The organism is Aeromicrobium camelliae (assembly GCF_003850045.1).
GTDB lineage: Bacteria > Actinomycetota > Actinomycetes > Propionibacteriales > Nocardioidaceae > Aeromicrobium > Aeromicrobium camelliae.
Genome location: NZ_RQJX01000022.1, coordinates 1 through 57,671 on the forward strand (window position 1 = coordinate 1; position 57,671 = coordinate 57,671).

The window sequence follows — 57,671 nt, forward strand, 5'->3', positions numbered from 1 at the left end:
GTGGGAGAGTAGGACGTCGCCGGACAACCACACAGCGCGAGGCCGCCCCAACCCTGGGGCGGCCTCGCTGCATTTACCCCCAGGATCCCCGCGAGGGTGAGAACCCTGGTATCAAGGAAGAGTCATGGCTGAATCGAAGAGGCCCCGCCCGAGTCAGGGTCGTGGGGGCGCGGGCAAGGGCCCGCAGAAGCGGACCGGTCGTCCTGGTGCACCTGAGCGCCGTGGTGGCCGTGGCGGTGCTCCCGCCGGCGGCCAGCGAAGCGGACCCCCGCGCGGACGCCGCCCCGAACCCAAGGAACGCACGGACGCGCAGAAGACCTACGACGGTCCGCCGATCCCGGACGACGTGAGTGCCAAGGATCTCGACCGCTTCGCTCGCCAGGAACTTCAAGGCCTTCCGCCGAAGCTCGCCGAGAAGGTGGCTCGCCACCTCGTGATGGCCGGCTCCCTGCTGCATGAAGACCCTGCCCTGGCCCACCAGCACGCGCTCGCCGCGCGCGCTCGCGCTATGCGCAATGGCCTGGTGCGTGAGGCGACCGGCGAGACCGCCTATGCGCTCGGTAATTGGTCTGAAGCGCTCTCGGAGTTTCGAGCTGCGCGCCGTATCACCGGCCGGTTGATCTACGCCGCCATGATGGCCGACTGCGAGCGTGCGCTGAAGCGCCCTGAGAAGGCGCTCGAATACGACACCCCCGACATCCGCGCTCATCTCGACGAAGCCGGCAACGCCGAGCTCACCATCGTCATGGCGGGCGCCCGCCGCGACATGGGACAGCTCGAGGCTGCGCTTCAGCTGCTCGAGACCGAGAACCTGCTGAGCAAGAACCGCGCCGATTGGGTGGCTCGGCTCCGCTACGCGTACGCGGACACGCTCCTCGCCGCGGGGCGCCGCGACGAGGCCGTCACCTGGTTCCACCGCGTGGTCGCCGTCGACGGCAACAAGCTCACCGACGCCGAAGAGCGGCTGGCCGAGCTCGAGGGCTGAGGCTCAACGGTCTCGGCGTGGCCGGGCGACGTGGGCTACGACCACCCAGAGGACGCCCACGGCGCCTCCGAGCACGGTCATCACAACGCGCTCGACCATGAGCTCACCGGCAGGAGCCGGGGACGCCAGATGCACCATCAGCAGCGCCAACGGGGTGATCGTGAGGAGCGCGAGAACGTAGTTGCGCCCGATGAGGACTTCGGTGACCACCTGCAGCGCGACCACGACGAGGATCGTGGCGAGCGGAGACGGGTCGAGCGTCAGCAGTAGGCCGGCCACGAGAACGCCGGCCACGGTTCCGACGCTGCGCATGACGGCCCGTGCCACCCGCACCGTGCTCGAGGTCGCGGCGAAAGCCGCTGCCGCGGCCACCCCGGCCCAGTACTCGTGGCCGATCCCGGTGAGCGCTCCGCACCACGTGGCGGTGCCGACGGCGAACGCGGTGAGAGCGACGTCCTCTCGGGCAGCAGGGGAGCGCAGCGCGGCGGCCACACCGGCATCCCATGACACTTCGCGGCGCCGTCGCTTCGGCAGGACGGCCCCGAGCGCCGAGATGCCCATCGCGAACAACGCGCTGAGGCTGGCAACGCCCAGGAGCGGTCCGACGAGTTCCGGCGGCGTGGGGTGGCCCGCCGTGGCGCCCACCGCGAAAACTGCGAAGATCGCGCCTGGCGGGTGCCAACGGAAGGCCAGTGAGCACAGCGTCGCGACGGCCGCCATGACGGCAACGGCGACGGTGCCCCAGAGGGCGGGGGACCCTGTCGTGGAGACTGTGGCCCCGATGCCCACACCGCCGACGAGAACCGGCGCGGCGGTCGCCTGCATCGCCGCGCGTGGACGGTGGCTGTGCGCACGGCCGTACAACGCCGTGAACGCACCGAAGGCGGCCCCGAGCGCGAGATCGAGCCGGTCGAGCGACCACAGGAGCAGCAGCGGCATCGCCACACTCACGCCTGCTCGCACCGCGATCCAGTGGTCGCGATGCGCTGGTGCGACCGTGGTGAGCTGTCTCCACACACTCGTCAGCACCCGTCCCAGCACCAACCCATCCTAGGAGCGCGAGGCAGAGCCTAGAATGCGGGCATGAAGGAGCACGTTCACGACGCCGCCCGTCGCGCTCGCGAGGCAGCGGCTGTGCTGGCACTCGCCACGCGCGCCGACAAGGACGCGGCATTGATCGCCATGGCCGAGGCCCTGGTGCAGTCCACCGGCCGCATCCTGGAGGCGAACGACGCCGACGTCGCGGCAGCGCGTGCCGATGGTACTCCGGAGAACGTCATCGACCGGCTCGCGCTCGACGAAGGCCGCGTCACGAGCTTCGCCCAGGGCGTCCGTGACGTCGCCGCGCTTCCCGACCCTGTCGGGGAGGTCGTGCGTGGCTCGACTCTGCCCAACGGGTTGGAGCTGCGTCAGATCCGCGTCCCGATGGGCGTCATCGGGATGATCTACGAGGGGCGGCCCAACGTCACGGCGGATGCCGCCGCGATCTGCCTCAAAGCAGGGAACGCCTCGCTGCTGCGCGGTTCCAGGAGCGCCGCGCGGTCCAACGCCGTGATCGTGGAGATCATGCGCGAGGCCGTCGCCGCGACCGGTCTCCCGGCCGACGTGGTGCAAGCGATCTCGGCAGAGGACCGCTCGACCGCGACGCACCTCATGCAGGCACGGGGCCTGGTCGATCTCGTGATCCCGCGCGGCGGTGCCGGGCTGATCCGCACGGTCGTGGAGGAGTCGACCGTGCCGGTCATCGAGACGGGCACCGGCAACGTCCACGTGTACGTCGACGCCGACGCGGACCTGGACATGGCGCTGGACATCGTCATCAACTCCAAGACGCACCGCACGAGCGTGTGCAACGCGGCGGAGTCGCTGCTCGTGCACAAGGCCGTCGCGGACGAGTTCCTCCCGCGGGTGGTCGCCGCGCTCCGTGAGCACGGCGTGGTGATCCACGGCGACCCGGCGTTCATGGCCGTCGACCCGGCCGTCCAAGCGGTCACCGAGGAGGCGTACGCGACGGAGTTCCTCGCGTCGGAGATCTCGGCGCGGGTCGTCGGTTCGGTCGATGACGCGATCGCGCACATCCGCCGCTATTCGTCGGGCCACACCGAGGCCATCGTCACCCGCTCGCTCGAGGCGGCACACCGCTTCACCCGCGGGGTCGACTCGGCCGCCGTGATGGTCAATGCGTCGACGCGGTTCACTGATGGTGGCGAGTTCGGCTTCGGTGCGGAGATCGGCATCTCGACGCAGAAGCTGCACGCCCGCGGGCCCATGGGGTTGCAGGAGATGACCACGACGACGTACATCGTGACCGGCGACGGGCAGGTCCGCTGATCGCGGTTCTCGGATCCCGATAATCCTGGTTGGAGGGTAGGGCCCGGGAACGCCATCCTCGTCTGGCCATGTGACGTGGCCCACGCCGCTACTGGTGGCGTGAAACAGACAGGAGTATCCCGTGACCTCACCCATCGGCACCCGCGGTCCGCGATCGACCGCGGCCGAGCAACGTAAGGTGCTCGCCGGCACCATGATCGGCACCACCATCGAGTGGTACGACTTCTTCATCTACGCCAACGCGGCAGCGCTGGTGTTCGCGCCGCTGTACTTCTCGCACGCGACGTCGGGCGCCATGGCGCAGATCGTCGCTTTCATGTCGGTCGGCATCTCGTTCTTCTTCCGGCCACTCGGCGCGGCCATCGCGGGCCACCTGGGCGACCGCATCGGACGTAAGAGGCTGCTTGTCGTCACCTTGACGATGATGGGCACCGCGACGGTCCTCATGGGCCTGACGCCGACTGCGGCGCAGATCGGCGTGCTCGCCCCGCTGATGCTGGTGCTGCTGCGCATCGTCCAGGGCCTCTCGACGGGCGGCGAGTGGGGTGCCGCCGCGCTCATGGCGGTGGAGCACGCGCCGGATCACCGCCGCGGGTACTTCGGTTCCTTCCCGCAGATCGGTGCCGCTGCGGGCATGTTGCTGGCCACGGGAGCGCTCGCGATCGTCAGCGCCACGACCACGGCCGAGCAGTTCATGGCGTGGGGCTGGCGCCTGCCGTTCCTTGGCAGCATCGTGCTCCTGGTGGTCGGTCTGTACATCCGCCGCCGCGTGGGTGAGAGCCCGGTGTTCGAGGAGTTGGAACAGACCAGCAAGCGCGCCTCCGCCCCGATCGCGCAGGTGCTGAAGCGTCACAAGACCGAGTTGTTCCAGGCCACCTGGGCGTACGCCGGTGTCAACGCCGCCGCTTACATGGTGCTCGGCGGCTACGTGCTGAGCTACTCGACGAACTCCCTCGGGCTCAATCGCACCGGTGTGCTGACGATCATCGCGGTCGTCAACGTGCTGTGGATCGCGTTAACCATTTGGGCCGGCGCGCTCTCGGACCGGATCGGTCGCGTCAACACCTACAAGATCGGGTTCATCAGCCTGGCGGTCTGGGTGTTCCCGATGTTCCTGCTCATCGACACCGGTTCCTACGTCGCGCTCGTCGTGGCGCTGGCGGGTCTCGCCGTGGGCCTGAGCTTCTCGTACGGACAGCAGTCGGCGATGTACGCCGAGATGTTCCCCGCCCAGGTCCGTTTCACCGGCGCCTCGCTCGGTTACGCCTTGGGCTCGATCATCGGCGGCGGCTTCGCGCCCACCATCGCCTCGGCCCTGCAGACCTCGACGGGCTCCACGATGCCGGTCGCGGCCTACCTCGCGCTCTGGGCGCTCATCGCGCTCGCGGTGGTCTGGAAGGTCAAGGACCGCACCGGCCAGGACATCTCCGCGGCGGCCGCCGCCACCCCCACCACGACGAAAGGCTGACCCATGGCTCGTATCCACACCACCGTCATCGATGGGCTCCGCACGCGGTACATCGAGGCAGGGGACCGTTCCCGACCGACGCTGCTGTTGATCCACGACGGCGGTTTCGGCGCCAGCGCCGAGCTCTGCTGGTCTGACGTGATCGAGGAGCTGGAAGCCCGCTTCCATCTCGTCGCCCCCGACCTGCTGGGATGGGGCGGCTCCGACAAGGTGGTGCACTTCGGCGAGGCGCCCTATCCGTCGAAGATCCGCCAGGTCGCGCGGCTGGTGGAGACTCTCGATCTCGACGAGGTGGTCTCGGTCGGCACCTCCTTCGGCGGTTCCCTGGCCCTGCGTGCCGCCCTCGAGCCGGAGAATCCGTGGCGCGCCCGGGGAGTCGTGAGCATCACCGGGGCCGGTGGGCTCTATCGCGTTCCGGAAGGGGTCGAGGCGATCGGGAGCTTCGATCCCACCATCGAGGACGCGCGCCGGCTCACGTCGTGGCTCGTCGCTGATGCAGACGCCTTCGAGGAGCATGCGCGTCAGCGGCTCGAGAACAGCCTCGTGCCGGGGCACTGGGAAGCGATGAACGCCCCCCGCCTGCGCAACCCCCGGGCCGAGCGCCCGGACGTGAAGGACCCGTTCCTCGCCCGGCTCGCCGAGTTGCGGCTTCCGGTGTTGTTCGTCGAGGGCGCCCGCGACCGACTGCTCGACCAGGGCTGGGCGAAGCAGCTGGCGGACCTCGCGCCGCACGGCGAGGCGCTCACGATGGACTGCGGCCACGCGCCCAACGTCGAGCTGCCCGCCGAGCTCGCGAAGGTGCTTGCGATGTTCGCCGACCGGGGTGAGGATCGGTGACGCTTCCCCTCGTGAGTGTGGACCAGATCGAGGAATTGCTGGCAGGGGCGGAGATCCCGCCCCTGCTGGCAGCCATGGCGCATGCCACGGGTGACCGCGACTTCCTCGACCCCGAGCTCGCTCCGCCGCACCGTCAGCGCGGCGCCCGCCTCGTCAAACACGGCGGCATGGACGAGCCGGCGGTCGAGCGTGCGAAGGAGCTCATCGCGGCGGCGTTGCCCGACGTCCTCGGTCGCGAACCCGCGTTGCGTGAGGAACTCATCGAGCCGAGCGTGTCCTTCCTCGCCGGCCGGCTTCGCGACGGCGCCGATGATCTCCTGCGTCATGAGCTCGTCGGCCCGCCGACACCGGTGGACTTGACGGCGTCGGGACTGCGCGCCGTCGTGGTCGGCGCGGGAGTTTCCGGACTGGCGGCTGCGGTGAATCTACGGGCAGCGGGAGTCGAAGTCACTGTGCTCGACAAGAACGAAGAGGTCGGCGGTACCTGGTGGGAGAACACCTATCCGGGGTGCCGACTCGACACCCCAAACTTCACCTACAGCTACAGCTTCGCCCAGCGTCCGGTGTGGCCGGATCACTTCTCGCGGCAGCCGGATCTGCGTGACTATCTGATCGAGGTCTCCTCGCAGTTCCGGCTGCGCGACGCCATGCGCTTCGGCCGCGAGGTCGAGGAGGCCGTGTGGGAGGAGTCGACCGCCGAATGGGTCGTGACCGTCCATGCGCCACAGGGCAGGGAGGTGTACCGCTGCGACGTGCTGGTGACGGCCGTGGGACAGCTCAACCGACCTCGCATCCCCAACATTCCCGGGTTGGACGAGTTTCCCGGGGACGTCATGCACTCGGCGACGTGGGACCACGGCGTAGAGCTGGCCGGGCGCGAGGTCGCGGTCGTGGGGACGGGGGCCAGCGCCTTCCAGATCGTCCCGTCGGTGGTGGACGACGTCGCCCGGCTCACCGTCTTCCAGCGTAACGCCCCGTGGATGCTGCCCACGCCGCACTACACGCAGCCCATCGACGGGGCGCAGCGGAGGCTTTTCGAACAGGTCCCCGGCTACGGACGGTGGTACCGGTTCTGGCAGTTCGTGGCCTCGATGGAGGCGTGGCTTCCACTGGTCGAGGTCGACCCCGGCTGGTCGGAGCCGGGCACAGTGTCACGACTGAACGCCGAATTCCGCGAGGAGTTGCTCGACGCTTTGCGCGGCCAGTTCGCCGACCGTCCGGACCTGCTCGCCGTGTGCACCCCCAGCTATCCGCCGGGCGCGAAGCGGATGCTGCGCGACGACGGCTCCTGGGGACGTGCTCTGCGTCGTGATCATGTCGATGTCGTCCGCAGCGGCGTCGTTCGGGTGGAGGGCCGGCGGCTCATCGCCGCAGACGGCAGCTCGGTCGAAGCCGACGTCATCGTCTTCGCCACCGGGTTCCGGGCTGAGGAGTTCCTCGCGCCGATGCGGATCGTGGGACGCGAGGGACGGACGCTGAGCGAGCACTGGAAGGGTGACGCACGAGCGTACGCGACGACGAGCGTTCCCGGGTTCCCGAACCTGTTCATGCTGCTGGGACCCAATTCGGGGCTGGCCGCGAACGGCAGCATCGTGTTCATGTCCGAGTGCGCGGCGGAGTACGTCGTGCGATGCCTGGAAACCCTCGTGCGGCGCCACGCGGAGGCGATGGCGCCGACCGTGGAAGCCTACGAGCGCTTCGCGGAGCGTGTCGATGCGGCGAACCGACTTCGGGCCTGGGGAGTTCCCGGCGTATCGACGTGGTATCAGAACCAGTACGGTCGTGTCTCTCAGAACTGGCCGCTGGAGTTGGCGGACTACTGGGAGTTAACGCACCGGGTCGTCGAGGAGGACTTCGACTTCACCGGCGTGCGGTGAGAGAGGCGGCGGCGTGAAGGATCACAGCAGCGACAACTCGTACTTGGGCCGGGTGCTGCGCATCCTGGAGTCGTTCACGCCGTCGTGTCCCGCCCTCTCCGTGGCGCAGCTCGCCGAGCGGACGGGCATCCCGCTACCGACCGTCTACCGGTACGTGGGCGAGCTGGTCCGTGTCGGGCTGCTCGAACGCGTGGGGGAGGGCGACCGGCTTCGAGCCTCCGTCCGGCTGTGGGAGCTCGGTTACCGGGCGTCCAACGCCACCGCGGTCCGAACGGTCGCCCTGCCGTTCATGCAGGATCTCCACGCGACCGTCGGCCACAACACCCAGCTGGCCGTGCTCGACGGCACGGAGGTGCTTTACGTGGAACGGTTGCGAGCGCGTGGTGCGATCACCAACATCACACAGACCGGCGAGCGGATGCCGGCCAAGATCAACTCCTCGGGTCTGCTGCTAGCCGCGTTCCTCGACGACCGTGAGCGCGTCGAGCAGATCATCGAGGAGGACATCTCCGACTACTGGTTGGTCGCGGGACCGCCCCCGTTCGCCGCGGTACACGTGCCGACGCGCGAGGAGGTCGAAGGGGTGCTGGCTCGGGCGCGACGTGACGACTTCTGCCGGCTCGACGCGTGGCTGTCGCCCGACACCGCCGGAATCTCCGCGCCGATTCGCGACGCGCTCGGCACGGTGTGCGCCGCGCTCTCGTTGATCGTCCCTAATGATCGGTCGATACCTCAACGGGTTGTGCCCGCGCTGCGCACGAGCGCCACGGCGATTTCGCGCGCGTTGGGATGGCGCGGGAAGGTCAGATCACGCCATCGCTCGGCCCCGCTGATCGCGCTGGTAGATTAAGCACATGCTCGATCTGCTGAAGTTCGCCGAGGAAGCCGCGCACGAGCCGGCCGTTCATCCGGCCCTCGTCGGGGTGGCCGCGCTGGGCATCCTCCTGGTGTTGCTGTTCGTCCTCCTCGCCTTCGGCAAGGGCCGCGACCACACCTGAGCCACATGGCCGCCAGCGAACGCCGCCGCATCGGTGTGATGGGCGGGACGTTCGATCCCATCCACCACGGGCACCTCGTCGCCGCGAGCGAGGTGCAGTCGTGGTTCGACCTCGACGAGGTCATCTTCGTGCCCACCGGGCAGCCCTGGCAGAAGGCCGACCGGACGGTCTCACCGCCGGAGGATCGCTACCTCATGACGGTGATCGCGACCGCGGCCAACCCGCGCTTCCAGGTGAGCCGGGTCGACATCGAACGACACGGACCGACCTACACGATCGACACGCTGCGGGACCTCTCCGCGCAACACCCCGACGCCGACCTGTACTTCATCACCGGTGCCGACGCGATGGCCGCGATCCTCACCTGGCGCGACCACGACGAGCTGTTCGATCTCGCGCACTTCGTCGGATGCACCCGCCCCGGCCACGAGATGGACGAGAAGACGCTCGAGGGGCTGCCGGCCGACCGGGTGACGTTGGTCGAGATCCCGGCGCTGGCGATCTCGTCGACCGACTGCCGGCAGCGCGTCCAGAAAGGCGAGCCGGTCTGGTACCTCGTCCCCGACGGGGTCGTCCAGTACATCGGTAAGCACCGCCTCTACCACTCCAAGGATTCAGCATGACCGCCACCGACCGCGCTCTCGAACTCGCGCGTGCCGCAGCCGCGGCCGCCGATGACAAGCAAGCCACCGACATCGTCGCCTTCGACGTGTCCGACCAACTCGTCATCACCGATGCCTTCGTCCTGTGCTCGGGTGCCAACCCGCCGCAGATGTCAGCCATCCGCGACGCCGTCGAGGAGAAGCTCCACGGCCTGGGCGCCAAGCCGATCCGCCGTGAGGGAGAGCGCGAAGGCCGGTGGGTGTTGCTCGACTACGCCGACATCGTCGTCCACATCCAGCACGTCGAGGAGCGCGCGTTCTACGCCCTCGAACGGCTGTGGAGCGACTGCCCGACCATCGAGCTCGGGCTGCCGCAATGACCCGTTCGCGTCGCGTCATCGTCTGGCGGCACGGGCGCACGGCGTGGAACCTCGCGGGCCGCGTCCAGGGCCAGAGCGACGTGCCGCTCGACGAGGTCGGGGTTGCGCAGGCGCGCGATGCTGCCGGCTACCTTGCGGCGCTCGAGCCGAGTCGCATCCTGTCGTCCGATCTCAAGCGGGCGGCATCGACGGCCGCCGCGCTCAGTGCTGTCACCGGCATCCCCGTCGAGCTCGACAAGCGGTTCCGGGAGATGGACTTCGGCGCCCGTGAGGGTCTGACGTGGCCGCAGGCATGGGAGGCCTTTCCCGAGGGGATGCAGGCCTGGGTCAACGGGGACGAGACAAAGATCCCCGGCAGCGAGACGCACGAGCAGGCTGGGCGTCGCTTCGCGGCGGCGCTCGAGGATCACCTCGAAGACCTGCCACTCGGTGACACCCTGGTGGTCGTCGCCCACGGGGCCTTGCTGCGAACCGGTCTTTGCGCGTTCCTCGGCTTCGAGGTGGCGTCCTGGCGGCTCTTCGGTGGCCTGGCGAACTGCAACTGGTCGATCCTCGAGGAGAGCCGTCACGGGGACTGGGCCGAGTGGCGGCTCACCGAGTGGAACACCGGCAGCCTCCCCGAGCCGGTCCTCTCCGACGACGAGCAGACCGACCGCCCCGTCGACGAACCCGGCTGACCGTCGGACGCCAGGATCGATGGTCTCGATACGTCGCTTGTTCCTCGCGGCTACTCGACCACCTGTCCGGCGGGGGACCCCGGGTTGGGCGGTCTGAACTCCATCAGGTAAGGTTGACGAGGTTCAACGGGGCTATGGCGCAGTTGGTAGCGCGCTTCCATGGCATGGAAGAGGTCAGGGGTTCGAATCCCCTTAGCTCCACCGTAGTTGACGTACTCGAACCCCCGACATGCGAAAGCGTGTTGGGGGTGAGTGCGTTGAAGGGCTCCGCGAGTTCGACGACGGGCTGCTCGTCTTCGCCGATGTAGATCTTGTCGAAGAAGGCTTGGTTCGCGAGCCGCTTGGCTTCGTCGTCGGACTGCCGGTACATCGTGGCGCAGTAGGTCAGCAGCTTCATGGCGCTGGCGAGGTACTTGCGCTGCCCGGTGTACTGCTCGTGGTCGTTCTCGAGCTTGCGGTCGATCTCCGCGAGGCCGGCGCGGACCCGGTCCTGATGACGCTTGAGCGTGTCGAGGTCGATGGCGTCGGCGAAGTGCGCAGCCAGGAGCTTCTCGCTCTCGGCCTGAAGACGTTTGCGGTTCGCAGTCAGCTCGGCGAGCTCCTGGGAGCGGGAGGCCATGCGCTCATCGAACGCGGTGTCGACCTGCTTGGCCAGGGCCGTGTAGGTGGCCTCGCTGATCCCGATCTGCTGGTAGCAGGTGGTGACGAGGTCCTCAGCGATCCCGACGGGCACGGCCTTGCGGGTGCAGGTGGTGCGTTTGCTGGTCCGGCCGGAGCAGACGTAGTAGGCGTAGCGGATGCCTTGCTTGTTGCGGGCGAAGTCCAGGTGGAGCCGGGACTTGCAGGTCGCGCAGTACAGGATCCCCTTCAGGGGGTGTTCGTGTTTGCGGAACCGGACGTCAGCCTGGGCGCGGGAGTCCAGGAGACGCTGCACGCGTTCCCAGACCTCGGTGTCGACGATGGGCGGGTGGTTGCCGTCGTGAACGGCGCCGTTGTAGCGGATCCGTCCGATGTAGTAGGGGTTGCGCAGGAGTTTGAAGAAGCCGGACTTGCTGACCGGTTTCGAGGGCCGTTGCGGTGTGGCCACCGTGGTCAGGCCGCGGGCGGTGAGGTCGGTGAGGATCTTCTCGACCGAGGTGTCGCCAGCGGCGTAGGCGGCAAAGGCCCATTGGATCAGGGGTGCCCGCTCGGGGTCGACCTCGACGGTGCGGTACTCGCGTCCTTCCTCGGTGTGCTTGCGGACGTTGAGATAGCCCAGCGGCGCGCGGCCCGGCGTGCCACCGGTGGCGATCTTCTGGGTCAGGCCCTTGGTGACCTCGGCGGCGAGGTTCTTGGAGTAGAACTCCGAGATCGCGGACATGACGCCGTGCACGAGGGTCCCGGACGGGGTCTCGTCGATGCTCTCGGTCACCGAGACGAGGGTGACGCCGGCTTCGATGAGGGCGCGTTGGATCTCGAGGTCGACGAGCCGGTCGCGGGCAAGCCGGTCGAGCTTGTGCACGATGCAGTAGGTGACCTGGTGGCTCTTGATGTACTTCAGCATCCGCTGCAGGTCGGGCCGTTTGAGCGTGCGCCCGGAGTAGCCGGGGTCGACGAACTCCTCCACGATGGTGGCACCGATCTCGTCGGCCTTGCGCTGGTTGGCCTGCCGCTGGGCGGGGATCGAGAAGCCCTCGCGCTGACCGCCCTTGGCGGCCTGCTCCTCGGTCGACACCCGCTGGTACGTCACCGCGGTGAGCGCCAAGTTCTCCAGATCGAGCGTCAGCCCTGCGGTCGTTGTGGTCGTCATGACATCCTCCATCGGCCCTCGAGAACCGTTCGCGCCGGTGCCGGGCCGGGTCGAGGGTGATTCATTGTTCCTTGGGTTCGGCCTCGTTCGCGAGTGATTCTGCGATCGGCGATCCGTGCTCCTGTCTTGACCGGCTGGGACGCGCGAGCGTGGCCGCGCGGTGCTGGGAGTCGGCGAGATGAAGCACGAGGTCGACGAGTCGATCCATGTCGGGTTCGGCGCGCACGACCGGGTCGGCGTAGAGCCGGCGGCCGGTGGACTGGTCACTCTGGCGGGTCATGCCGGTCAGGTACGGGCACGACCAGGCGAGGCCAGCAAGACGAGGCGGAGGGGCTGGGTCTGGACGGCAGAGAGGTCGGCCGGGACGGTTGTCGTCCCGGCCGACCCCCGCGGTGGCGTGTGCCCTATTCGCTCTCGATGATCTCCCGCATGGCCGCGTCCTGCTCCTCGCCGCGGGCGCGCACCGCGTCGAGGACGAAGGCGACGAAGTCGGCGCTGCGTTCGGTGACGGGCTGCTCGCTGGTGTCCGGCGGCGTCCATTCGTCGGCCTCGCCGCCAGGCCAGGCGGTGATGCGGGTGGGCCGGTCGCGGTCGAGGCGGCTGCCGGAGATCGAGACCCAGTCGCGGAGGCGTTCGCGGGCGGCGGCGAAGTCGCTGTGCCAGACGACGCCCATATTGCCCTTGGCCTGCTGGTCGTAGCAGATCAGCCAGTGCTGCCGCAGCGCGGACAGCTCCCAGAGCAACTCGGCGTGGCGGTGCCACATGGGCGGGATGATCTGCGGCGGCAGCCCATAGGTGTGCCGGAGCCAGTCGACCCACTCGTTCAGCGCGAGGAGCTCCTGCTCGAGGTCCTCCGGGGTCAGCGCGTCCCAGTTGATGGTGCGGGGCACGGTGCCGAGCTGGGTGCGCAGGTCCTTGGCGTACTCGGCCTGCACCATCCTCTTGACCTGCTGCAGCACCCCGGGCGGCAGGCTCTCCAGATCCGGCGGGGCCGACTCGCCCCCGGCTTTACTGCTGCCAGTCGGATGCTCGGGATCCCGTGGTGTCGTGCTCATGATGGTTCCTCCTCACCGAGCCGTCGCGCCGAACGGTGCAGGGCGACCAGGAACCTGGCCGCCCCGCTCGTGCCGTCGGTGGTCATCGGGCGACGGGTTCGCGTTCCTGCGCCGACGCGGCCGGGCTGGAGACGGCTTCGGGGGCGACCTGGGTCTCGCGCTCGGCGAGCACGTCGGCCACCGGGTCGGCGGGCTCCTTCTCGGCCGCTTCGCCGTCGACGGCCGGTGCCTGCTGCGAGGTGCTCTCGCGGGCGGTGGCGTCGACGGCAGGGGTCTCCCGCTCGTGCGGGGTGCGGTCGATGCTGAAGGTGGTGATGTTGCCGTTCGGTCCGATGGTGCTGGCCCGGAACTGCTCCCGGGTCACCTGCTCGCCTTCGACGTTCTGCGTATACGTGCGCTCCTGGCCCTGGGCGATGAAGTTGTCGCCCTTCTGGTAGGTGGCGTGCGCCCGCTCGGCCGAGGGGCCGAACATGATCAGGTCGGTGAAGTACGGCTCGACCTCGTGGAAGTTGCCCTGTTCGTCGCGCTCGGCGTCCTGGTGGAGGCCGACGCGGGCGTAGAAGCGGGCGTCGCCGTACCGGGTGAAGGACAGGGTCGGGTCGGATGCGATGAACCCGGACACGCCGGGCTTGGTCGGCATAGGCATACCGAGGTCTCCTCTCAGATCTCGCCCGGCCCTGCGCCGGGTCACACGTCAGGTACGGGCCACAACCCGCCCGCCCCCGCGGGCCGCTCGGGGTCAGTGCGCGTGCTGCAGGAGCTGCTCGATCTCGGCCCGGTCTGCCTTCAGCTGGGCGGCATCCGCTCTGGCGGTCCAGGGGCGCAGGGTCGTGATGATCGGCCGGGCGGAGCGGAGCATGACGACCCCGGTGCCGAACGGCAACGTCCTGAGGACCTCGGGCGGCATGATCGGGATCCGCCGGATCGACCGCTGGTTCGAGTGCGCCCCGTAGGCGTCGGTGGTGACGGAGTCGGTCGACTCGTCGCGTTCCCCGATCAGCGCCGACAGGTCCTGCAAGTCCCGGGAGTTGCTGGCGCCGCCGAGGATGATCTTCACGATCGAGGCATCCCACAAGGCGTTCGCGTTGTTCTCGCCCCACCGCTCCCGCGCCTGCGCCAGGGACTGCAGCACTGGCAGCGTGGTGATGCCGGTGCCGCCGCCCTCGGCCATCAGCACGGGAAGCGCGGGCAGAGGTGCGAGGTTCCCGATCTCGTCCAGGGCCAGCAGCAGGGGCGGATCCATCCGTGCCCCGGCCGAACGGGCGGCGATCTTCCGGGCGGTCTCGACGATGTCCTCGATGAACGCCGACACCAGCGCGGCGGACGCGCCGGCACCGGCCCCGGTCGCCAGCAGATACATGGTCCCGTTCTCCCGCAGGAACGTCTCGGGGTCGAACCGCTCGTCCTCGCCGGGTGATACGGCGTCGAGGACCCGCGGATCGGCGAGTGACCCGAAGGACAGGCTCACGCCCTGCCAGATCGAGTCACGGGTTCTCGGATCGGATTGGATCATCGCGTCTAGTGAGTCCGCCCACCCCTCCGCGGCGTCCGAATTCGTGGAGAGGATGCGGACGGCGTCGGCGGCTGCGGCCGGGCTCAGCGACCACTGGTAGACCGTCTTGGAGTCTCGCCCGTCCAGGGCCGCAGCGTGCAGCAGCGCCTGGATCGCGGCCGTGGTCTTGCCCTCCCAGAAGCCACCGTCCGACACCCCACCGAACCCGGTCGCGGTGGCCAGGCCCTTGGCACGGATCATCGCGGTCAGCGGGTCGCCGCAGCCGCGCACGACCGACCAGCGCATTCCCGCCGGCAACCCCGGCGCGAGGTGCTGGGGGTCGAACACCGCGACCGGCCCCATGCGCTGCCTGGCCTTCAACGTGACGGTCAAGTTGTCGGGCCTTGTGCTCGTGGTCAGCACCGGCCCGGCGGCGTCGAGAATCGAATTGACGACCACATGCAGGCCCTTACCGGATCTCGGCGGGCCGACGAGGAGCATCGAGTCCTCGACAGTCGCCCACACCTGGGTGCCCTTCGCCGTCCCCAGCAGGTAGCCGACTTCAGCCGGGTCGGGCTTCTTGTCCTGGATCGAAGGTCGAAGGGTGCCGGCTCGTCGTTGCAGCGCTTTGCGGGAGGCGACCCGGGCGACCTCGTCGCTGCTCGCCGTCCCGGCGAGGCTGTGCACCCGCGAGCGTTCCCGGCTGCGCCGGACCAGCCGCCACACCGTCACGCCCAGCACGGCCAGGCCGATCAGAGTGAGAACGACGAGGAACCAGTACAGGAGCGGATTCAGCCCGGGAGCACCGATCGCGGCCCCGGGATCCGTGGGGCTGGCGAGGACACCGAGACCGGTTGCCGGCCCGCCGGTCGGCGCCGGGCGCCCGGTGAGGAACGCGGCGACGTTGCCCAGGTAACGCAGCAGCATCGCCAGGGAGGCGGTGGCGGCGAGGCCTCCCAGTGCCAAGCTGACGGTCAGATCGTTGGGTGGACGGTTCTGCAACAGGGGCCTCCCTCGACACGGAGCGAGGCCCTCTCGCCTCGCCTGTGTTAGGTGAGAGGCCGCACCGCCGCCGTCCCCGAGATCCGCCCGAGCAGCACCACCTCGGCGGTATCCGGGTCGGGGATCTCGGCCCGGTCGATCAGGGCGCGGGCGCGCCCGCCCGGGCCGGCCGAGCCGTGCCGCAGGATCACCGCGACCGCGACCTCCTCACCCGGAACGAATCCCGTCGCCTCTAGCTCCACCAACTCCGGGCGGCGGCGCCGCCCGCGCGCCTGTTCCGGTTGCTCCTCTTCCGGCTCGGCCGGGGGTTCGGGCTTGGGTGGGGGTTGCAGGATGTCGGCGCGCACGGTGCCGTCCTGCTCGTGCACCTCGACCCGGGCCGGCACGTCGAACTCGCCGATCAGCTCCGCCAGCCGCGCCCCTACCTCGGAGCGTGCGATGGTCTCGGCGGTGGCCTTGTCACCGTTGACCGTCATCACCAGGTGGTCGGCGTGGGCTTCGAGCACCACAAGCGGCAGCACGGCGGGAACCGGCGGTACCTCCCGAGCGCGCTTCGGAGGGAACACTCGATGCTTCATCGCGTCCCTCCCGGAAGGAGTTCGCGCGCCGTTGCCTGCTCCTGGGTTCTGTGGATTCTCACGCCCGTCAGGTACGGCGTCGATGCGCCTGGCCACCCTGGATCCGTTGCCAGCCGACGCGCGAGGGCGGCATAGTAGCGATTACGACGGAGATCGCTGACTTACACTGGATGGGGAGTAGCACGGTCGCTTCCGACCTCGCGCTCGAGTGCGAGGAGGGGCATGAAAGTGGAGACGGCGACGTCGCAGAGGATCGATCCTCGCGACCTTCTCAGTGAGTGGGCCAATAGCTCTGACGAATGGGTGCGGTACATCGTTCGGCACGTGCTCACCGGAGCAGGGCCACTCAGCAGTGATGAAGCAGCCGAGGCATACGCCCTGTTTCGGCAGGAGAAGGCGTTCGACAGCAGAGAGCTGCCTACAGAAGAGCCTCTCGCGACCCTCGAGTCCGAGGACGAGGCCATTGAACCGCTGACGCTGACCTCCGTAGCCAACGTCGTTGGGGTGAACGCCTTGGTGGAGGGCGGCGTCATCGAGCCCCACGCCGGACTGACCATCCTCTTTGGGGAGAATGGCACAGGAAAGACCGGGTACTCCCGAATCTTCAAGGCCCTCGCCAAGAGTCGCACCGCCGACGTGATACTCGGCGACATCGAAGCCCCGTCACCGAAGCAACAGTCGGCGGAGATCAGCTATACCCTCGGATCCACAACCAAGACCTACACGTGGACTGGCGGCCAGGGCATCGCCCCGTTCACGCGGATGTCGATCTTCGACAGTCCCTCCGTCAGCTTCCACGTCGACGACGATCTGGAATACGTGTACGTACCCGCCGCGTTGGCATTATTCAATCACGTCATCGCTGGTATCAAGTCAGTCCAAAGTGCTATTGATCAGGCGGCCCACGAACTGCGTTCAGGTCATACCGGCCTTCTCTCTCGCTTCACGCGCACCGCCACGGTGTATCCCCTCATCGAGACCCTTGGGGCTTCCACCGACCTCGAACACTTGAAAAGCTTTGTCGACACGGGTGAAGACGTCGACACGCGAGTCGCTCAGTTGCGCCGCACTGTCGCTGCGCTCGAAGCTGACACCATCAGCGCAGAGATCAAGATCCAACAGCGCGTTGAACGAGTCCTCACTCAAGCGTCGAATGCCGCCACGACCCTCGCCGACTTCAACACAGACGCATACAGTCGTGAACGCGAGGCACTTCACGGATTGCAAAAGGACTATCGCGCATTCCGAGACTCCCTGTTCGAGGCGGCCGACCTGCCTGCCGACCCCGACGACACGTGGAGCGCCTTCGTTACGGCCGGCAAAGCCTATGAGGCCCACTTGGTTGAGCTCGGGGTGCACGACATCGACCGGTGCCTCTACTGCAGACAGCCCCTGGACGATGCCGCACGTGGTCTCATCAACAAGTACTCGGAGTATCTCGAGGACAAGATCACCGCCGACATCACGGCCTCCAAGGTGCGACTCGACGCCTTCGGAGAACGAATCACCTCGCTGGAGATCCGCGACGCCGCAACGTTCGCCGCCGAGTACGACGACACCGATGACAAGCCCGACTACCACCTCGAGCTCGACCGGACCCTGCTATCCGTTGCCACAATCACTAAGCAACTACAGGCCGGCGCCTCCATCGACTCCACACTCACCGAGAGCGCGACCACGGACGCCGCGACGTTGAACGTTGTCTTGACGTCTACGACGAGTGCATTGAAGGAACTGAGGAAGCAGGCCGCAACTCGTACCGAGACATTGGCAACCAAGCGGAAGGAGCTCGTCGAGCTCGAAGCCGCCGCCGAACTTGGAAAGTCGTGGTCGCTGATCGAGGCTCAGGTGCGCGACGCCAAGGAAGCTGACCGGTTGACCCTCCTGGCCAAGCCCATGCCCGGGCTGCTACGTGCGGTCACCGGGTTGGCGAAGACCGCCAGCGATCAGATGATCAACGAAAGCTTCGACGCACTGTTCACCGAGGAATGCGCTGCCCTGCGAGCCCCCACCCTCGACATCGAGTTCGTCGGCCGGCAAGGCCTCGCCAAGCGACGCAAGGTCCTCACCGGCAAGCACAAGCCCTCCGCAGTGCTCTCCGAGGGCGAGCAGAAAGTTCTCGCCATGGCCGACTTCCTCGCCGAAGCCCGCTTGGCCGGGATCACCGCCCCCGTGATCTTCGACGACCCCGTGTCCAGCCTCGATCATCGCCGCATCAACGAGGTCGCCCAGCGTGTCACTCTCCTCGCGGAGACGACCCAGGTCATCGTCTTCACCCATGACATCTTCTTCGCCAGCACGCTGCTTGCACTCATGGAAACCACCAAGCGCTGCGCCTACTTCCAGATCACAGACGAAGAAGGCAAGGGCAAGATCACCCGCGCCACTGGTCCACGCTGGGACAGCCTTGGCAGCATCAAGAAGAACATCAACGAGACCATCCAGGCCGCAACCTCGCAGGACGGTGACGCCCGCGCTGCACTCGTTCGCACCGGCTACGACTGGATCCGCGCCTGGTGCGAAGTGTTCACAGAGACTGAGCTTCTACAAGGTGTCACGCAGCGATACCAGCCCAATGTCCGCATGACGAACCTCCCAAAGATCAAAGCAGACGCGCTCCCAGATGCGATCGAGACCGTTAATCGCATCTTTGAGGAAGCGTGCCGATACATCGATGGGCACTCCCAGCCGCTCCCCACTCTCGGCGTCAGCCCGACCCTTGGCGGCCTCGAGACGCATTGGGCGGAACTGACTGCTGCCCGCACCACCTACATCAACGCCGACAGGTAGCGCCTCCGATACGACAACAAGCCGCCTGCTATTGCGTGAGCCGACCACGGGTATCGAACAATTCGAGCTCCCCGGGCGTCATCTGATGCTGAATAAGGAAGGCTCTCTCCTTGATCCGCCACAGGGCTTGCCCGATCCCGAGGCTGGGTAGCAGAGACTGCTCGGTGCCGGTCAGCCCAAGGGTTTGGGCAGCGGATCCAATCTGGTCGGTCTCCTGCCGGTAGACGATGCGGACCTCGGCATTGGCGAGCAGGCTCGAGGCCAGTGCCCGCATCATCGAGCCCTGGTCGCCGACGTTGTCCAGATCGGAGAGCTTGTGGAAGACGAGGGCGTTGCTGATCCCGTAGTGACGGGCCAGGCGCCACTGCGCGTCCATGCGACGCAGCAGGGACGGGTGGGCGAGCAGCCGCCAGGCCTCGTCGTAGACCACAAGCCTCTGACCCCCGCGGGGGTCGAGGAGAGCTGCTTCCATCCACGCGCTCGCACATGTCATCAGCACGCTGATGAGGGAGCTGTTCTCCGCGACCTGGGAGAGGTCCAGCGAGATCATCGGCAGGCTGGGGTCGAACGCCACCGTGGACGGCCCATCGAAAAGACCACTGAGGTCGCCGGCGACCAACCTCCGCAGCGCGTGGCCGACGAGCCGGCCGTCCTCGGCGGTGAGGTCGCCGAGCGCGTCCGGGCTCGGGTCGAGGATCCGGTCGACGATCATCGGCAGGATCGGGGTCGTGTTGTCGCGGACGGTCTCGGCCAGGGCGATGTCGATCGCGGTGTGCTCCAGCGGCGACAGGCGCCGTTCGAGGACGGTCTCGGCGAGCGCGCCAAGGAGGTCACGGCGGCGGGAGGCGACCATGCCGGCCCACTCCTGATCGCTGGTCCCGGCGGGCCGGTATCCCTCATCGAGGGGATTCAGGCGGGTGCGGCGGCCGTGGCCGAGGCGGATCGCCTTGCCGCCCACGGCCTCCGCGATGTCCGAGTGCTCGCCTTTCGGGTCACCGGCGAGGTAGACACGGCGGCCGAACGCGATGCTGCGTGTGTAGAGCGATTTGATGAGGGCGCTCTTCCCGGCGCCGACGATGCCGGCGATGATGAGGTTCGGGGCGGTGATGACGCCTTGCCGGTAGAGCTCGAACGCGTCGAACGCGAAGCTGCCGCCGGAGTAGAGGTCCTGGCCGATGAAGATCCCGCGCGAGCCGAGGCCTCCTTCGGCGAGGAACGGGTAGGCGGCGCGCAGGACGGCGGAGGTGTCCTGGTGCGGGCGGGCCTTGAACCGGACCTGGGTGCGCAGCGCGGCCGGCCCGTCCTCGCCGGAGGCGGGCAGGTAGCGGGTCGCTTTCGCTTCGGCGTGCTCGGCGCGCGCCTGATCCCGGGCGATGGCCTTGCGTTCGGCGGCGTCGGCGGCCAGGCGCTTCGCGGCCGCCTTCTGGCGGGCCTTGCGGTCGCGGCGCGGCACGTTCTCCGATCCGACGAGGACGGCGGTGTGCAGGCGGCGGAGCTCTTCATCGCTCATGATGCGGGTTCTCCTTCCAGGGAGCAGAGGGGTTAGAGGCCGCGGCCGAGCGGGAGCGCGGCGGCGGCGAAGGCGCTGGCCTGCTGCCCGACCAGGCGGCGGGTCTCGCAGGAGGCCTGGACGGCGGCCTGCTCGATGGCCGCGACGGCGGCGTCGAGCTCGGGGCCGGTGTCGGCGGAGACGGCGACGAGCCCGGTGAAGCGGAGGATCCCGTGCCCGCTGATCAGGTCGGCTTCCTGCTGGAGGACGTCCTGCAGCTCGGCGGACTGCTCGGCGTCCTCGATCTGCCCGATCCGCCGCCGCTGCGCCTGGTCGGAGATGTGCTCGGTCTTGCGCTTGCGGACGTCCCGGGCCGCGACATCGGCGCGGATCGGGTCATAGAGGAGGGTGACGGCGCGGCGGATTCCGCCGGTGAGCAGCAGCGGGGAGAGGAACCCGGGGAACACCTGCGAGCGGGGCCATTCGCTGATCCACAGCACGGCGTGCCAGGCGGAATCGGAGCGCAGGCGGTCCCAGCGTTCCTCGACGGCGACCGGCCCGGCGGTGGCGAGGTCCTGGCCGATGTCCCCGGCCCGGTCCAGGGTGGCGGCGATCTGCGGGTCGTAGGCGGTGCGCAGCATGATGGCCAGCTGCCCGGGCGTGTACCAGTCAGAGGCATCCAGGTCCACGGCCCGCAGCGCCGTGGTCAGGGTGGTCATCTCCTGTTTCAGGACCGCCGCCGCGCCGCGCAGGCCGCGCCCGGCGGTGCGGACCTGCCGGGCGGCGGCCTTCATGTCCAACGAGAGCGACAGTGTGGAGACGTGGCGCTCACCCGCGGGGCCTGCCCGGTCGATGAGCTCCTTATACGTGTTCGCGACCCAGGAACCGTCATCGACGCCCTGGCTCGCCCACCACTGGGCCAGCCCGGTCCCGGAGTCGGGGATCGTGCGCTCGAGGACCTGGATGCGGGCGATCCGCCCGGACCGGCACCCGGTGGCGAGCACCCGCCCCCACGCCTGGACCCGGCGTTCCTGTTCACCGGGATCGAGCAGCACGAACGAGGGGTGGGTGATCTCCCGCAGCACGGTCAGCATCTGGGCGTGCGGGTCGTGCACCATCACCGCCCCGGTCTCCGGGTCCACGTACTGGCGCAGCGCGGCAGCGTCGCCCGGCAGCGCCAGGGTGCCGGCCGGCCGGGGCTTGACGATGCGGCGCCGGTAGCGGGTCTGCCCGGTGACCGACCGCCACATCCAGGCCAGGCCGATGGGCAGCCATTCGACGAGGCTGCGCCCACCGACCCGGATGACGGCGACGAGCAGCGCCGGCAGCCAGACCACGCCCAGGTAGAGGACCGTCTGGCCGCCGGTGTAGAGGCCGAGGACGAAGGCGGCGATCGCGACGCCGATCGCGATCAGCTGGGCCAGGGACAGGCCGAGCAGGATGCCGCGCTTGGACAGCCGGGAGAACTTCACCGGATGCAGCTCGGGCTCAGCGTCCTTGGCATGCTTCTCATGGGTGGTCATGGCAGGTGGTCCCCTCTCGGATCAGACGCGGCGCCTCGTGGGCGCCTGCCACCCAGGTGCGGAGCCGGGACAGCGGCAGGCCCCGCCACTCCCGGGGAGCGAGGTCGCCATGACTCGCTCGTCCCGGGCGGGCGGGGCCTGCCGGTCCTGTTCCACCTCCCTCCCGTGAGGATCACGTCTGAGGAACCCGGTCAGTGCTTCGGCGGTGCCGGATCCGTCGGCGGGACCGGTTTCGGATCCTGGGTCGGCGGCGTGGCGGGCGGCGGTGCTGGTGAGGTAGGTGCCGCATCCGCCGGACGAGAGCTGGGCGGTGCTGCGGCCCCGTCGCTGGCGCCGGACGCCTGCGCGTCCGCGGCCTTCCCGATCGCGTCCCCGGCCTTCGGGCCGGCCTCCGCGGAGCCCTTGACGACCGCGACCCCTGCCGCCACGCCCAGGCCGACCGGCCCAGCAGCCGCACCAGCACCCGCCCCGGCACCCGCGCCTGCCCCGGCACCGCCAGCGCTCCCTGCGCCGGCGCTGCCCGCTCCGGCCGTGCCACCGGCTCCAGCACCCGTCGCGTCCGCACCGGCGCCACTGCTGCTCGTGGCCGGGCTCGGCGAGTTCGGCGGCGGGGGCGGCGGGTTGTCACCACCACCTCCACCGCCGCCCCCTCCTCCGCCGTCGGGGCCGTCGCCCTTGGGACCGAGGACCTTCTCCACGTTCTCCGGCTTCGGGGCGTGCGGAACCGGCAGCGGCCGGTTCATCGACTGCCTGGCCTCCTGCTCGGTGCTGGTCAGGTGGTACATGTCCGCGCCGGCGAAGGCGAGCAGCTTGTAGCACATGTACGGGGCGAAGGCCGCGATGAACATCAGCACGATGCCCGCGACCGGGTCCGCGATGGAAGCGAGGTCGAGGTCGATCGGGGCGTTGACTTGGGTGATGGCGACCAGGAACACGAGCACGACGACGAACTTGGAGAAGATCAGCGCGAGCACGAAGCTGGCCCACTTGGAGAACCATCCGCGGGTGACGTCCCAGCCGGCTCCGGCGAGGGCGATCGGGCCGAGGACGACGAGGATCAGGATCAGCGCCTTGCGCACCAGGAGGCTGAACCACACGATGGCGGCGGCGGTGATCGCGAGGAAGGCGAGGAAGATGATGATGATCGCCGCCGCGCCCGGCGCGGTGATCTGGATCGTGGTCAGCCCCGCGATGAGGGCGGCGATCTTGCCGCCCATCTCCTCCAGCGTCGTGCCGGTGGCCTGGATGATGCCGATGCACAGCTGGTCGACGATCTCCAACAGGGTCGCGGTGATCGTGACGAGGATGAACGCGCCGAGCACGCTCTTGGCCATCCCCGTCGCCGCCCGGCCCAACGCGCCGGGCTCACGCCGGATGAGGCTGCCGATGAGCTGCAGGCAGAAGAACGCGAAGGTGATCAGCACGGCCAGGCCGAACACGACGTTGTACACGTCGAGGTAGCCGTCTTCGGTGATGTCGACCAGGGTGGTGGTGTCGAACAGCGCCCACACACCCTCGAACATCCACTGCGCGGCGCCGCCGACGGCCTGCGCGAGCCAGTCGAACGGTGCGCTGATCAGGCTCGCGGCTCCTTCGCCGACTTTGTCGCAGACGGTGCTGATGACAGGGACATCACAGACGCCAGCCATAACCCGCCTCCTTTCGAATCCCGTGGGGGCGGGTCAGGAAATGGTTCCTCCGACATTCCAGAAGAAGTTGATGAGCGTCACGGCACCGCCGGTGATGATCGCGGCGGCACAGGAGACGAGGACGCCGACCTTTCCCCTCGAGGCGAGATGGGGATTGCTGGAGTTGGAGCCGAAGCCCCACACGATCGCCGAGATCAGCAGCGCGAGCACGCTGAGAATGAGCGCCACGGTCATGACCGCGCCCACGATCGTGCGCAGCGCGGCGATGCCGGGAAGGCCGTCGTCGTTGGGGGTGATGTTGATATCCATCGGCACCAGGGCCGGGACGATGGTCGGGACGAGATCCAGCAGGACAGACATGGGGCGGCTCCTTCGAGAACATCCGGCCCGCGCCACTCGCGGGTCAGCGCATCAGGTGCGACCCCGGAACTGGCGGCGCCCGGCGCGGGCTCCGCCCGCGTCTCCCCAGACCCCTCCGCCACCACGGACACCGACCGGATCCCGGCGACGTGAAGCGCTCCGCGTCGCCTCGCTGCGACGCGGGGCGCCTGCGACGTCCTGATCGGACGCCCTCTTCCTCGCCACCGTCGGCGGCCGAGTGCCGGCTATACGGTGCTGCCGACCTGGACGAGGAAGTTGACCCAGGCGACGCCGGCGCCGGCCAGCGCGGCGGCCCCGATGGAGACGAGCACGCCGGTCCGGCCGCGGGATGCCGCCTGGAGGTTGCCGTGGGAGGAGGCGATCGCCCAGACGATCGCGCTAACCAGGAGCATCAGAACGGCGAAGACCAGCACCACGGTCAGCAGCGCCCCGAGGACCTGGAGGATCTCCGTCTTCCCGCCCACGGCGTCGAAGTCCGGGAACACGTCGACCTCGAGAAGCACGGGCGGGGCGGCGATGACGGGCATGGGGTTCTCCTGCTTCCTGGCTCGGGTGACCGTCCAGGTGCGGGCAGGAACCGTCCGAGCTCGCCGTGGCGGACTCGAGTTCGCAAGGCTGCAGAGGCCGGGGAGCCCGCTTGCTCTCCCGGCGGCACGGCCTGACGGGGCGTGCGGGCGCGGGTCAGCGCACCTGTCCGGTCGGGCGCCGGGCCGGGGCGCTGGCGACTTCTATCGGAGCATCGCCGTCGGGATCCTCCGCGGGCGCGGGCGAGGTGGCTAGGGGCGTCGGGCTTCGATGAGGTGGCGGGTGGAGTGGGCGATGAAGGGGCCGCTGCTCTGGATCAGCTCGTGCAGGTCCCGGAGCCGGTCCCGGTATCGCTCCACGGTGAAGCCGGGGACCCACCAGATCACCTTGCGCAGCAGGTAGACGACGGCCGCGACATCGTGGATCTCGATGCGCAGTGTCGCGGTACGTAGGTCGACGATCTCCATTCCGGCCGTTTCCGCCGCGGCCGACTCGTCGTCGGGGTGGCGTCCGCGCCGGGCCTCCGGCTGGGGGCCGAGGAAGAACTCGATCAGCTCGAACACGCTGGCCGGCCCCACGTGCTGAGCGAAGTAGGTTCCGCCGTGGCGGAGTACGCGCGCGATCTCTTCCCACCAGATCGTCGCCGGGTGCCTGCTGGTGACGAGGTCGAACGCCTCGTCGCCGAATGGCAGCGGCGGCTCGTCAGGATCCGCGACGACGGCGACTCCGCGGGGGTGCAGCAGCCGCGTGGCGCGGGCAATGTTCGGCGGCCAGGATTCGGTCGCGACGGCGACGGGCGGGAACGAAGCGGCCTCGGCGAGGAACTCACCGCCGCCGGTCTGAATGTCCAGGGACGCGGTGGCCGAGGTCAGTCGACGGGCGAGCAGACCCGCGTACCCCCATGGCGGCCGCTCCTCGGTGGCACGGCCGTCGAGCCAGGAGAAGTCCCACCCGGAGACGTCAGCTGATTCGCCCGTCTCAATCAACTCGTCGAACCCGCTCGTCATCGTCCGATTGTCCCATGAGTGCGGCGTCCACTCGGTGCCGCTGAGACCAAGAATCGTGGGTGGCGGAGTCTCAATCGCGACGCGCCCGCCCGCCGCCTGGTTCCCGAAATGAGAGCCTTGGGGACGCAGCGCAGTGGCCGAAACGATCATGCTGCCGCTCGCTTATAGTGCATCAGATGCAACTTCGGACATTATTCTCTGACGGTCACGTGCAGGTGATCGAAATGTCCTCCGGTGATATCGGAGGGGTCGTGCATTCCGCCGCCGTTGTATTCGCGCCAGCCTTCGTCGTCGCGGTCGATGTTCCAGATCTTGCCCTGCCAGATGAGGTACTGGATGCCGAGCGTCTCGGCGTTGTCTTTCATCCAGTTCGTCACCTCCCAGCCGTCGTCGAGCTGCCCTGGGGTCGGGCGCTGGCCGATCGGGTTGCCGAAGGTGATGTCACACGCCCGGCCCAGGGGATGCTCGCACTTCTGGCCGGCGCGGGGCGAGTAGCAGGACCATCCGGTGTCGGGGAAGCGCTCGAGAGCGGTCTGGTAGACGTGGAGCATCCGCGCGGTGATCTGCCCGTCGGTGGTCGGGTCCTCCACCATCCGGTTCGGGTCGCCGTCGACCTCGCCCGGATCACCCCCGGGCGCCTGGCCGTCCGTGTCGCAGCCGGACCCGCCTGGGGTGCCGGGCTCGGCGCCGGGAAGGTCGGCGGCGCCGTGCTCGTCCAGCCAGGCGGCGGAGTCGATGGGCGTGCCGTTGGTGCCGCCTTCGCGGACCTCGAAGTGCAGATGGGGTCCCGTGCTCTGCCCGGAGCTGCCGACGTCGCCGATGTGCTGCCCGGCGGTGACCTGGTCGCCGACCGCGACGTGGATCCCGTCCTGCCACATGTGAATGTAGGCGGTGGCGATCTTCTGCCCGTCGATGGTGGGCTCGATGACGATGAGGCCGCCGCCGGAGTCGGTGTAGCGGGCGACGGTCACGACCCCGTCGGCCGCCGCCATGATCGGCGTGCCATCGGGAGCGGCGAAGTCCGTGCCGGCGTGCAGCTTCCGCTCCCCGGTGATCGGGTGGATCCGATACCCGAACGGCGAGGTCATCGTCCAGGTGCCCTCGGGCAGCGGGAACACGACCCGCGAGGACTCCGTCGTGTCCGCGACCGCCACCGGGTCAGTTGACGCGGAGGTCGTGGGAGTGCCGGCGAGGGCGGCGATGATGGCCTCCGCGACCGGCTCGTAGTTGCGGTAGCGGTCCGGGAACGCCGAGACTTCCACGCTCTGCGCGGCTTCGCCCTTGTCCATCTGCTGCCAGCCGGGCACGTCGAGCAGGCCCCGCGGGGAGCCGTGGTTAGGGCCGTCCGGGCCGCCGAAGAACGCACGGACTTCGTAGTCGATGTCCATCAGCTGCGCGACCGTGCCCCAGCCCGATTGCGGCCTCATCTGCCACAGCCCGAGGCTGTCGTGGTCCCCGCCGTTGCCGTCGTTGGGGTAGGAGGCGGACTCGGGGTAGGCGGACGTGTTCGCCAGCTGCCGCAGGGAGGATTCCGTCAGGGCCGCCATGAGCGCGATGGTGATCGCGTCCCGGTTCACGCCGTCGATCCGGGACCCTGTGGTGATGATCTGGGCGGCCCGGGTCAGCTGGGTCTTGTTCAGGGTGAACGACTCGCCGTCCGCGGTGGTGACCCGCAGCTGCTCGGGCACGTTGCCGACGTTGATCGGGCCGCTCCCGCCGCCATCTACGGCGCAGTTGGCGTTCGCGGGGTTGATCAGGACGCCGACGCCGAGCAGGCCGAGCATCGGGGCGAACAGCACGAACGCGAGCAGGACAGCCAGTGCCTTCTTCATCGCGACCCCTCGGCTACCGCAGGGGCTCGTCGAGGACCGAGAGCCGCAGCAGGTAGCAGGACTCGTCGCCGCGGAGCGGGCAGGTCAGGAAGATCGTGAACGCGACATCGTGTGCGCTGGTGACCGGCTTGTCGTACCAGACGCCCTCCCGATGCCGGGTGCCCTCGATCGTGTAGGCGATGGTGCCCGGCGCGAGACTGTCACCGGCGGCGGCCTCCGCGTCATCCCACTGGTCGGGCACGTACGCCCGGTCGATGTCCAGCCACTGCCGGGTCTGGTATTCCTGCAGCTGCGTCCAGGTGGACTGGTCCGGCAGGTAGCCGTCGAGATCGGACACCAGGCCGGGGGTCTCCAGCCCGGACGGGTCGGCGACCTGCAGCAGCACGTCCCGGTGGTCCTGCGGGCTCAGCAGCGTGTAGGTGTCCCAGGTGAACAGCGCGCTCGCGGCCGAGCGCGCGAAGGACTCGGGGTCGCGAGTGGCCGGTAGCGGTGTGAGGGTCGTCTCCGTCGGCGACGGGGACGCGGTGCTGCTGGTGCCCCGGTCACCCGGTCGGCCGCCGTCCGGGTGGGGTTCGCCCTTGATGAGGCCGTAGATGCCGACGCCGGCGAGCAGCGCGAGGACGAGGCCGATCGCGCAGACGGTGATGATCAGACGGCGGCGAGGATGCGAGTGCGGGGTCTGGCTGGCCACGATGAGGTGTCCTTCCTGGTCCAGGAGTTGCGGTCCCGATCCAGGTACGGCCCCCACCCCGCCATGCCTCGGCCTCGACGCCGGGCCGGTTCAGCGGGAGGGCGTGTCGCGGCCGGGCGGATTCCGGTAGGGCGAGAAGTCGATGTCCGGGGTCTGCAGGCGCCGCACGGTCTGCTCGACCCAGGTGCGGGCGCGGTCGATGAGGCTGTCGATGTCCGAGGGGATCGTCTCGCCTTGCGCGGTGATCTCGGCCCGCTGGGTGCCGTCGGGCAGGCGGACGAGATCCTTCTGCAGCCAGGTCCAGCCGATCGGCACGCGCTCGTCGTCGGCCCAGTCGGTGCCGCGCTCGTAGGCTTCCTCGATCGCGAAGACCGTGCCGTCGTTGACCATCAAGGGTTGGAACGTGTAGTTGCCCAGGGAGAACGCGGTCGGGTCCCCGTCGTCGGCGTAGAAGATGTCCTCGCCGTAGGTCTTGCCGATGTAGGCCAGGCCCGCATCCAGCAGCATCATCTGCCGGGTCCGGTACTCCGCGTCCTGCGCCAGAGCGGGATCGGTCAGCATGGGCGGCTCGTTGTGCCCGACGACGTGCAGGTACTCCTCGCTGTGCTGGTCGACGACCATCCGGTAGCCGTTGTCGGCGCGCTGCACATGCAGGGTGAGGATCGTGGTGCCGTCGTCGGCGTCGAAGTCGACCCGCCCGAACTCGCTCTCCTCGGCGAACCTCGGGCGCCCGCCGGGGACGACGATCCCGTTGGTGACCCAGACATGCGGCTCCAGGCGCTCCCCGGTGTCATACGGCGTCAGCTCGGCCATACCCCGCTCCCTCCCGTCACGGACGAAACCCGCCCGGAGGTCCCGGACGGGTTCTCACCAGTCAGGTACGGGCGATGCCCGGCAGCCCAGGGCTCAGCGTCCCGGCGCAGGTGCAGGAGGGGGCGGATCCGCCCGGTCGCTGGAGGTGATCTCGAGGTCGTCGGCTCGTTCGGCCAGCGCTCGTTCGGCCGGCGAGGGTGCCGGGAGCCAGGCGATCTGCCCGTTCTCGGCGAAGCCGACCATCAGGTGATCGGTCGCGCGGTCGACATGGACCGCGGCGCTCTCCAGCCGCATGGCCGCGGTCAGGGCATGCTCTCGGCCATCGGCCCGGTCGCCCGCATCGGTCGAGGTCCGCCCGGCCAGGCGGGTGTGCATCGCCGCGAGCTGCTGCAGTGACTGGTGCAGGCTGATCAAGGCCGACTGCAGCTCGCCGAGCACCGTGTAGCTGTCGGCCGGGTCATCGAAGAGCCGGCTCGCATGCGCCAGGCCGCGTGCCGCCTCCGACAGCTCTCCGGCATCTGCCACCGGATCCTCAAAGCTCGGCATGCTCGACCCCGGCTTCCTCCGCGGTCTCTTGCTGCGCAGTGCCCGCGCCGGCCCCCGCCTCCTCGATCGCATCGGTCCCCGCGCTCGCCTCCGTTTCGGCAGTGGCGCGGGCGGTGGTGGCTGCGGTGATGAAGGTGGTGGCTCCGTCGACATACGTGTCGATGAGGTCCCACTGGGTCTCGTCGGCGTACTGGCCGATCTCCGCCGGGTCGAAGCGATCCCACCAGCCGTGCTCACGACGGAGCAGGTCGACGAGCTTGCGAACCTGATGCTTCTGCCGCATCAGCGGATCCACATCAGCCCAGCCGACCTTCTCCTCGGCCGCCGCCGCGGCCTGCAGCTTCCGGACCCGCTCCAGCGCGAGCCCGGACTCCTTCGCAGCGTCCTTCGCCGGAAGGTCCGGCGCCAGGGCCGCGAGCTCGGCGCCGGCGGCGTCCCGGACCGTGTCGGGGGTGTCGGGGTGCTGGGCCAGGCGGGTGAGCGCGGCGAGGTTCTGTCGGGTCTTGACCTGCAGGAACCTGCCGTTGACCTTGCCGTCCTCGTTGAGCTCGAGCAGAGCCTCGGCGGCGTGCTGGCGGACCATCGGGTCCTCATCATCGTCGGCCGCGATCCGCCGGAGCTCGCCGATCTGCTCCAGCATCGTCCGTGAGTCCCGACCAGTGACCGCGCGGGCCGCCTGCACGCGGGACTTCGTGTCATTCGCCTTCGGCTCGTCCGTCTTCGCTGGATCGTCCGGGGGTGCCGAATCGGCACCCCCGTCCTCCCCGTCGGCCGCGCGATCATCCTCGGCGGCGTCGCGGTGCGGGGAGCCGAAGCGGGTGGCAGCGTCGCGGCGTTCGGCGTCCTCGGCGTAGAGGGCTTTCAGCTCTTCGTACAGCTCGGCCTGCTCGATGGGTTTGAGGGCCTTGCGCAGCGTCTGCTCGTCGCGGATCGCGAGGACCTGGGAGAGCTTGTCGGACACTCCCGGGACGATCCAGACCGGGGTGACGCGCCAGCCCAGCTTCTCCATCGCGGCCAGCCGCCGCTGCCCGGCGATCAGGACGTAGGCGTCGGTGACGGTGGGCGGGTTGAGGATCCCGACGCGGGCGATTGACTCGCACAGCTCGTCGAGGTCTTCCTCGACGTCGCGGCGGTAGGCGTGGCCGCGGGTGATCTGGTCGATGGCGTGCTCGAGCACGAGATGCCCGCGGGTCATGGCCGCCCGCCTCCTCCGGTGCTCTGGCGGGAAGCGGCGACAAGGCGGGTGTCGGCGAGCAGTTCGCCGAGGTCGTCGCCGAGCAGGACCCGGGCGAACAGCCCCATCTCCCGCTCGTTGCTGCGGGGCCGGCGCCCGACGGTGAGGCGGACCAGGGACCGCCAGGTGTCGGGGTCGTAACCGAGGCGGGTGGCGATGTGCAGGTCGCCGGTGACGGTCTCGGCGGCGGCCTCGCGCGAGCGCAGCCCGGTGATGCGGTGGGCGATGTAGTCCACGGCCTGCTCGACGCCGCGGTGCGCCCACCCGGTCGAGACGAGGAACACCGTCGTGGTGCGCACGATGCGGTCCACGCCGTCCTCGGCCTGCTCGCCCGGCTGGTGGGGGTGGATGTCGTACAGGTAGTCCTCGTAGTCCCCGGCCCGCACCGGGTCGGCATCCGGGCGGCGGGTCGGTCGTCGGGCCTTGTCCTGCGACGTCAGGAAGCGTTCGGCGAGGGTCTCGGCGGCGACCGAGCGGGCCACGGCCCGGGTGACGACCGCCCACGGGTCGCGGGCACGCAGCGTGGACGGGGTGATCATCGCGAAGAACGCCTCGACCGCCGCGTCGGCGGGGTCGCGATGCCAGGCCTTCGCCAGGGGCGCGTACTTGGTGGTGGCGTAGCCCATCAGCTCCGCGGCGACAGGGCTGGTCGACCATGCCTGGCCGGCGGTGAGTTCCTCGATGACCTGCCGCAGCCCGTCCGGGGTGGTGAAGTCCACGCCCTCCCCGGGCGCACGGTCATCGGGTGTCAAGGGCGAACGGGTGGTGCTCATGGCGACTCCCTCAGCATTCGAATGGTGGTATCCGTCAGGTACGGACCCGCACCGGCCAGAAGGGAGCGGTCAAGAGCGCAGGCACAGTCGTGCCCGCCCGGGCACCCCTACGGGGACCCCGGTTGGTGATCGGCCCGCGACCCCGCAGCGCTCAGCGCGCGGGTCACGGTGGTGGTCGTTGCGGCGTCCGGGTCAGTCGGCGCCCAGGCGGGCGCCGGACCGGGATGTGGTCACCGGCTCACCCCCTCCCGTCCGGCTGCACGCCCTGGGGCGCGCTCCGGGCCTGTCACGGAGACCTCGGCGCTGCGGTCGGCCATCCGCTGCCGCAGCGCGTCCCGCTGCTCGCGGCCCGCTTCCCGCACGGCGGTCATCAGCTGCCGGTTCAGCTCGTGGCCGCGCTCCATCACGCGGCCTCCCGCCCTCGCGGCCAGGTCGGTGGGACGCACCCACTCCACCCGGGCACGCCCGTCCGCCGCCGGCGTCTCCGGCTCGACGTGGAGGGTCGGGTCCTTGTGCGTGGCCAGGCGGGACTGCTCATCCTCCTCGGCCACACTTGCCCGCTCACGGGTCTCGTCGTCACCGGCGTCGTCCTTGGCAGCCGTCGGAGTGGGGTCCTCAGGGCTGTTCGGTGTCTGGCTCATGCTCATCGTCGTTCCTTTCGTCTGCAGGGTCAGGTGCGTTCAGCCAGCGGGCCACCGTCGTCGGGTGCACCCCGCGGCGACGGGCGATCTCCCGGTAGGACAGACCCTGTCCGGCCAAGCGGGCCGCTTCGCGACGATTGGCGTCGCGTTCCTGACGCGATCGCGAGTTCGTGCCCCGGCTGGGAGCAGACCTCAGTTCGCTGGCTTCCCGGGCGTCGTGGTCCTGCGCGGGTCCGGCCTCGAGGGCGGGCGGCGTCCGGTCGGGGACGCGGCGCTCGGTGACCACGACCGGAGACGGTGGCTGCTCCTGCTGGTCTTGGTCGTGGCGGGGGCCGGCGTTGCGGATGAGCTCGACGGTCAGATGCGTCATGGCCACCAGTACCAGCGGCGGCACCGACGCGACCAGGGCGGCGACCAGGCCCGGGACGCGCTGGTCGGCGGTGAGGACCGCGTGGGTGATGTTCGCGGCGACGGACACGCCGGTGCCGGCGGCGAGCAGCATCCACGCAAACCTTCGTGCAGAGCCCTCGGCGTCGCGGAGGGCGACCACGCTGATGGTGGCCTGCAGGATCACGCCGTCGACGATCAGCGGCCACAGCCAGGCCTGCCCGCCCGCGATCCCGGCGAGCCGGGCAAGGTCCTGCAGCGCCTCGAAGGACAGCAGGAACGCCCCCAGGGCGAGCGCGAAAGTCCCGGCGATCGCGGCCGCGATCACCCCGCGGGACACCCCGCCCCGCGTTCCGACCGTCGGCCGCGTCATCATCGGCCCCAGTCGTGCCGGCGAGAGGCCCCGCCGACAGCCGTCCTGGTGGTTGCGACGTCGGTGGCGGTGCGGTGGGCAGAGCGGATCGCGGTCGCGATCTCGCGGCCGTCCAGGCCGGTCTGCTCCGCCGCCGGGCCGAGCTGCGTGAGCGTGTCGCTCTCCGTGGCGCCGAGCTCGACCATGCGACAGGCCGCCCAGAACAGCGACGCGTTCCGGTTGCCTTCCTGAGCCCGCGACAGCCAGGATCGCAGCGCCGCGACCCGCTCCGACACGTCCGCCGGCACCGGCCGGACCGCACGCGCGGGCCGGGCTGGCCGCGCCGGGGTGAGCAGCTCCCGGATCCGGTCCCCGTCGATCGTCCCCGCGCCCAGGCGGGCGGCGCCGATCGGGGTGTAGGAGCGGGACCGCCCGTCGACGATCAGGCGAGAGGGGACGGTCATGATGTAGCCGCCGCCGGCGCGCAGGTCCACGTGCGAGCCGGGGCGTGCCCAGCTGCGCTGGGGCCTTGCCGGGTCGGCCGGGTAATACAAGTGCAAGCCGCCCGATGGTGAGCGCACGGCATGCGCCCACTGGTCGATCAGCCCCGACCGGCGCAGCGCCTGCAGGACCGAGAACCCGCTGCCGGTCGCATGCGCGTCGACATCCAGCACGTCCACGCCGCACCCGGCTCGCGGGACGGTCCCGGTGCGCACAGCGATGTTCGCCTCCGGGTTACGCCGCCACCAGTACGCCACCTGCTCGATATCTGTGGTGGCGTCATGGAAGCCGTGCCTGGTCGCCGGGTCCTTCGTGCCCGGCCAGCACGGGAACACCGAGATCCCGGCCCGCGCATATGCCAGCGCCGCCTGCCCCAACGGCAGTCCGGCGGTCTGGTCGAACGGCATCAACGGCCGCTGCTGTGCGGTCATCGCTCTCACCTCCCTGGGATGCGCAGGCCCGGTCCCGACCGATGCGAGGCGGGTCCGGGTCTTGCGACCAGACAGGTGCGGCACGGCGACACCCCAGGCTGTGGGGCGTCTGCGGTCGCGAGAGGCGGGCCTCCCGCAGAAAACCGGTGTCCTTCCCCATTAACGAGCCCCACGGGCAGAGAGCAACCTTTCAGCGGGAAGCTGCGCAGCAGAGTCGCAAGGATGCGCGAAACGATGCAGGTCCACACCCGCCCGCCGCGAGGCCGGGGTCTCAGCGGGACAGGTCGGTGTCCCCGTGGCGCGGGCCGGGATCCGGGCGGTCCTGGTCGGGGTGCAGCGACTGCTCGCGGCGGGCGAGGAGGTCGCTGAGCAGGCTCCCGCGTTCGATCAATGTTCCCCCGTCCGCGGCCGTGCGGCCGGTAGCCGTCACCAGCGTGTCGATCCGCTCCACCAGCTCCCGCAGGCCGTCATCGGGGATCTCCCAGTGGAAGTCGTCGTCCGGGTCTACTTCGGCGGCTTCCTCCAAGGCGCGGGCGATCTGGTTCAGCACGGTGCTGTCGTGCTCGGCGGGCGGGAACGCCGCCGACGCCGTGCCCGTGTTCCCGATCGGGCTGCGGCCGACGACGACCCGGAACTCGCCCTGACCGTCCATCCCGGTCGCCTGATAGACGCCCGGGATGATCCACTTATGCGCGTCGGACGCCTGACCCTCGTAGATCGGCATCCCGCCGGGCGTGTCCGGATCGCTGATGCTCACCTCAGGGTCCGCGGCGAACAGCATCGCCGCCAGCTCCTCGCGCTGCTCGCGCCCCAGGAGGCGGCCGGTGAACGCGGACGGCTGCTCGAGCAGCTCCCGCAGGGCCGTCAACGCCAGGAGGTCCGCAGGAAGCCACTCCTGATGGAATTGCGCCGGCAGATATGCCGTCCGCGGGCCGCCTTCCTGCCCGAGCTGCTCGAGCGCCTCGTTCTGCATCAGCAGCGTCGTCAGGCACTCCTGCTCCCAGTCGTGCACCGCGGCGCGATACGCGGCAACGTCCGGACGGCCCTGCTGATCGCGAAGCTCCAGAACGTCGGGATGCGGGGGCAGAGCGTGCCGCTCCATCACATCCAGCAGCCCGTCCCGAACCCGCTCTGCCCGCTCCACACGCTCCAGCAGATCCGGCAGCCGTGCCGCCGTCACCGCCAGGCTCAAGCATTGGTCCCGCCACTGTTCGCACGCCTCGTCATAGGCCTCTTCGTCGAGGGCTCCGCCGGGTGTGCGGTAGTCGGTCGGGTCGGGCTCGGGCGGGAACATCTCGGTGAGGATCTCCGGGATCCCGCCCTCGGAGAGAGAATCCCAGAGCTCTCGTGTCGGCTCGGTGATCGACCAGCCCCGCACCCTCGCGCCGCCCTCACGTGACCCGGGGCCGGCTTCCCCGGTGTCAGCGCCGGTGGCGTCGCGCAGCAGCGACCGCAGGAGCGCGCGAGCCTCCTCCTGCGAGGCCGCCTCGATCATCACGCGCACATCCACGTGCCGCGGCGATACCGCCCGAGCGTCGTCCTGGTTCTCCGCCATCGTGTCGTCTCCCTCGTGCATCGGCGAGCGTGTTCCTCCAGTAGGTAGGTCTGCTGCTCACCGCCGCCCCGCCTACCGCCCTACCGCGACTCGCACCACCGGTGCCAGGGATGGGGGTGAGGATGCGCGGATTGGTGGACGATGTGCGCGGCAGAGCACTGTGCGGCTCACAGGCCCGGCTCAGGCACCCCGGTTCCACCCGACCGCGTGGGCGGTTCTCCGCCGTTGTCGGGGGCGATGTCGTCGGCGCGCTGGCTGAGGACCTCGCGGACCGGATCCACGCTGCCGATCAGCGGCCGATCCGGGTGGTGCCATCCCAGGACGCCGTACACGTCGCCATCGGCCCGGACCTGCTGGCGCTGCTGCACGGCCGCCGGAGTTGCCGGTGCCGCGTCCCCGGTCAGGGCGTCATCGACCAGGCGCTGCGCCTCCGATGCCGAGCTCGCCGACACCTCGAACTCGACCGGCACCTGGTAGGTCCACAGCTTGCCCTCCGGCGCCGCCGGACGTTCGGCGGCAGCCGTCGGCCCTTCGGGTCCGAGGGCGGGCGCGTTGCCGATGCCGATCTGCTCATACCAGAACGCCGGATACGGGGTTGCGGCGCGGAGGTCATCCAGCCAGGCGCCGACGTCCTCCGGTCCTTTCCACTCGTCCGGGGAGCGGTGCGTCTCGAGGAACTCGGCCGCGCCTGCGAACGCGTCCCGGTCGGAGAGGGTCTCGTGCAGCACCGTGGCCAACCGTTGGGCGATCGCCGTCGCGCTGGCATCGGCGATCACCGTCGGGTCCTGGCCCTCCATGTCCGACCAGACGATCACGCCCACGTACGCTCGAGCAGGCAGCGGCGCGGGCTCCCTCTCGCCTTCCAGCGGGACCCAGGAGGGGAACCCGGCGCGTCGGGTGGTGTTCACCCGGCGGCTGATCAGCCGCACCAGATCTGGCAGCGACTGCTCTGGGGTGTGCTGCTGAAGCACTTGAGAGATCTCATCCAAGGTGCGGGACTCGTGGCGCTGTTTCGAGATTGCCGCCGACACCCGCCCCGACGGGGTCAGCTCCGAGGGCTCCACGACCAGCGCGTACTCGCGATCATCGGCATCGAACGCCTGGTAGACGCCTTCGGCCAGATGCCGGGCCGCATCGCTGGCGGCTCCCTCGAACACCCGTCCGCCCGAGGCGGTCTCTGGCTCCTCGACTACGATCTCCGGGTCTGCCTCGGCGAGCGTCGCCCGGATGCGCTGCACCGTCTCCTCCGGCAACCGGCTCGCGGCCTCCGAGCTCAGCATCGCTCCGAGCCCCTCGATGACCGCGACATCGGCGACCAGCCCCGGGTACTTCTCCTGCACCAGCGCGGCCTGCGACGGACGAGGTGGCACCGCCTCCCAGTCCGAGACGCCCCACGGCAACCCGTCTTCCACGACACGCCGGTCACGGGTGACGAACGCGGTGCCATCGGAGTCTTCTGCTGCCAGTGCTCGGTCGACGAGGGTGCGCGCCTCGGCCATGTCCCGAGCCGACACCAGGAAGTCCACGCCTACCCGGAACTCCCACAGCGGCGTGTTCTCATCCGGTAGCTCCAGCTCGATCATCTCGGCCCTCCTCACAGCCAACAGCGCCCCGCGGTGTGTCGGGCGCCTACCTGACAGGTACGGCCGCTGCCGACCGGACCCGACGCCTGGTCAGGGCTCGTTGATGGTCGCTTCCTTCCGGAGTGTTCTCAACCGCTCTGCTGCTCGTCCTCCACCCGGTCGAGGCGGGAGTCGATCAACGGCAGGTAGGAGGGGTCGCGTTCGATCGCGTCCACCTGGAAGCCGGCCCGGATCGCGGCCTCGATCGTGCTGCCCGAACCGGAAAAGGGCTCGATGACGAGCCCGCCGGGCGGAGTGAGCAGGGTGACCAGCCACCGCATCAGCCCGACCGGTTTCACCGTGGCGTGGGAGACGCCGAAGGCTCGCGGACGCTCCTCCCGATCCGGCTTGTGCTCGAACCGGAAGATCGGGAACCTCCGGGAGACCGGATCGCTGCTGTCCCAGGTCCCGGTCAGCGTGTCCAGCGCATCCGCCTGCGTACCGTCGAGGGCCACGTTGGTCGGCCACTTGCCCTGCCCGAACCGGCCGGCGTCGATGTTGAGGCCGCCGGTGCCGTGCTCGAGGACGGTCGCCACCGTCGAGGCCCGCGAAGGCTTGCGGGCGATGAGGATCGGCTCGAACGCCGGCCGCAGCGCGGTGCCCCACCCGGCCCAGCGGATCGCGTCGTCAGTGACCGGAGTGCCGTGCTCGCTCACCGCGCGCGTGGCACCGAGGATGCCGTCGTGATCGCTGCGCTGCACGAGCCGGTCCGGGCGCTGAACGCCGTGGTGCTTGTCGATCGCATAGGAGATATCCATGCTCTTGGGCATGCCCGTCGAGTGCAGCCATGCGATCTGGTCGCGGATCTCGAACCCTGCACGCTCCACCCCACGCACCATGCGATGCCATGTGCGCGTACCACCGAACGCTGCAAGATGCGCTCCGGGCCGCAGCACCTGCAATGCGCCCTGCGCCCAGGCGGTGCACCACTCCTCGAACACCTCCGCCGGGCTCATCCCGGTCGTGTCGAGTTCCGGGAGCGAGTCTCGGAAGCCGGCCACTCCGTCCCACGCGTTGCCGTTGAAGCCGAGCCCGTAGGGTGGGTCCGTGATCAGCGCGTCACCGGTCTCCGAGCCCAGGGCTGGCAGCAGGGTCACGGCGTCGCCCTCGTAGACGCGCGCGCCCAGCCGGTCGATCGCCGGCGCCGGGACGGGGGTAGTAGGGCGGGGTGTTGGATCGGGCACGAGCGGCCTCCCGGGATCAGCCGCGCCGCCCGCGGATCGGGGGAACGTCGGCACCCGGCAGGTGCGGTCAATTCCCGCCCCGCGAGCCCAGCCTCAAGCCAGCACCCGGCCGAAAAGGGGGCGCCGACCTCCCGCCATCCGAGCTCCGGTCGGTGCTGTGATGCCTCAGGCCAGGGCCGCCGGCGTCGGACCCGTGTGCTCCAGTGCCGGCCTCTTTCCCGAGCCCTCAAGCTGGTCCACACGATCGGCAATCGACGTTTGAACAGCGATCTCGGACGCGGAAGGACGCTGCGTATTCTCGGGGGCTAACTCCGTACCGCTTCTTAAAGTTGCGGGCCGCAACCGTCGCGTCCCGCCAGCCGGATTCCCTGGCGGCTTGTGTGACACCCATGCTTGTGGTCGCCAACAGCTCGGCCATTTTCTCGGCGCGGAGCCTCGCTAGATAAGCCGCTGGCGAAACACCGACCTGCGAATTAAACAGCCGCCTCAACTGAGACGGAGAGAGAGCGACCTCCCGAGCCAGCGTCTCCATGCTCCAGGTGCGGGATATCTGTCCGCGCATCAGGTCCGTCGCTGCGATCACCTCAGCGCGGGGTCTAGTTTGCGTCGGATCACCATCTCCGATCCGCCGAGCGGGTACACCCGCGTATCGACCGACAGCAGCGAATACGTCGGATGCTGCTGAGAGCATTGCAAATTCATTCTCCGACCGGCGCGGTAGTTGAGAGAGGTGCACCAGTCTCGGTGCAAGGGCGCGCATCGCATTTGCCGGCAACTGCAGTTGCTGCATCCCTGTGTCACCATTTATCGCGCCATGAAGTTGGTACACGAGAGGGTGCACGCCGCCGAGCCAGCGCACTTGGTCATGAAGGTAATCGGGGTGGGCATAGAAGGTGACAGTTCGGGCTAGCCCTCGTGGTGTCCCCGAGCATTCGAGCCCGGCCGGCAGGGTCAGTATCGTCCCACTGGAGGCAGCGATCGACTCCTCGGCGGAGCGAATTTCTGCCCATCCCACCACCATGAAGATGACTTTTACGGACTCAGCGCTCACCGGACCTGATGGTTCGCTGGAGATCGATTCCAGTACGCGCACCGGTACACCAGCATTACCGAATAGCTTGGATGCCGCAAGGGTGGTGGCAGCGGCTGAATGCCTTCCGCTCTTCCCGAATCCGCGCGTCCGCTCGCTCGTCATCCCGCCGCTAGTCAGATGAGCGATGCGCCGCCATCGACATACAGTGTCTGGCCCGTCACGAAGGTGGCGGTCATCAGGAAGAGATAGGCCTGGGCGACCTCGGGGATCGTCGCGGTGCGCTGCAGTGGGAAGGATTCCGCCATCTGCCGTCGGGTGGACTCGAGGTCTTCGGGTGCCAGATCCCGCCACAGCGGGGTGGGCGTCCACGCCGGTGCGACCGCGTTGACGCGCACCTCGGGGGCGAGCTCGACCGCGAGCCCGCGCGCCAGCGTGCCGATGGCCTGGTTGCCGATGAGCGCTCCGGATGCGGTGTGGGGTGCACCGCCGGCACCGGCGGTGAGAGTGAGGCTGCCATTCGCACGCACACGGGGAGCTGCGGCGCGCACGATCGTCAGGTTCGCAAGAAACTTGCCCTCCACCGTCTGCCGGATTTCCGCTATCGGCGCCGAGAGGAATCCGCCTCCCATCGCGCCGCCGACGGTCGAGACAAGGTGATCGAACTCGCCGATGCGGTCGAACAGCGTCTGCGCCGATGCCGGATCTCCGGCATCCGCGGCGTAACCGGTGACCGGAGTCGTGAAGCCGTCCAGCACGCGGTGCAGCTTGGCCTCGTCGCGGCCTACCAGCACGAGCCGCGCGCCCTGCGCCGCCGCCTGGTTCGCGACCTCGAGCCCGAAGCCGGATGTCCCGCCGACGATGACGACCGTCGAGTCCGTGAGCGAAGCATCGGGTGATGCTGTCAGGTTCGTCATGATGTCGCTGCTCCTGCCCGGGTGATCGCAGCGGCGGCAATGCGCTCATCGATGTCACCGGTCGCCCCGCTGACGCCGAGGGCGCCAACGACCTCTCCAGCGACGATCACGGGCAGCCCGCCCCGCAGCGGCACCAGCCCAGGTGTCGAGAGCATGGCCGGTTTCCCGTCGTCGATGAGTTCTTCGAACTCGCGCGAGGCCTTGCCGAGGTGGGCGGCGGTACGGGCTTTGCCGATGGCCGTGTCGATGGAGACCAGGCCTGCGCCGTCCATCCGCCGGAACGCGATCAGGTGTCCCGATGGGTCGGTGACGGCGAAGCATTGCGTGACGTCGTTCCTGATCGCTTCATCGGAGGCTGCATCGAGCAGCAGTTCCGCGCCGGCGAGATCGAGCGTTCGGTGGGAACGCGTGGTCAGATCGGTCATCGTCGCTCCCGTCTCAGCGACCGCGCGCGACGACGGTGGTGAGCTGGTCGAGTAGCGCGCGGAGCTCGCTCTCGCGGCGTTCGAGCGGTGTGAACGATCCGTCCTGGGCGAACTCGGTGAAGTTCGACATTGCGACCTGTGCGCGGATGTCGATCATCTGGAAGTTCGCCACGATCTGCCGCCACTGTTCGACTGCGCGGATGCCGTCGGCGGTGCCGTAGGAGACGAAGCCCACGGCCTTGCCGCTCCACTCTGGTGCGAGGGTGTCGACGGCGTTCTTGAAGGCGCCGGGCACGCCATGGTTGTACTCCGGGGTGATGAACACGTAGCCGTCGCAGGCGTCGATCGCGTCGCTCCACCGGCGTACGTTCGCGGAGTCGTACGAGCGGTTCGCTGCCGCCGGAGGTGTCGGCGCCGTCAGCAGCGGCACATCGAACTCCTTCAGGTCGATGACCTCGACGTCGACGTCGAGGTCATCGCGTGCGATCCCTTCGACCCAGCGGCCGACGTGTTCCCCCTTCCGGCCTTCGCGGATGGACCCGATGACGATCCCGATCTTCATGACGCTCCCTTCGGACGATGCCTGCGCATCACTTGGTTACAGATGCAAGTAAATCACAACGATGGTTACAGGTGCAACTATTTGCTAGCATCGACCCCATGGATGACGACACGCGCTGGCTGGGCGGCGGTGAGGCGGATGCCTGGCTGGGGCTGGTCGCCGTGATGGAGCTGCTGCCCGTGGCGCTCGATTCGCAGCTGACCCGCGATGCACGGCTAACGTTCTTCGAGTTCCTGACGCTCGCACAGCTGGCGGAGGTACCGGAGCGCGAGATGCGGCTCACCGACCTCGCAGCCGGTACGAACGCCTCGCTTCCGCGCATCTCCCGGGTCGTTGCCCGGCTGGAGCGCGACGGGCTCATTGAGCGCCGCCACAACGAATCCGATGCCCGAGCGCGCAACGTCCGCCTCACCGAGATGGGCCGGGACAAGCTTGCCGAGGCTTCCCCGAGGCACATCGGTCTGGTGAACCAGCACTTCACCGACGTGCTGTCACGCGAACAGATCACCCAGCTGACCGCTATCTGCGACCGGATCATCGGCAGCCTCGATCCCGAGCGCCGCGTGTTCGCTGAGACCTTTCGGGGGCGAAGCGGAAGGCCCGGACTCTCACGGCCGGTGGCGACGCGCGAGAACGATTAGAGATGGCGGCCATCGCGTATCACGATGACGGGCATGATCGAAGTAGTCTAGACAGATCGCAGGAGACGTACCACGCTGGAATAGTGCAGACGTGACTCGGATCGAGTCGCGCGCGACGGATGGGAGCAACACATGGTGAGTCATACGCCGGAGTCGAATCGCGTCGTTGTGGCGGTGACCGGGGCGACGGGCGTCGTGTACGCGGTGCGCGCCCTTGACGTCCTGCGCGAGCTGGAATATGAGTCGCACCTCATCGTAACGAAGTCGGCTGCGCTGACGCGCGCGTACGAGACGGATCTGAGCAAGGACGATCTGGAGTCCCGTGCAGATGTCGCCTATCACCACACGGATGTGGGGGCGCCGTTGTCGTCAGGCTCGTTCCACACGCGGGGGATGCTGATCGCGCCGACGTCGATGCGGACGCTGGGCGAGATCGCGACGGGCGTCACGTCCTCGCTGGTCTCGCGCGCAGCGGACGTGACGTTGAAGGAGCGCCGTCCGCTGGTGCTGATGGTGCGCGAGACGCCGCTAAACCTCATTCACCTGCGCAACATGACCGCGGTGACCGAGGCCGGGGCGACGGTGTTTCCGCCGGTGCCGGCGTTCTACTCGCGCCCGTCGAGCATCGAGGAGATCGTGGACCATTCCGTGGGTCGGGCGCTGGACCAGCTCGGCATCCACACCGACATCTTCCCGCGCTGGGACGCGGCGCTGCGCGAGAGCGTCCGCAACGGGAACCTGGACGTGCAGGGCGAGGAAGGGGACGACTGATGGCCGTCGCAACATCGAAGAACCAGCCGAAGTCCGACGCCCCGAAGGCAGCGGTGAAGGACCTCCGCGAGGGGATCGAGCTGCTCAAGACCATGGACGGCCAGTTCGTCTCGACTGACGTGGAGGTGGACCCGCAGGCGGAGCTCGCCGGCGTGTACCGCAAGGTCGGCGCGGGCGGCACGGTCATGCGCCCGACGCAGGTCGGGCCGGCGATGCTGTTCGAGAACGTGAAGGGCTACGACATCTCGGTGATCGTGGGCGTGCTCGCCTCGCGCAAGCGGCTCGCGGCGTTCATGGGCGCTGACGAGAAGCACCTCGGTCGGCACATGCTCAACGCGATGCACCATGCGAAGGACCCGGTAATCGTCGACTCCGCTCCCTGTCAGGAGCAGGTGCACCTGGCATCCGACCCCGACTTCGACCTGCGCACGCTGCTGCCGGCGCCGACGAACACGCCGGAGGACGCCGGCCCGTACTTCTGCATGGCGGTGCTGCGCGGCACCGACCCGGAGACCGGTCAGCACGACGTGACCATCCACCGGCTGTGCGTGCAGGATCGCGACGAGATCTCGGTGTTCATGCAGACCGGCCGGCATATCGGGATGATGTACGAGAAGTACGACGCCAAGGGCGAGCCGATGCCCATCACCGTCTCGATGGGCATCTCCCCGGTGGAGTACATGGCGATCTCGTTCGAGCCGCCCTCGACCCCGTACGGGTTCGACGAGCTGGAGTTCGCCGGCGGCCTCACGGGCTCGCCGGTGGAGCTGGTGAAGGCGAAGACCGTCGAGGAGTACGCGATGGCGACCGCGGAGATCGTCATCGAGGGCCACATCCTGCCTTCTCGCCGCGTCGCCGAGGACCAGAACACGAACACCGGATACGCGATGCCCGAGTTCCCCGGCTACGACGGCACCGCCAACCCGTCGCTGCCGATCATCAAGGTCACCGCCGTCACGACGCGCACGAACCCGATCCTGCAGACCCTCGTCGGCCCGGGCGAGGAGCACGTGAGCTTGGCAGGCATCCCCACTGAGGGCTCGCTCGTGCAGGCGCTGGAGGACGCGCTGCCCGGGTTCGTGAAGAACGTCTACTCGCATTCCGCCGGGGGCGGCAAGTATGTCGGCATCCTGCAGGTGCACAAGCGGGATCACAACGACCAGGGCCGGGAGCGGCAGGCGGCGCTGGTGGCGTTCGGTGCGTTCCCGGAGATGAAGCACATCATCCTCGTGGACGACGACGTCGACATCTTCGACACCGACGACGTGCTGTGGGCCATGACCACCCGGTTCCAGGCCGAGCGGTCGGTGATCCCGATCCCCGGGGTGCGCTGTCATCCGCTGGACCCGTCGGCGGACCCGGACTTCCTGTGGACGAACTTCGACCACGGCATCTCGACCAAGGTCATCTTCGACTGCACCGTGCCCTGGGAGCTGCGCGACCGGTTCATCCGCGCCCCCTTCCAGGACGTCGACGTGAAACGCTTCCTCCCCGACTGGACCGGCGCCTAGGCCGCCAGCGCAGGATCGAGCGTGACCGGCGTACGGCCCCGCGACAGGCCGCCACTGCGCGTGCGGGACGTCCTGACGTGGGGTCCGGGTTCGCCGATCTGGTACAAGTTCGCGATCTCCGTCGTCGTCTCAGCGGCGCCCGTGCTCTATCTTCTCGCGGCGCTGGGACGCCTAGACCTGGCCCTGTACACGATGGTCGGGTCGATGCAGGCGCTCTTCGGGCACGACCGAGCCTACGGCTCGCGCGCCCGCATGCTCGCGGGACTCACGGCCGGCCAGTTCCTGGCCGTGCTGGTCTCACTGCTCCTGTCGGCGTGGGCTCCGGCCACGATCGTGCTCATCGTGGCCGGAGCGGTGACGGTCACCGTGCAGAAGCTGCTGTGCGACGCGTTCGCGGTCGGCCCGCCCGCCCAGGCCGTGCTGTCGTTCATCACCCTGGGGGTGATGTTCGGGCCTGTCACCTTGCTCGACGACATCCCCCGCGACCTCGGCCTGTACCTCGCCGCCGCCGGATGGGCATTCATTGTCAGCATGGCGCCAGGACTCTGGAACCCGATGGGTCCCAGCGAGAACGCCGTGCGGGACGCCGAGCGCCTCGCCGCGCTCCATGACGAGCGGCGCACCATCCCTGCGCTGAACCACGCCTGGGACATGCTGGCCGAGGCATCGGAACGCACCGGACAGACTCTCCGACTCGCCCGCCGGCTCCGCGCCGCCGAGGACGTCTTCGCCGCCCGAGCCGCCACGACTCGCACCGACCGGGAGCTCACGGCCGAGCTCGCCGTGCGCCGGGCCGGCCGGCCATCGCACCCGGTGCTCGGCAGGCTCCGCCCGGCGTCGCCGCTGTGGGGCTCCGCAGCCCTCTGCCTCGCCGGGACGACGATCGGTGGCCTCGTCGCCCTCGCCGTCGGCCTCGACCGGCCCTACTGGGCCATCGTGGCCGCGGCGGCCGTCTACCGCGGCAACACGAGCATCGTGTGGCAGCGCGCCCTGCTCCGCTCCGCCGGCACGGTCGGCGGCGTCCTCATCTACGCGGCGATCGCCCCGACCGCGGCGCTCAACACGTTCTGGCTCGTGACCCTCACCCTCGCGGCAGCCTTCGGCATCGAGGCATTCGTCAGTCGCAACTACGCCGTGGGCAACCTCTTCGTCGCACCGATGGCCCTGCTCATGACCACCTTCGCCGAACCGCAGGACACCCTCACCCTGACGTTCTCCCGCGCCGCCGACACCGCCATCGGCGCGCTCCTGGGCCTGTGCTGCGCGCTCGTGTTCACAAACCACCGCACCGTCAACGAGGTCGCGACCCGGGTCGCTCAGACCAGAGAGGCCATCGCCGCCACGCGAGCCGCGCTCACGGGATCCTCAACCGACACCCAGATCGTCACCGCCCGCAACCAGCTCGGGCACTCCCTGACCGCCCTCGACGACGCCGCCACGGACGCCGCAGGCGAATGGGCGACCCCCACCGTCGCACCCGCCGAGATCGACGCCGTCCTCACCGAGGGACGCTCCGTCCTCGTCTCGACGCTCTCGAAAGGCGATCCGCATGGAGAATAGAACAGCGCCGTGGACGCGGTTCCGCGCATCCCGCTTCTTTCCAGCGACAGTGCTCGTGGGAATCCTCGGGACGGCCGCGGCACTGTTCGCCGGCTCGTACACCTATGCGTCCTCGAACCCCCAGCCCGAGTACATCCCCGTCGCGGTGGTCGACAGCACATCGAGCGACACCGCTCCCTTCGTGCAGGCCGTCGACGAGGTGCTGAACGGGTCGCTGCAGATCCGACACGATTCCAGCATCTCGACCGCGCAGGATGCTCTCGCCGAGCAGGACGTGTTCGCGATCTTCGACGCCACCTCCGCCTCGACCCTCGTGGTCGACGTGTCCAGCGCCTCCGGACTGACCGTCGCCTCCTCGATCGGGGAGGCCGTCGAGCAGGCCGCCACCGACTTGGGCGTCGAGGCGGGGGTCACCGACCTCCATCCGCTGCAGGACGGCGACCCGCACGGGCTCACGATCTTCTATATGACGATCGCCTCGGTCGTCATCGGATTCGTCGGTGCGGTGCAGCTCGGAGTTAACGCCAAGAGCCTTCGCCCGGGGGAACGCATCGCCTTCACCGCCGCGTACGCCGTGTTCGCGGGCTTCACCATCGTCGCGACCGTCGACTGGCTGCTCGGCACCCTCGACCTCCCCTTCGTCGAGTCCTGGGGGATCCTCGCGCTGACGATGTTCGCCTGCGGCATGGTCTACACCATGTTCAACGACCTGTTCGGCAGATGGGCGATGCTCCCGACCTGGGGACTGATGATCCTCCTCGGAAACCCCTCCTCCGGGGGCGTGGTCGCGTGGCCGTTCCTGCCGCAATGGCTCGCCGTCATCGGCGGCTGGCTACCCCCAGGCGCCTCCGTCAACGCCCAGCACACCGCCGTCTACTTCCCCGGGCACCAGCGCGCGTGGCCCTTCCTCGTCCTCCTCGGCTGGGCCGCCCTCGGCATCGGAGTCCACATCGCTCGCACGCGCAGCCCAAGACACGATCGCGCCACCGACCCGGCCAGCTGACGGACACCGACGAGGCGGGCGAACGGGGGCTTAGCATCGTCCCTATGGAACTGCGGCAACTGCGTTACTTCTGCGCTGTCGCCGCCGAGCGGAACTTCACACGGGCGGCGGCGAATCTCCGCGTCGCCCAATCCGCTCTGAGCCATCAGGTGGCCAAACTCGAGAGCGAACTCGGAACCGAACTGCTCATCCGAGGCCCACGCGGCGTCCGGCTCACCGAGGCCGGCGAACTCCTGAACGCACACGCGCAGCGCATCATCGACCAGACCGATCGCGCGGGAAGCGAGATTGCCGAGCTGGTCGGGCTCCTGCGCGGCCGACTGCGCGTAGGACTCATCCAGACCAGCGCCACGATCACTCCCATCATTGCCGTGCTCGGTGAACTCCATCGCCGTCATCCGCTCGTGGAGATTGAGATCATCTCCGCACCGAGCACGGAGATGATCGCCAGCGTCGAGGACGGCGGCCTGGACGTTGCCGTGGTTGGCACCCCACACGACGCTCTACCGAGCGGGCTGGAGGAGCACCTCCTCGTCGACGAACCGGTCGTCGCCATCCTGCCGACCGGCCACCCGCTGGCAGACCGCACCACGATCAGCCCGCGCGAGCTCTTCGTCGATTACGACGAACCGCTGATCCGATTCCACGAGGGCAGTAGCCTCGGCGCGGTGACCGATGCTGCGCTCCAGCGACTCGGCATACAACCGCGTTGGGGTATCCAGGCGTGGCAGCTTGAGGACATGGTGCGATTCGCCGCGCACGGTCTCGGCATCGCGATCGTGCCCGCATCCACGCCAGGCCACCTGAACCGAACGCAGCTTCCCACCTTCTCGACGCTGACACTCGCCGACCTCGACGCTCGGCACAGAGTCAGCCTCATCCTGGACAAAGAACACGCTTCGCCCGCCGCCCGCCGACTAGCCGAACTCCTCCTCGGAGCCGCCACCACTCGCTGACGCTCATTCCGCCTCATAGCGCGTCGGCCCGTGGGGCATCCGCGCGCGTTTGGCGACTGTGCAGAGCGCGCGGCTCCTCTGTCGACATCGGGCTCATCGAGGCGTAGACGCTCGCAGCGGTCGTCGGACGCATGCTCGACGTGCGCGGGACGGCGCTCAGGCCACGCCAGCCAGGACCACGAGCGCGATCCCGCATCATCACCATCGCGTTTCACGATAGACACCGCCCGTGAGTTGTCCTAGACAGATCGCCTCGAAGAGACCACGCTAGAAGCGAGCACCTTCGATCCCAACGGGATCGCGAACAACGATGGACGGGGAGCGGATTGTGAGTGATGACCGGACGCTCGTGAGCGCGAGGACGGAACAAGAGCAATGAGCGACTCTCATCACCACAGCGAGCGCGACGCCGAGCCGGCAGGCACCGAACGTCTGAGCGGGCGCGTTCTGATCGCGGTGATCGCCGCGGGGCTCACGACTTTCGCCGGCATCGTGGTCGAGACCTCGATGAACATCACCTTCCCGACGCTGATGGCGGAGTTCGAGGTCTCCACGGAGGTCGTGCAATGGATGACGACGGGCTACCTGCTGGTCGTCGCCACCATGGTGCCGCTGTCGTCCGTGCTGGTGCGGCGCTTCACGACCCGTTCTCTCTTCGTGACCGCGGTCGTGCTCTTCGCCGCGGGGGTCGTCATGGATGCGGTCGCTCCGGACTACGCCGTGTTGCTGGCCGGACGACTGGTGCAGGGAGTGGGAACAGGGATCGCGCTGCCGCTGATGTTCAACATCATCCTGCACTCGGTCCCTCCCGCACGGCTGGGCATGATGATGGGCGTGGGAACGGCCGTCACCGCCGTCGGGCCCGCCGTCGGGCCGACGTTCGGTGGCGTCGTCGTCTCCGCCTTGGGCTGGAGGTGGATTTTCTGGATCCTGCTGCCGGTCCTGCTGGTGTCGCTACTGCTCGGGCTCTGGGCGATCCGGCAGGGCAGGCCCACCGAACGGGTTGGCATCGATGTGTCGAGCGTGCTCGCCCTCGCCGTCACGTTCACCGCATTGGTCTACGGGCTCAATCAGGCGGCTAGCGAGGGCTGGACGAGCTGGCGGACTCTCGGGCCGCTGGCGGTCGGCCTGATCGCGGGGGCGTTGTTCGTGCTCCGGTCCCGCCGCATCGCTCAGCCGCTCATCCGCCTCGACGTGTTCAGCTCTGTCGGATTCCGCTGGGCGGTCGCAGCCCTGTTCCTGCTGCAGTTCATCACCCTCGGGCTGTCTTATCTGCTGCCAAACCAGATTCAGGACGTCCTGGGATTCACCGCACTCGTCGCGGGTCTGCTCGTCCTCCCGGGCGCGGTCGTCGGAGCGATCATGTCTCCCCTCGGTGGCCGTCTGCTGGACAAGCTCGGTCCGACGCGACCGGTCGCCGCCGGCTACCTCGCCGCGCTGACCGCGCTCGTCGCGTTCGCCATCGTGTCCCGGTCGATGGGAGCGGTGGTGATCATCGTGATCTACGTCGCGTACATGCTCGGCAACGGCCTGGTCGCGGGCAACACGCTGACCCTCGGCGTGCGCGCGACGGCCGGCGACCTCTCCACCGACGCGAACGCCGCCCTCAACACGGTGCAGCAGGTGGCCGGCGCCTTCGGAACGGCGATCGTCACGACGATCGTCGCCACCTCGCAGGGCGCCTTCACCGCCGGCGACGGCGACGCGTACGTCGAAGCCACCCGGACCGGCACCTGGCACGCCTACATCGCCCTCGCCATCTGTGGAGCCCTCGCTCTCGCGTCCGCGATCGGGATGCTCCGCGCCAGCCGCAGCTCCGTTCCAGAAAGCAGTTGAAGTCGGTTTCCCAGCCGACCGATCTCCTCACCCGGCGAGACCGCATCGCACCACCCGAACGGAGGACGAAATGAGAAACGGCTCGGCGTCCGCGAGCGCACTTGTCTTCGATGAGGACGACGGTGAAGAGCTAACGGAGACCCTTGTCGACGCATCAGGCACCACCCATGAAGTGGTGTACCGCTTCCACGGCCCCCGCGAGTACGTCGCCCACCCGCTGGACGACACGCACCAGAGCCTCGTGGTGAGTGCGCCGGTGAAGATCGACGGCAAGGCCGTCGACGCATCCACTGCACCGATCGTTCTGGCCAACGCCGTGGGCGCGTACATGCCGTCCACGGTCGAGACCGCGGTCGGCGTCGGACAGAATCAGCTGCAGCTGCCGGGGATCGGCCCCGCACCCGGGCGACGAGGCGACACCGGCCCCGTCAACGGGCTGGTGAACCTGGCGAAGCTCGCACTAGTAGCAGGCTACGTCGTCGTCGAGCCTGGAGCTCGTGGCCGTAGTCTCGTGGATGCATCCGGAAACCGTTATGGCACCGCCCCCGCCGCGATCGTGGATCTCAAAGCCGCCGTCCGATACATCAGGTTCAATGCCGATCGCATACCCGGCAACACGGAGTGGATCGTCTCCACCGGGACGAGCGCGGGCGGCGCACTGTCCGCACTGCTAGGCGCCTCTGGCGACAGCTCGCTCTACGACGACCATCTCGACAAGATCGGGGCGGCCGACGCCTCCGACGCGATCTTCGCGACCGCCGCATGGTGCCCGATCACCGACCTCGAGCACGCGGATGCCGCATACGAGTGGAACTGGGGCGACAACGTCACGCAGCCCGGCGGAACACCGGTCGACCCGACGGTATCCGCTGACCTGAAGTCTCAGTTCACCGAGTATCAGGCCGGTCTCCAGCTCGACGGGCTGGACGGGTTCGGCCCGCTCACCGCCGACAACTACGCGCAGTACCTGTTGGAGACGTACCTCCAGCCGTCGGCGACCAAGCACTTGAAGGCGCTGTCCGACGCGGACCGCGCCGTCTACCTGGCCAAGAACACCTTCATCTCGTGGGACGACGGGCGGGCAACCTTCGCCTGGGATGACTACCTCTCACACGTCGGCGCCCGAAAGAAGCCCGCACCGGCGTTCGACGCGTTCGACGCGTCGACCCCCGAAAACGACGAGTTCGGCACGGCCACGACCGGGGCGCGCCACTTCACCGCGTACAGCGCCACTAGGAGTACCGCCGCGTCGCCTGCGACGAGCATCGACGGCGACATCCCCACGCTGTTGCGGCTGATGAACCCGATGCACTTCATCTCGGAGAAGAACCCCCACCGGTCCCGTCACTGGTGGATCCGCCTGGGCGCGAACGACACTGACACCTCGCTCACGGTGTCCGCCAACCTCGCTGCGGCAGTCCACAACATCGGCGACGACGTCGATCACGCCTACTACTGGGATCAAGGTCACGCCACCAACATCGATCCGAACGACTTCATCGCCTGGATCGGCGAGATCACCGGATCGTAGGAAGTAGCCTTTCACCAAGTTCCGGCCGCCGGTCTGTCGCGTCGGCTACTGTCGCTTGAACTTGCCACGCTGAGCGCATCAACTCAGGCTCGTACCTGCTCCATGTGACGGTCTCGATCCGGGTGATGACGGCCGGGCAGGGCTACCGGTATCTGCTGAACAGCGTGGTCGTCGGCGATGGCGACCGGGACGCGGCGACCGCGCTGACGCGCTATTACGAGCAGTCCGGGACCCCGCCCGGCCACTGGCACGGATCGGGCCTGGCCGGTCTCGAGCAGCCTGTCGAGGCAGGCTCCGAGGTGTCCGAGGAGCAGCTCAGGCGGCTCGTGGGGCACGGGCACGATCCCGTCACGGACACCCCGCTGGGGCGGCCGTTCCGCACGTTCGTCCCGGAGGGCGAGCGTGTCCAGGCCCGGGTGGAGCAGCTGCCGGACTCGCTGACGGGCGAGGAGCGGGCGGCGGAGGCGGCGCGGATCGAGGCGGAGGAGGCCGCGAAGCCGGTCGCGGCGCCGGTGGCGGGGTTCGATCTGACCTTCAGCGTGCCGAAATCGGTCGCCACGCTCTGGGCGGTCTCGGATGCGGGCACGCAGGCGCTGATCGCGCAGGCGCATCACGCGGCGATGGCGGATGTCATCGATCTGATCGAGCGGGATGTGGCGATGACCCGGGTCGGTGCGGCTGGGCCGCGCGGCGCGGTTGCGCAGGTCGAGGTCCGTGGCCTGCTGGCCACGGCGTATGACCACTACGACAGCCGGTCGTCGGATCCGCAGCTGCACACGCATCTGGTGATCGCCAACCGTGTCCAGGCGGTGCAGGACGGGAAGTGGCGGACCCTGGACTCCCGCGCACTGCACAACGCGATCACGGGACTCTCGGAGCACTACAACGCCGTCCTGTCGGATCATCTCTCCCGTGCCCTTGAGGCGAGGTGGGAGGCGCGGGAGCGAGGGCCGGGCCGGTCGACGGCGTGGGAGATTGCCGGCGTCCCGCAGGATCTGATGGACGAGTTCTCCTCCCGCACCCGCGACATCGAGGAAGCCAAGACCCGGCTGGTCGATGAGTACGTGGCCAAGCACGGCCGCCAGCCGTCGTCGAAGGTGCTGTGGCAGATCCGGCAGCAGGCCACCCTGGAGACCCGGCCCGAGAAGGAGCACCATTCCCTGGCCGACCTCACGGCCCGGTGGCGGGAACGGGCGGAGGCGACGCTGGAGGCGGATCCGGTGGCCTGGTCGCGGGAGATGCTCGCGAAGGCGGAGTCGGAGCCGCTGCTGCGGGCCGACGACCTCCCGGCGGAGACGATCAGCGAGCTCGCGGAGGTCGTTGTCGCCACGGTCGCCGACCGGCGGTCGACGTGGCGGCGCTGGAACCTCCACGCCGAGGCGGTCCGGCAGTCCATGCCGTGGCGTTTCGCCTCGGCCGAGGACCGTGACGCCATCGTCGGGATGATCACCGATGCCGCCGAGCAGGCCTCCCTCGCCCTGACCCCACCGGAGCTCGCCTCCACGCCGGAGCGGTTCCTGCGCTCGGATGGGTCCAGTGCGTTCCGCCCCCGGCACGCGACCGTGTACTCCTCGACGGACCTCCTCGCCGCGGAGGACCGGCTCCTGGCCGCCTCCCGGAACCGCGAGGCGCCGACGGTCACGCTGCGGGCGCTCGAGCAGGCCGCCCGCACCCCGGCCAGCCCGCGTGAGCCGGTGCTGTCGATCGATCAGGAGCAGGCGATCAGCCAGATCGGGGTCTCCGGACGCGTCCTGGACGTGCTGGTCGGCCCGGCCGGATCCGGGAAGACCTCGACGATGAAGGCCCTGCGCCGCGCCTGGGAGGCCGAGCACGGCGCGGGTAGCGTGGTCGGGCTCGCCCCGTCGGCTGCCGCCGCCGCGGTCCTGGGTGAAGACCTGGGCATCCAGACGGAGAACACGGCGAAGTGGCTCTTCGAGCACCGTCGCGGCGCCTGGGACCTGCAGCCCGGGCAGCTGCTCATCGTCGACGAGGCCTCGCTCGCCGGCACGCTCGCCCTGGACCAGCTCACCGCCCACGCCACCCAGGTCGGGGCGAAGATCCTCCTGGTCGGCGACCCGCACCAGCTGTCCGCGGTCGACGCCGGCGGGGCGTTCGGGCTGATCGTCCGCGACCGGCCGGACGTCGCGCGCCTGGCTGAGCTGCATCGCTTCCGCCACGCCTGGGAGAAGCGCACCTCCCTGGCGCTGCGGCTCGGCGACGCGGACGTGATCGATGAGTACATCGCCCGCGACCGGGTGCATGACGGCGACTACGACGACATCCTCGAGGAGGCCTACCAGGCGTGGCGGGCCGATCAGCGAGCGGGCAAGGCGTCGCTGCTGATCGCGGAGACCATCGACACCGTCTCCGCCCTGAACGCCCGCGCCCGCCTCGACCGCATCGCCACCGGCGAGGTCGTCGACGAGCCCGGCGTGAGCCTGCACGACGGGAACCACGCCTCCCGCGGCGACCTGGTCGTCACCCGGCGGAACGAGCGCCGGCTCGCGCTCGGGCGGGGCTGGGTGAAGAACGGAGACCGGTGGATCGTCACCGGCACCCGAGAGGACGGGTCGGTCACCGTGCGGCGGGAGAAGTCCCGGTGGCGCACCACCCTCACCCTTCCTGCCTCGTATGTCGCCGAGGACCTCGAGCTCGCCTACGCGGTCACGGCCCATCGCGCGCAGGGCTCGACCGTCGATACCGCGCACGCGCTCGTGCATTCCCCGGAGATGACCCGGGAGAGCCTGTACGTGTCGATGACCCGCGGCCGCGAGGCGAACCACGTCTATGTCGCGACCGATCAGGCGCACCTCGAGGAGCACCAGTATCGGGACGACCTGGAGATGAGTGGCCGGTCGGTGCTGTACGGGATCGTGCAGCACACCGGGGTCGAGGTCTCCGTCCACGAGATGATCGAGCAGGAGCACGAGGACGCCTCCTCGATCGCCCAGCTGGCCGCCGAGTACGAGACCATCGCCGTCGAAGCCCAGGCCCGGCGGTGGCTCACCGTCCTCACCCAGGCCGGGCTGACCGGCGAGCAGCTGGACGAGGTGGCGGACGCGGAGTCCTTCGGCGTGCTCTCCGCGGAGCTGCGCCGCCTGGAGGCCTCCGGCCACCGGGTCGAGCAGCTCCTGGCCGCGGTCGTCCGCGCCGGGAGACTGGAGAACGTCGAGGACATCGGCTCCTTGCTCAGGCACCGTCTCACCCGCCTCGCGGACCGCTACCAGCCAGCAGCGCCCCCGCGGCCGGGCCTGATCGCCGGCCTCATCCCTCGCGCCCAGGGAGCCATGAACCCGGACGACCGGGCAGGGCTGGAGGAGCGCGAGGACCTGATCGAAGAGCGCGCCCAGGCCGTCCTCGACCGCGCCCGCGACCAGCACGAGCCCTGGCTGACCGGGCTGCCCGAGCCGCACAGCACGCGGCAGCAGGCGTCGCTGCGGGTGATCGCGGCCTACCGCGACCGGTGGCGCATCACCGGCACCGACCCTCTCGGCCCCGACCCGGACAACGACGCCCAGCGCCTGGACTACCGGCGCGCCAGCGCGCACCTCGAGATCCTCCGCACCGGCACCGACGAGCCCACGGTTCCGGCACCCGCCGAAAGGCGTCCCGGCCGGGACGCCCAGCAACGCTGACTCGGACCGGCCGAGAGGGGTGGTAGTTATCGGCGGGCGGTCGTATCCTGGTAGCGAGCAGGAAACAGAGATGTCCGACCCAGCGAATCGCAGCCTGGGCGGAAGACCCTCTCGCCATCGGGAGACCCACCAGCACAGGCCTGCGACATCGCCAACCGGCTATCCGCCTGTGCTGAAAGAGGTCCGAGATGTTCACCGGATTGTGGAGCCTCAGCGTCCGCACCCACACCCTGCTGCAGCGATACGCGCCCACCAACCGTCTCCTGAACCGGCTGCGCACCCGTGAAGGGTTGCGCTGGGGCGTGCCCGCGATGCTCCTCGGCGTCGTCTACCTGGCCGCGGCCGTCGGCTGCGCCGCGCTCGTCGAGCACGGCTGGACCGAGTGGCTCTACGTGCCGTTCCTGCTCTTCTTCTACAACGCCCTGAAGTTCCTCATCTTCGGCCCGTGGAGCCTCGTCCTCCTCGCCCGCGCCCGGCTCCGCGAACGCCGCCAGCGCAAGCTAGCCCTCCGCGCCGAGGCCTGAGCAGGCGCGCGGAAGGGCTGATCACGGAGCGGTATTGTCCTCCGCGGTCGTCAGCAGGTACTCCCACTCTTCGGGGAGCACCTCCCGCATGCCGTCGGGATCGAGCCGCCGGGCATCCAGCACGTACTCGTGCTCGCCGCGGGTGGCGTGGAAGCTCGCCAGCACGCTCTCCCGCGGGGCATCCATCTCCCAGATCCGGTGCGCCTTGCCCGCTGCCCATCCGAGGCGGGTCGCGAACCAGTGCGCACGCTCGAAGCTCGTGGTCCAGGACAGGCCTTGCTCGTACTCCGGGGCGGCGGCCCGGTACAGCTGCAGCGACTCCGGCAGCGCCTCCAGCGGCCGCAGCTCCGTCTCCTCCAGGAACGTGCCCTCCTCGACCGCCATGTCGAACAGGGTCAGCCACAGGTCATACTCGGCGACCAGGCCAGGCCACTCACACGTCGTCCACGTGTCCTCCAGCGCGACCCGCAGCTCGCCAGGGTCTGATAGCAGCCCGGTACCGACCGCGCCGACCAGCAGCCCGGGCTTCTCGTTGCGCCCAGATCGTGCAGAGATCTCCGACCACCTCACAGGCGCGGTCGCGTCGGGCAGCTCAGCAGCAGGCATCGAAGACCCCCGCCGCAGTCCTCCCGGCATCTCGCGTCCGAACGCATCCCATGCATCCATGTCACCACTCCCTGGCTCAGATCCGCAGCCTCATGAGCCGTCCGCGCAGACTCGCAGGCTCTGGCATCCCACACGCTTCGCTGTTGGGCTGACGGCCTTCTTCATCGTGCGAACCTCTCGCGCACGACTCGCGCTCGAGCCTCCCTAGAAGCGCTCCAAGCCGGGGTGCCAGGACGATCGAGCAGCTCATGAATGTCGTCGGCACCGCCCACCCGGGCAGCAAGCCCGTCATTGAGAAGATGTGCCCCGCCAGCGCCAGCCGGCCTCTCGGCCGCAGACGGGACAACCCCGGTGCCTATCCCGGCGAGGACCGCACTGCGGATCGTCTCGAGATTCGGGTCCCGGAAGGGTGCCTCGACGAGAACGACCGCGTCCGCCAGGGGGAGCAGCAGGTGGTCCCGGGATTCCCGCTCGGCGAATGACTCGCCGTCCTCCCGAGCAAGCTCCGCAACGATCGCAGCACCTGACGTCGCCGTGAGCGCAGCGCTGTCGGTATCGACCCAGGGTCGCGTCGAGCGAGCGGGCAGCACTGCCAATGGGACGCCGTGGGCAGCAACCGCGCCCTCGATCGCCGCGCCGCTGATCCCGCCGGTGCCGCCTGTGATGACCCCGTACCCTTCGGCGGTCAGTTCGGCTGCAAGTCGTGTCGCAGCCAGCGATGCCGCGAACGACGGGCTCGTCGACCCGAGCACCGCGACCGCCGCACGCCCAGCCTCCGCGCCGAGCCAGGAGAGGTTGCCGGCGACCCAGATCGCCAGTGGAGCAACAGAGTTCTGCCCGTCCAGCTGTGATGGCCACTCCGGATCAGCGGGGGTGAGGATCCGGGCGTCGGTGTGCTCGAGCTCGTCCAGGACCTCGCGAGCCAGCTTCGGGTCGAAGCGGGTCATCAACTCTCGAGCCCATTCGTTCAGCTGTGCGCCAGCGTCCGTGACACCTTCGGCGAAGTCCGACGCGCATCGCAGCGTCCCTGCGGCCCCATTCTTGTCGACCATGTAGCTCGTCAACGGGTCGCCGGGTTGCGATGCCAGCGCGAGCGCGATCCGTGCACGGCGGTCATCGCCGAGGAACTCCCGCACCACATCCGTCATGTCAGCTCCCTCTCTGCACTTGCTCAGGTACGGAGGTCCACGAGGAAGGCCGCTAACAAGGTGAACGCCACCTCTCGACGGGGTGAGCCAAGAGAGCGTTGCTTACCTACCGCTGGTGATCGTAGGTTCCTAGACAAGGACGACTCGGGAGGGCCAGATGAGCACAGCGATCTATGTACGGAGCGCGCGTCCGACGCCGACGATCTTGGCGCGGCAGGAAGCCGAATGCCAGGCATTCGCGGACCGAGCCGGGCTCACCGTCACCCGCTGCTATACGGACACCGGCACCGAGCGGGACGACTTCCAGCACATGCTCGAGGACGCCTCCCGTGGCAACATCACCACGCTGCTCGTCACCCGGCCGGACCGCCTCAGCCGTAGCTTCGCCACCTACCTCGAGAGCATCGACGCGCTCCGCGAGGCAGACGTCGCAGTCTTCTCGGCCCAAGGCGGAGCGGATCATCACCAGAGCTCCATCCACGCCCAGGCGACGCTCGGCATGGCGACCTACGAAGAGTTCGTGACGGACGAGGCGTCCGACTGAGTATCGCCGTCGCTTCGATCGCGTCGCTGCGTCGTGTGCTCCCACACCGTCATCCGGTGGATGTTGAACCGCTTCGCGATCGAGAGCACGCTCTCACCGTTCGCCCGAGCGGTTTGAATAGCCTCTACTTCCTTCGCCGTCAGAGGGGTTCGATTACGTCTACCAGGGTTCGAGACCACTCCGTGATCCGGCTCCTCGACGACGCTCGACTCGTTTGACCCATCTCGATCGCCCTGCTCCCACGCGGAAACCAGGCGATCCAGCCGCCGCTGGAAGTTCCGATTGGGTCCACCACCGGCCACCATAAGAGGCTTACTGCAATCGGCGTCCTCGTAAACGCCGCTAGGCAGGTCAAGCCAGAGGTTTGTTAGTTCGGCCAGGCCGCCCTTCGGGGGCGGCTTTTGGCGTTTCTGGGCCGCTGTGGCGCGCTGTCGCGGCCTGAGTGGCGGCGCGGGCGGCCTCGGGTGTTGCGCC

53 protein-coding genes, 1 tRNA gene and 1 pseudogene (1 of these 55 running past the window's edge) are annotated in these 57,671 nt (G+C 69.1%); 23 read left to right on the plus strand and 32 right to left on the minus strand.

Annotation, left to right across the window (positions count from 1 at the left end; genetic code table 11):
* Positions 1–124 precede the first annotated feature (124 nt).
* Entirely contained in the window at positions 125–985 is an 861-nt protein-coding gene (locus EHW97_RS13630; protein ID WP_124237727.1) for a tetratricopeptide repeat protein, read from the plus strand.
* 3 nt (positions 986–988) lie between these two features.
* Here the strand turns inward: EHW97_RS13630 and EHW97_RS13635 are convergent, their stop codons facing one another.
* On the minus strand, positions 989–2,026 hold the full coding sequence (locus EHW97_RS13635; protein WP_124237728.1) for an FUSC family protein: 1,038 nt from the start codon (positions 2,024–2,026) through the stop codon (positions 989–991).
* A gap of 42 nt (positions 2,027–2,068) precedes the next feature.
* On the opposite strand from EHW97_RS13635, the gene EHW97_RS13640 reads away from it, so the two are divergent.
* From EHW97_RS13640 to EHW97_RS13680, 10 genes are all read left to right on the plus strand, one after another.
* On the plus strand, positions 2,069–3,316 hold the full coding sequence (locus EHW97_RS13640; RefSeq protein WP_124237729.1) for a glutamate-5-semialdehyde dehydrogenase: 1,248 nt from the start codon (positions 2,069–2,071) through the stop codon (positions 3,314–3,316).
* 121 nt (positions 3,317–3,437) lie between these two features.
* On the plus strand, positions 3,438–4,784 hold the full coding sequence (locus tag EHW97_RS13645) for an MFS transporter (protein ID WP_243696457.1): 1,347 nt from the start codon (positions 3,438–3,440) through the stop codon (positions 4,782–4,784).
* 3 nt (positions 4,785–4,787) lie between these two features.
* Positions 4,788–5,621 (plus strand): alpha/beta fold hydrolase, encoded by an 834-nt coding sequence (locus tag EHW97_RS13650; protein ID WP_124237730.1) that lies wholly within the window; start codon positions 4,788–4,790, stop codon positions 5,619–5,621.
* Positions 5,618–7,498, plus strand: a complete 1,881-nt coding sequence (locus EHW97_RS13655; protein ID WP_124237731.1) for a flavin-containing monooxygenase — start codon at positions 5,618–5,620, stop codon at positions 7,496–7,498. Before EHW97_RS13650 ends, EHW97_RS13655 begins: the two co-directional genes overlap by 4 nt.
* Positions 7,499–7,511: 13 nt before the next feature.
* Positions 7,512–8,348, plus strand: coding sequence for an IclR family transcriptional regulator (locus tag EHW97_RS13660; protein ID WP_124237732.1), 837 nt, complete (start codon positions 7,512–7,514; stop codon positions 8,346–8,348).
* Positions 8,349–8,352: 4 nt separating this feature from the next.
* Positions 8,353–8,496 carry a hypothetical protein gene (locus EHW97_RS15395; RefSeq protein WP_166367515.1) on the plus strand — a complete coding sequence of 48 codons (144 nt, stop codon included), beginning with the start codon at positions 8,353–8,355 and terminating at the stop codon, positions 8,494–8,496.
* Positions 8,497–8,501: 5 nt separating this feature from the next.
* On the plus strand, positions 8,502–9,119 hold the full coding sequence (gene nadD / locus EHW97_RS13665; RefSeq protein WP_124237733.1) for a nicotinate-nucleotide adenylyltransferase: 618 nt from the start codon (positions 8,502–8,504) through the stop codon (positions 9,117–9,119).
* Positions 9,116–9,478, plus strand: a complete 363-nt coding sequence (rsfS, locus tag EHW97_RS13670; protein ID WP_124237734.1) for a ribosome silencing factor — start codon at positions 9,116–9,118, stop codon at positions 9,476–9,478. The genes nadD and rsfS overlap by 4 nt, the downstream gene beginning before the upstream one ends.
* Entirely contained in the window at positions 9,475–10,155 is a 681-nt protein-coding gene (locus EHW97_RS13675; RefSeq protein ID WP_124237735.1) for a histidine phosphatase family protein, read from the plus strand. The genes rsfS and EHW97_RS13675 overlap by 4 nt, the downstream gene beginning before the upstream one ends.
* Positions 10,156–10,283: 128 nt before the next feature.
* Positions 10,284–10,356 (plus strand) — tRNA-Ala (locus EHW97_RS13680).
* Positions 10,357–10,915: 559 nt separating this feature from the next.
* Here EHW97_RS13680 and EHW97_RS15990 read toward each other — a convergent pair.
* The 6 genes and pseudogenes from EHW97_RS15990 to EHW97_RS13710 all read right to left on the minus strand — a co-directional run.
* Positions 10,916–11,956 (minus strand): annotated as a pseudogene (locus tag EHW97_RS15990) (recombinase family protein); the annotation flags it as partial.
* A gap of 49 nt (positions 11,957–12,005) precedes the next feature.
* The gene (locus tag EHW97_RS13690; protein ID WP_124237736.1) at positions 12,006–12,224 is read right to left on the minus strand and encodes a hypothetical protein; all 219 of its coding nucleotides are present in this window, start codon (positions 12,222–12,224) and stop codon (positions 12,006–12,008) included.
* Positions 12,225–12,348: 124 nt separating this feature from the next.
* Positions 12,349–12,999: a hypothetical protein gene (locus EHW97_RS13695; RefSeq protein WP_124237737.1), complete on the minus strand. Its 651-nt coding sequence runs from the start codon at positions 12,997–12,999 to the stop codon at positions 12,349–12,351.
* A gap of 82 nt (positions 13,000–13,081) precedes the next feature.
* The gene (locus EHW97_RS13700; RefSeq protein ID WP_124237738.1) at positions 13,082–13,645 is read right to left on the minus strand and encodes a single-stranded DNA-binding protein; all 564 of its coding nucleotides are present in this window, start codon (positions 13,643–13,645) and stop codon (positions 13,082–13,084) included.
* 93 nt (positions 13,646–13,738) lie between these two features.
* Positions 13,739–15,493, minus strand: a complete 1,755-nt coding sequence (locus tag EHW97_RS13705; protein WP_243696459.1) for a type IV secretory system conjugative DNA transfer family protein — start codon at positions 15,491–15,493, stop codon at positions 13,739–13,741.
* Between the two features lie 47 nt (positions 15,494–15,540).
* Positions 15,541–16,014 carry a hypothetical protein gene (locus EHW97_RS13710; RefSeq protein ID WP_124237739.1) on the minus strand — a complete coding sequence of 158 codons (474 nt, stop codon included), beginning with the start codon at positions 16,012–16,014 and terminating at the stop codon, positions 15,541–15,543.
* Between the two features lie 279 nt (positions 16,015–16,293).
* Between EHW97_RS13710 and EHW97_RS13715 the strand changes: the two genes are divergently transcribed.
* Positions 16,294–18,861, plus strand: coding sequence for an AAA family ATPase (locus tag EHW97_RS13715; protein WP_124237740.1), 2,568 nt, complete (start codon positions 16,294–16,296; stop codon positions 18,859–18,861).
* Positions 18,862–18,889: 28 nt separating this feature from the next.
* On the opposite strand, the gene EHW97_RS13720 is transcribed toward EHW97_RS13715, so the two are convergent.
* The 22 genes from EHW97_RS13720 to EHW97_RS13825 all read right to left on the minus strand — a co-directional run bounded on the left by EHW97_RS13720 (position 18,890) and on the right by EHW97_RS13825 (position 40,931).
* The gene (locus EHW97_RS13720) at positions 18,890–20,371 is read right to left on the minus strand and encodes a TraC family protein (protein ID WP_124237741.1); all 1,482 of its coding nucleotides are present in this window, start codon (positions 20,369–20,371) and stop codon (positions 18,890–18,892) included.
* A 32-nt stretch (positions 20,372–20,403) separates the two neighbouring features.
* Entirely contained in the window at positions 20,404–21,873 is a 1,470-nt protein-coding gene (locus tag EHW97_RS13725) for an SCO6880 family protein (RefSeq protein WP_124237742.1), read from the minus strand.
* A gap of 191 nt (positions 21,874–22,064) precedes the next feature.
* Positions 22,065–23,522, minus strand: coding sequence for a type IV secretion system protein (locus EHW97_RS13730; RefSeq protein WP_124237743.1), 1,458 nt, complete (start codon positions 23,520–23,522; stop codon positions 22,065–22,067).
* A 33-nt stretch (positions 23,523–23,555) separates the two neighbouring features.
* Positions 23,556–23,882, minus strand: a complete 327-nt coding sequence (locus EHW97_RS13735) for a DUF6112 family protein (RefSeq protein WP_208002055.1) — start codon at positions 23,880–23,882, stop codon at positions 23,556–23,558.
* A 245-nt stretch (positions 23,883–24,127) separates the two neighbouring features.
* A complete protein-coding gene (locus EHW97_RS13740) occupies positions 24,128–24,430 on the minus strand; it encodes a DUF6112 family protein (protein WP_124237744.1) in 303 nt (100 codons plus the stop codon).
* Positions 24,431–24,679: 249 nt separating this feature from the next.
* Positions 24,680–25,435 carry a class I SAM-dependent methyltransferase gene (locus EHW97_RS13745; RefSeq protein WP_124237745.1) on the minus strand — a complete coding sequence of 252 codons (756 nt, stop codon included), beginning with the start codon at positions 25,433–25,435 and terminating at the stop codon, positions 24,680–24,682.
* A gap of 191 nt (positions 25,436–25,626) precedes the next feature.
* The gene (locus tag EHW97_RS13750; protein ID WP_124237746.1) at positions 25,627–27,267 is read right to left on the minus strand and encodes a M23 family metallopeptidase; all 1,641 of its coding nucleotides are present in this window, start codon (positions 27,265–27,267) and stop codon (positions 25,627–25,629) included.
* A gap of 13 nt (positions 27,268–27,280) precedes the next feature.
* Positions 27,281–27,958, minus strand: a complete 678-nt coding sequence (locus EHW97_RS13755) for a hypothetical protein (protein WP_124237747.1) — start codon at positions 27,956–27,958, stop codon at positions 27,281–27,283.
* Between the two features lie 90 nt (positions 27,959–28,048).
* Entirely contained in the window at positions 28,049–28,771 is a 723-nt protein-coding gene (locus EHW97_RS13760; RefSeq protein ID WP_124237748.1) for a hypothetical protein, read from the minus strand.
* 93 nt (positions 28,772–28,864) lie between these two features.
* The gene (locus tag EHW97_RS13765) at positions 28,865–29,317 is read right to left on the minus strand and encodes a hypothetical protein (RefSeq protein WP_166367516.1); all 453 of its coding nucleotides are present in this window, start codon (positions 29,315–29,317) and stop codon (positions 28,865–28,867) included.
* A complete protein-coding gene (locus EHW97_RS13770) occupies positions 29,304–30,512 on the minus strand; it encodes a ParB/RepB/Spo0J family partition protein (protein ID WP_124237750.1) in 1,209 nt (402 codons plus the stop codon). The genes EHW97_RS13765 and EHW97_RS13770 overlap by 14 nt, the downstream gene beginning before the upstream one ends.
* Positions 30,509–31,324: a hypothetical protein gene (locus EHW97_RS13775; protein WP_124237751.1), complete on the minus strand. Its 816-nt coding sequence runs from the start codon at positions 31,322–31,324 to the stop codon at positions 30,509–30,511. The genes EHW97_RS13770 and EHW97_RS13775 overlap by 4 nt, the downstream gene beginning before the upstream one ends.
* 230 nt (positions 31,325–31,554) lie before the next feature.
* Positions 31,555–31,965, minus strand: coding sequence for a hypothetical protein (locus EHW97_RS13780; RefSeq protein WP_124237752.1), 411 nt, complete (start codon positions 31,963–31,965; stop codon positions 31,555–31,557).
* Complete coding sequence (locus tag EHW97_RS13785) at positions 31,940–32,725, minus strand: DUF2637 domain-containing protein (protein WP_124237753.1); 786 nt, start codon at positions 32,723–32,725, stop codon at positions 31,940–31,942. Before EHW97_RS13785 ends, EHW97_RS13780 begins: the two co-directional genes overlap by 26 nt.
* Positions 32,725–33,636 (minus strand): bifunctional DNA primase/polymerase, encoded by a 912-nt coding sequence (locus EHW97_RS13790; protein ID WP_124237754.1) that lies wholly within the window; start codon positions 33,634–33,636, stop codon positions 32,725–32,727. Before EHW97_RS13790 ends, EHW97_RS13785 begins: the two co-directional genes overlap by 1 nt.
* 271 nt (positions 33,637–33,907) lie before the next feature.
* A complete protein-coding gene (locus EHW97_RS13795) occupies positions 33,908–35,212 on the minus strand; it encodes a hypothetical protein (protein WP_124237755.1) in 1,305 nt (434 codons plus the stop codon).
* A 146-nt stretch (positions 35,213–35,358) separates the two neighbouring features.
* On the minus strand, positions 35,359–36,774 hold the full coding sequence (locus EHW97_RS13800) for a hypothetical protein (protein WP_124237756.1): 1,416 nt from the start codon (positions 36,772–36,774) through the stop codon (positions 35,359–35,361).
* 128 nt (positions 36,775–36,902) lie between these two features.
* Entirely contained in the window at positions 36,903–37,997 is a 1,095-nt protein-coding gene (locus tag EHW97_RS13805; protein WP_166367517.1) for a DNA-methyltransferase, read from the minus strand.
* Between the two features lie 226 nt (positions 37,998–38,223).
* Positions 38,224–39,192, minus strand: a complete 969-nt coding sequence (locus EHW97_RS15995; RefSeq protein ID WP_124237758.1) for a helix-turn-helix domain-containing protein — start codon at positions 39,190–39,192, stop codon at positions 38,224–38,226.
* 11 nt (positions 39,193–39,203) lie between these two features.
* Positions 39,204–39,944, minus strand: a complete 741-nt coding sequence (locus EHW97_RS13815) for an SDR family oxidoreductase (RefSeq protein ID WP_124237759.1) — start codon at positions 39,942–39,944, stop codon at positions 39,204–39,206.
* Complete coding sequence (locus EHW97_RS13820) at positions 39,941–40,369, minus strand: GlcG/HbpS family heme-binding protein (protein ID WP_124237760.1); 429 nt, start codon at positions 40,367–40,369, stop codon at positions 39,941–39,943. The genes EHW97_RS13815 and EHW97_RS13820 overlap by 4 nt, the downstream gene beginning before the upstream one ends.
* 13 nt (positions 40,370–40,382) lie before the next feature.
* The gene (locus EHW97_RS13825) at positions 40,383–40,931 is read right to left on the minus strand and encodes an NADPH-dependent FMN reductase (protein WP_124237761.1); all 549 of its coding nucleotides are present in this window, start codon (positions 40,929–40,931) and stop codon (positions 40,383–40,385) included.
* 98 nt (positions 40,932–41,029) lie between these two features.
* On the opposite strand from EHW97_RS13825, the gene EHW97_RS13830 reads away from it, so the two are divergent.
* The 10 genes from EHW97_RS13830 (at position 41,030) to EHW97_RS13875 (ending at position 54,899) form a co-directional block, all read left to right on the plus strand.
* The gene (locus EHW97_RS13830) at positions 41,030–41,572 is read left to right on the plus strand and encodes a MarR family winged helix-turn-helix transcriptional regulator (protein ID WP_124237762.1); all 543 of its coding nucleotides are present in this window, start codon (positions 41,030–41,032) and stop codon (positions 41,570–41,572) included.
* Between the two features lie 132 nt (positions 41,573–41,704).
* A complete protein-coding gene (locus tag EHW97_RS13835; protein WP_124237763.1) occupies positions 41,705–42,343 on the plus strand; it encodes a UbiX family flavin prenyltransferase in 639 nt (212 codons plus the stop codon).
* Positions 42,343–43,854, plus strand: coding sequence for a UbiD family decarboxylase (locus EHW97_RS13840; RefSeq protein WP_124237764.1), 1,512 nt, complete (start codon positions 42,343–42,345; stop codon positions 43,852–43,854). Before EHW97_RS13835 ends, EHW97_RS13840 begins: the two co-directional genes overlap by 1 nt.
* 21 nt (positions 43,855–43,875) lie before the next feature.
* On the plus strand, positions 43,876–45,414 hold the full coding sequence (locus EHW97_RS13845) for an FUSC family protein (RefSeq protein WP_124237765.1): 1,539 nt from the start codon (positions 43,876–43,878) through the stop codon (positions 45,412–45,414).
* 55 nt (positions 45,415–45,469) lie between these two features.
* A complete protein-coding gene (locus EHW97_RS13850; protein WP_124237766.1) occupies positions 45,470–46,417 on the plus strand; it encodes an ABC transporter permease in 948 nt (315 codons plus the stop codon).
* Positions 46,418–46,461: 44 nt separating this feature from the next.
* On the plus strand, positions 46,462–47,373 hold the full coding sequence (locus tag EHW97_RS13855) for a LysR family transcriptional regulator (protein WP_124237767.1): 912 nt from the start codon (positions 46,462–46,464) through the stop codon (positions 47,371–47,373).
* A gap of 375 nt (positions 47,374–47,748) precedes the next feature.
* A complete protein-coding gene (locus tag EHW97_RS13860; RefSeq protein ID WP_124237768.1) occupies positions 47,749–49,209 on the plus strand; it encodes a DHA2 family efflux MFS transporter permease subunit in 1,461 nt (486 codons plus the stop codon).
* A 70-nt stretch (positions 49,210–49,279) separates the two neighbouring features.
* Positions 49,280–50,740, plus strand: a complete 1,461-nt coding sequence (locus EHW97_RS13865) for a subtype B tannase (protein WP_124237769.1) — start codon at positions 49,280–49,282, stop codon at positions 50,738–50,740.
* A 104-nt stretch (positions 50,741–50,844) separates the two neighbouring features.
* Entirely contained in the window at positions 50,845–54,375 is a 3,531-nt protein-coding gene (gene mobF, locus EHW97_RS13870; protein ID WP_208002056.1) for a MobF family relaxase, read from the plus strand.
* Positions 54,376–54,563: 188 nt separating this feature from the next.
* Positions 54,564–54,899 carry a sulfate permease gene (locus EHW97_RS13875; protein ID WP_124237770.1) on the plus strand — a complete coding sequence of 112 codons (336 nt, stop codon included), beginning with the start codon at positions 54,564–54,566 and terminating at the stop codon, positions 54,897–54,899.
* A gap of 21 nt (positions 54,900–54,920) precedes the next feature.
* Here EHW97_RS13875 and EHW97_RS13880 read toward each other — a convergent pair whose 3' ends face one another.
* Entirely contained in the window at positions 54,921–55,565 is a 645-nt protein-coding gene (locus EHW97_RS13880; protein WP_124237771.1) for a hypothetical protein, read from the minus strand.
* A gap of 101 nt (positions 55,566–55,666) precedes the next feature.
* Entirely contained in the window at positions 55,667–56,653 is a 987-nt protein-coding gene (locus tag EHW97_RS13885; RefSeq protein WP_124237772.1) for a DNA-processing protein DprA, read from the minus strand.
* Positions 56,654–56,810: 157 nt separating this feature from the next.
* On the opposite strand from EHW97_RS13885, the gene EHW97_RS13890 reads away from it, so the two are divergent.
* Positions 56,811–57,197, plus strand: a complete 387-nt coding sequence (locus tag EHW97_RS13890; protein WP_124237773.1) for a recombinase family protein — start codon at positions 56,811–56,813, stop codon at positions 57,195–57,197.
* 351 nt (positions 57,198–57,548) lie between these two features.
* Here EHW97_RS13890 and EHW97_RS13895 read toward each other — a convergent pair whose 3' ends face one another.
* Positions 57,549–57,671, minus strand: partial view of a recombinase zinc ribbon domain-containing protein gene (locus EHW97_RS13895; protein ID WP_124237774.1) — the final stretch only. It continues 723 nt past the right edge of the window; the window shows 123 of its 846 coding nt (coding positions 724–846); its start codon lies beyond the right edge, outside the window — the gene reads right to left on this strand; its stop codon occupies positions 57,549–57,551.

Coding starts and splice junctions, on each gene's coding strand:
- EHW97_RS13760 (WP_124237748.1), bottom strand. CDS start 28,771: ATGGCCGAGCTGACGCCGTATGACACCGGGGAGCGCCTGGAGCCGCAT.
- rsfS (WP_124237734.1), top strand. CDS start 9,116: ATGACCGCCACCGACCGCGCTCTCGAACTCGCGCGTGCCGCAGCCGCG.
- EHW97_RS13650 (WP_124237730.1), top strand. CDS start 4,788: ATGGCTCGTATCCACACCACCGTCATCGATGGGCTCCGCACGCGGTAC.
- EHW97_RS13790 (WP_124237754.1), bottom strand. CDS start 33,636: ATGACCGCACAGCAGCGGCCGTTGATGCCGTTCGACCAGACCGCCGGA.
- EHW97_RS13815 (WP_124237759.1), bottom strand. CDS start 39,944: ATGACGAACCTGACAGCATCACCCGATGCTTCGCTCACGGACTCGACG.
- EHW97_RS13820 (WP_124237760.1), bottom strand. CDS start 40,369: ATGACCGATCTGACCACGCGTTCCCACCGAACGCTCGATCTCGCCGGC.
- EHW97_RS13695 (WP_124237737.1), bottom strand. CDS start 12,999: ATGAGCACGACACCACGGGATCCCGAGCATCCGACTGGCAGCAGTAAA.
- EHW97_RS13765 (WP_166367516.1), bottom strand. CDS start 29,317: ATGCCGAGCTTTGAGGATCCGGTGGCAGATGCCGGAGAGCTGTCGGAG.
- EHW97_RS13830 (WP_124237762.1), top strand. CDS start 41,030: ATGGATGACGACACGCGCTGGCTGGGCGGCGGTGAGGCGGATGCCTGG.
- EHW97_RS13885 (WP_124237772.1), bottom strand. CDS start 56,653: ATGACGGATGTGGTGCGGGAGTTCCTCGGCGATGACCGCCGTGCACGG.
- EHW97_RS13795 (WP_124237755.1), bottom strand. CDS start 35,212: ATGCACGAGGGAGACGACACGATGGCGGAGAACCAGGACGACGCTCGG.
- EHW97_RS13745 (WP_124237745.1), bottom strand. CDS start 25,435: ATGACGAGCGGGTTCGACGAGTTGATTGAGACGGGCGAATCAGCTGAC.
- EHW97_RS13780 (WP_124237752.1), bottom strand. CDS start 31,965: ATGAGCCAGACACCGAACAGCCCTGAGGACCCCACTCCGACGGCTGCC.
- EHW97_RS13725 (WP_124237742.1), bottom strand. CDS start 21,873: ATGACCACCCATGAGAAGCATGCCAAGGACGCTGAGCCCGAGCTGCAT.
- EHW97_RS13770 (WP_124237750.1), bottom strand. CDS start 30,512: ATGACCCGCGGGCATCTCGTGCTCGAGCACGCCATCGACCAGATCACC.
- EHW97_RS15995 (WP_124237758.1), bottom strand. CDS start 39,192: ATGACGAGCGAGCGGACGCGCGGATTCGGGAAGAGCGGAAGGCATTCA.
- EHW97_RS13775 (WP_124237751.1), bottom strand. CDS start 31,324: ATGAGCACCACCCGTTCGCCCTTGACACCCGATGACCGTGCGCCCGGG.
- EHW97_RS13835 (WP_124237763.1), top strand. CDS start 41,705: ATGGTGAGTCATACGCCGGAGTCGAATCGCGTCGTTGTGGCGGTGACC.
- EHW97_RS13700 (WP_124237738.1), bottom strand. CDS start 13,645: ATGCCTATGCCGACCAAGCCCGGCGTGTCCGGGTTCATCGCATCCGAC.
- EHW97_RS13690 (WP_124237736.1), bottom strand. CDS start 12,224: ATGACCCGCCAGAGTGACCAGTCCACCGGCCGCCGGCTCTACGCCGAC.
- EHW97_RS13720 (WP_124237741.1), bottom strand. CDS start 20,371: ATGAGCGATGAAGAGCTCCGCCGCCTGCACACCGCCGTCCTCGTCGGA.
- EHW97_RS13740 (WP_124237744.1), bottom strand. CDS start 24,430: ATGCCCGTCATCGCCGCCCCGCCCGTGCTTCTCGAGGTCGACGTGTTC.
- EHW97_RS13640 (WP_124237729.1), top strand. CDS start 2,069: ATGAAGGAGCACGTTCACGACGCCGCCCGTCGCGCTCGCGAGGCAGCG.
- EHW97_RS13730 (WP_124237743.1), bottom strand. CDS start 23,522: ATGGCTGGCGTCTGTGATGTCCCTGTCATCAGCACCGTCTGCGACAAA.
- EHW97_RS13715 (WP_124237740.1), top strand. CDS start 16,294: ATGAAAGTGGAGACGGCGACGTCGCAGAGGATCGATCCTCGCGACCTT.
- EHW97_RS15395 (WP_166367515.1), top strand. CDS start 8,353: ATGCTCGATCTGCTGAAGTTCGCCGAGGAAGCCGCGCACGAGCCGGCC.
- EHW97_RS13865 (WP_124237769.1), top strand. CDS start 49,280: ATGAGAAACGGCTCGGCGTCCGCGAGCGCACTTGTCTTCGATGAGGAC.
- EHW97_RS13785 (WP_124237753.1), bottom strand. CDS start 32,725: ATGACGCGGCCGACGGTCGGAACGCGGGGCGGGGTGTCCCGCGGGGTG.
- EHW97_RS13840 (WP_124237764.1), top strand. CDS start 42,343: ATGGCCGTCGCAACATCGAAGAACCAGCCGAAGTCCGACGCCCCGAAG.
- EHW97_RS13750 (WP_124237746.1), bottom strand. CDS start 27,267: ATGAAGAAGGCACTGGCTGTCCTGCTCGCGTTCGTGCTGTTCGCCCCG.
- EHW97_RS13675 (WP_124237735.1), top strand. CDS start 9,475: ATGACCCGTTCGCGTCGCGTCATCGTCTGGCGGCACGGGCGCACGGCG.
- EHW97_RS13630 (WP_124237727.1), top strand. CDS start 125: ATGGCTGAATCGAAGAGGCCCCGCCCGAGTCAGGGTCGTGGGGGCGCG.
- EHW97_RS13880 (WP_124237771.1), bottom strand. CDS start 55,565: ATGGATGCATGGGATGCGTTCGGACGCGAGATGCCGGGAGGACTGCGG.
- EHW97_RS13855 (WP_124237767.1), top strand. CDS start 46,462: ATGGAACTGCGGCAACTGCGTTACTTCTGCGCTGTCGCCGCCGAGCGG.
- EHW97_RS13860 (WP_124237768.1), top strand. CDS start 47,749: ATGAGCGACTCTCATCACCACAGCGAGCGCGACGCCGAGCCGGCAGGC.
- EHW97_RS13825 (WP_124237761.1), bottom strand. CDS start 40,931: ATGAAGATCGGGATCGTCATCGGGTCCATCCGCGAAGGCCGGAAGGGG.
- EHW97_RS13875 (WP_124237770.1), top strand. CDS start 54,564: ATGTTCACCGGATTGTGGAGCCTCAGCGTCCGCACCCACACCCTGCTG.
- EHW97_RS13890 (WP_124237773.1), top strand. CDS start 56,811: ATGAGCACAGCGATCTATGTACGGAGCGCGCGTCCGACGCCGACGATC.
- EHW97_RS13735 (WP_208002055.1), bottom strand. CDS start 23,882: ATGTCTGTCCTGCTGGATCTCGTCCCGACCATCGTCCCGGCCCTGGTG.
- EHW97_RS13800 (WP_124237756.1), bottom strand. CDS start 36,774: ATGATCGAGCTGGAGCTACCGGATGAGAACACGCCGCTGTGGGAGTTC.
- nadD (WP_124237733.1), top strand. CDS start 8,502: ATGGCCGCCAGCGAACGCCGCCGCATCGGTGTGATGGGCGGGACGTTC.